Genomic DNA, 57,350 nt, shown 5'->3' with positions numbered 1-57,350 from the left:
CCTCGGATAGCGCATGATGCCGTCCCAGCCCGCGCCCGGCGGGTACATGCGCAGGATTTCCTCCACCGCCTTGTCCACCAGGGATGGATCGCCGACCAGGCGTTCGCGCTGTTGCGGATGGCGGAACATGGCCAGCAGGCCGAATTCGATCTGCGCGACGGTGCTCTCGTGCCCCGCCACCAGCATGCCCGTCGCCAGGCCGATCGCCTCTTCCTCGGTTGCCTTGCCCTGGTCGACCGCCGCGAGCAGATCCGTCAGCAGGTTGTCGCCAGGATCCTGGCGCTTGTCCCGCATCTTGCCGCGAATGTAGGCGCGCAGTTCTTCCCAGGCCAAGCGCGACGCGCTGCGCGGGCCGCTTTCATGCTGGTGCGTCATCACCTCGTCCGACAGCGCGGCGAAAAAGGCGTGATCCTCGTAGAGCACGCCCATCAGCGCGCTGATGACCATGGCCGGAAGTGGAAAGGAGAGGTGGCGCCGCAGGTCGGCGGGCTGGGGCTGGGCCGCCAGTGTCTCGAACAACTGCGCGGCGATCACCTCGACCTGCTGCGCGAGCAGCTTCACCCTGCGGTTGCTGAAGGCCGGCGCCACGATCGTGCGTAACCGGGCATGCTCGCCCCCCTCGTGCGAGACCAACCACCCAGGCGATCCGAGAATCACCGAATCCGGGGTGAATTCCGCCGGCGGCATTCCCGAGGGCCGGAACGCCGCGTCGGACAGCACCGCCTTGGCTTCATCGTAGCCTGTCACCCACCAGCCTTCGTGCCCGGACGGGAAGCGCACGCGGTGGATCGGACCGTTGGCGCGTTGCGCCAACATCTCGGGCGAGGGCTCGATGTGATCGACGCGCCACATCGGCAGCGTCGGCAAGGGTTGTTCGGACATGGTGGCACTTGATCTCTAAGCGATGGAAGGGGGGAAGGTGACCGGCAGGCGCTGCGGGAATCGAATGACGTAAGACGGCATGTAGAGGACGTCCTCCGCGGCGTAGCCCGACTCGATTTTCAAGATCGGCCAACGTGTAACTGCCTAAGGCATACCACGCGGCGAGATGCAGAACGTTATCCTGCGCCTTCGAGTTCAGGATAAGGCGAGTGTGGCGGGCCTTTGAGTCGCAGCCGGCCATCAAGATTTCCTGCGCAAGGGTCGACAAGGGCGGCGAGCCTGTTTGGTAGGGGGCGGTTTCGCCGAGGCCCCCTTCCCATAGAATGCTATCTGATGCGGATTTGACATTTTGCTTTTCTTTCTTCGTTCCATCGATCGCGGTGCCATCCACGAAATGAAGGTCGGTCGGCGGCTCCCGGCCCGCAACGAAGCAGCATCAAAACTCGTGCCAATTTGGCCGACCAGCAGAAGAAAAAATTGTGATTGCTTTTCAGGGGATTAGCCTGAGGCCAGACAAGAGCTCGGCGAAATAGGCCGGTGTCGCGGACAACAAAGGCGACAGAACAGTGTCGGATAGTCGTGAGACAGACTGGCGACACGTTCTTTATCAGTTGTCCTGTCCTGGAATGATGGCAGGCCACTTGACCGTGTTGACCCATGGGGAGGCCTCCTGGTTGGCTCAGGGGTTCACGTCCTTGCTACGTGCCTCGTTATCGGATCTTTGGGCACAAAATCGCGGAAGGAACGCCGATTTGCTGGGCCCCCGCACAGATCCGTACGCGCGGAATTCCCGGAGCCGGCCTACCTCGAGTTATTGACGGCGAAACGGCCGTGCGGCCATGGGTGCAAGTGGGTCGCGGGAGACCAGTCATTGGCCTAGCAGGCTTCTCTGATTTGGGGTCGATGAGGTCAAGCTTCCTGTCTTTCCGGACGATGTCGCCCCGTGGGTCACTCGCTTCTCTTCGCGGTCGGCGCTGGGCCGCCGCATGATGGGGTCAAGAGGGCGAGGCGTCTCAATCTGTTGGGCGACCATGGGAGAATATATCCAGGATCTAGCCTGCCAACGAGATCGCCTTGCCCATCGTCCCACGGGAACGATCCGGATCACCCTCTCGGGTAAATCACTGTCTGTATGTTCCTCTTCGTTTATGTGTTGTCCTATTTCATGCCGACTCGGGGCCGCCGGCTTCCTTGCCAAAGCGGAACGCGGTCGCATCGCTCCACATGCGATGTAGGATGACGGCGAGCTTGCGGGCAACCGCGACCCGGGCTATCGCCATACCGCGCCGTTGGCGACATTTATGCCCCATGAGGCTCGACCATTCCTTGCTGAGCACAAGCAGCGAATGCGCCGCCTCATCGAGGGCGGCCTATAATCCGATCGTAGCGGATCTGATCCTCTGCTGCGCCTGAGGCACGACACCCCTTGGGCCGCGATGGAGCGGACGGAGTGGCTTTTTGAGGTGACTGCTGGCGCGGCCTGTGCTCGTGCGCCTGACTGCGGAACGGTTGCGCTCGAACTCGGAACCGGCATTGCGATAGGGTTAATAATTGGCAAAACTACCGGGAGCGGAGGATTGGGCCTTTCTCTTACAAAACGAACTGTTGATGCCAACCAACTCCACAATGCAACATTGAACCAAATCCGTACGCTGGTGTGGCCGTGCTCGTTCAATTTTTCCGCAAGAATTTCATTCGATCGGTTCCTCCTACGTCGACAGTTGGAGTATTTCCATATAGAAAAATGTTAAGGTACACCCAACAAGCGCAATAATGATTTAACGCTTTTTTATATATAATTCCTTGTCGACGCCATCGATCCACGCTAAATTGAGGTACAAGTTAATCTTACATATGTTGATTGCAAACTAGCCTACTTGCACCTTGTAAAGTCACCGTATACTCAGTAAGATGACGGGTATGATCTAGAATTTTCTCCGTCTGTCACACGCGCTAGAAAACACTTTATTGCTTCGTTCCGGAATGGCTTCACCGGTGTTTCCACAACATTCAGCTGCAACTCTATCTGTACAGCCTGACCAAGAGCACATCGTGACCGCTTCATCATTTGTACTGATCGTCTTTAGCGTAAGCATGAATGCACTAGCCCAAATCGCTTTGCGTTCCGCCATGCTGACGTTTGGTACCTTACGGTCCGGAGGCTCTCCAATACAAATGGCTTTGACACTCGCTAGCAATTTCTATTTTTGGGGTGGTTTGTCCTGTTATGCAGTAAGTGTCTTATTGTGGCTGGTGGTGCTGTCGATTTATGACGTTAGTGTCGCTTATCCGATGCTATCGATTGGATACATAATTGCGGTCGTACTCAGCTTCTTTCTGCTTGGCGAGGCAATACCACTCTCAAGACTGGCTGGCATCGCGTTGATTTGCGCGGGCGTAGTCCTAATTGCTAGGACGGCGTAGCCCGATGCGACATGTCATCACCGGAGGATCCGGTTTCGTCGGAACGTACATGGCATCCAATCTCGCCCGGCGGGGAGAGAACGTTGTCGTTTTTGATCTCGATGAGCCATTCGCAACTAACAAGTCGATAGATTTCGTAATGGGTGACGTACGGCAGCATCGAGACCTGAGGAAGCTTCAGCTCCAACGCGATGATGTGGTCTATCACCTTGCGGCGCGTCAATTTCACGGTGGTGTACCTTATAGAAATCGAGACGGATGGTTTGCTGACGTGAACGTCAATGGCACCCGTTGTCTGCTGGAAGCAATCTCGGCGGGTTGCACGCAGCGACTTGTTTTCTTTTCCACGGACATGACCTACGGAAAACCCGATCATACACCGGTCAATCCGAACGATATGCAACGTCCGATCGGACCGTACGGTAGGAGCAAGGTCGGAGCGGAGCGGCTTATGATGCAAGCCTGTCGGGAGTTTGGCCTCCATGCGACCGTATTTCGGCCAAGACTGATCGCCGGCGCCGGGCGCCTTGGAATATTGACGAAGCTCTTTCGACTAATTAGAGCTGGGTTACCTATCCCGTTAGTAGGCACCGGCGAAAACCGCTATCAAATGATTGCCGTTGAGGATTGCGTCACTGCCGCGCTGGCGGCCGTAGAAAGAAATTGCCCGTCTGGTCCATTTCATCTCGGCTCTCGTGAACCGCCTACTGTCAAAGAGCTTCTCCGAGAATTAGCCCGGCGAGCCGGTTCAAGATCGATCCTTCTTCCTGTACCGGCGGTCATTCTGAAGACTATTCTTTCATTGCTTGATAGAGCGGCTTTGACACTACTCCATACGGAGCAATTCGCTATTGCGAACATGGACTATGTTCTTGACACGGAGGGGACGACCAAAGGTTTGGGCTGGGCGCCGACGAGGAGCGATATGGATATCCTTTTTGAGGCCTATACGGGATATTTGAAGTCCTTGTAAATCGTGCCACGGCAAGCTGGTGCCAAGTGACGTTTCAAGTACCGGGGCGGCGGCGACCTCGTTGACAACGCCATTAGTGCACAGGCCACGAAGGTGCTCATCCGCGGCGCGGCGTCGCAGGGTGGCAGTGCCTCGTGGCAGCTAGCGGCATGCTCGCACTCTGGTGCGAGCGCGAGAGCCGCTTCTCGACCTCGGTGATATCAGCGCCGTGCGTCGCCAGCGCGTCATCGTCGGCACCTTGGCCGTGGTGCAATGGGCATCCGGATGCGCCCGAGGGTTCCTGGCTTGCCCGCGTGACGGCGGAGAAGCCGCGCATGCAGGTGGGCCAGTTGCTCTAGCGAACTAGCTGGCGCGTGGCAACTGAGCCGTGCTGCCGAAACACGAAGATTCCCGGCATGATCATTCAGCAGCGTACCTGAAGGCGGTACGTCGGGGATGTACGAGGCAAGAACCGCACGGGCAAATGATCGATCAGCCCGGGGTCCAGGAAAACAGTGTTTGAAATGGAGCTCACGCTGCACGTGATATGCTGCCGATTGATTGACCTGCTAGTGGAACTAGTTGCCGTTCGATATCGACGCCGACAGCGCTGCCGCAGTGGCCAAGCTGCTCTGCGCATGCGTTCAGCCAAATTTGCGACGGATCCGCTCAGGTGGCGTCGTCATGGACTGCCCAAAATCGACTCCGCACGGGAGGAGTCGGTCGCAGCTTGCCGTGGTCTTCTTCTCTACCTTCAGGAAAATGGTGTCCATAATTGTCACAGCTGCGTTGTCGATCGGCAGTTGCACAACAGCCGCACACCTGCTTTTTGCCCTGCTGTAAGCACTAGTGCCTTGCGTTGATTGCTTCAAACTGGGCAACCGTTTTGGGGTGAATGACCGCCGCCATGTGGATTAATGCGGTGCCCTGGGCACCGGCCACGAATGCGCGGACAGTTTCCAATTCTCGGACACCACCCGTCACGATTTCCACACCTTGCTGACGCAACTGCGACACGTGTTCTTCCGCAAGAACGAGTGCCCGCCTCCGGCTGCAAGAAGTCGCGCTTCCGGCAAACCTGTCGTCAGCGCCGTCGCGATGCGCCCGCGACATTCGGCGGCTCCTGTCAGAGGCACAGGGGCGCATCAAGGTCACTGCGAATGTCGATTGCATATTTGCAATGCCTTTGTCTTACAAAGCCAGGGCAAACGCCAACGCGATGCAGGCGCCGATTAGATAGCTAGTCTTGTCCTTGAGCGCAAAAACTACCGGATCGTCGTGCAAGTCCATGCGATGACTGAGGATCCAGATCCTTTGCAGCCATATGAACATGCCGGCCGGCGCGAGAAAGAGCCATACGGAATTGTGATATGCTTCAGTCACTCTGGGGTCGAGCGCAACGAAAATCAGCATGATGACGATCGAAGCCGAGGCGGAAGCAAGGCCATAACCCAGGGTAAGCGGCCAATCGTCGGGCAAATATCCCCGCCCCTTGATAACGTCTTTCCCTTGGGAGTGCGCATGCATAACCTCCACATGCCGTTTTGCGAGCGACAGCGAAAAGAAGAGCAGGGATGAAAAAGAAAAAAGCCACGGCGAGAATTCGAAATCGTTCAGCACCTGTCCCATGACGATCCTCAATGTGAACAGACCTCCAATCACCGTCACATCGAGCAGGGCGTAACGCTTGAAGCAGCATGAATATGCTAATGTCAGTGCCAGATAGCTTGAAACGGCCAGCGCGAATCGAGCGTGCAAAAGCAAGGCCATTCCAAGCCCTGTAGCGAGCAGGAATATGCTCGCCAAAAAACCGTTGATGATGCTTATTCTGCCGGCGGCAATCGCCCTGAAGCGCTTGGTCGCATGCGCCCGGTCCGCCTCCAAATCGGCTAGATCGTTGATGACGTAGGTTGAAGAAGCAACGAGACCGACAGCAAGGAAGGCGATCGCCGTCTTTAAGACGACACGAAAGTCGCCCGCTGTCTGGGAAAGAAACAACGGAACGAAGATCAGTACGTTCTTCGACCACTGGTGTATCCTGAGTTCAGACAGCCAGTCCTTCACCGACCCGTTTTTTTCTGGGATAATTGTCATAACTTCGACGCCAGCGTTGCGGAGTTGACTTGCGTACCTTACTGCGTTGCCAACAAGAACGGCTCCGGTAGCCGCCTCCCAAATAGGGAGATCCGCAGTACTGTCGCCCGCATAGATGAACCCGTTGGGAAAGCTTTCCTGAATCCATTTCAGCTTGTTGCGGCTCTTGAGGTTCAAGGAGCCATCGCTGCCCTTCGCTCCGTCGAACCCGCCAAGATGAGAAATGACGTTGTCAGCTATGCTCTGGTCAGCTGCCGTGACGAGATAAATCTCACGTCCGTCAGTGTGCGCATGACGTATTAGATCCAACACCTCTTCACGATATGGAAGGGCTCGCACTTCAATCGGACGAATGTTTGCCAGCGTGTGTTTCAGGGCCGCGCGGTTAAGCCATCGTGGAACGGAGCAAAACAGGCGCTTCGGCGAATGAAAGAAGGCTTGAAAGAAATTCTCATGAAAACTGTCGGACCTTATCAGAGTGCCATCCAAGTCACAAACTAAAGGTAGCCGACGGTCAAAGCCACCAAGGTTACATGTCATCATCTTACTCCTCGAAGCGCTAATTGCAGTTATCCCTGCGACTTCATCAAAGAGGCGAACAGAACTGCCTGGGCCGAATTCGACATGGGAAGATCGCAATTCTATTCTGCTTGGTGTGAGCACCACCGAATCTCGCCGCAAGGGTGTCGCTTCCTTGAGAGCGTCCACGCAGCGATGTGGCCTAAGGCGTCGCTGCAGCACCAATTTCTATGCCCCAGGTCGACACGGCGGTGGAACGCATCTAGGAGAGTGAAGAACCTCCGAATAAGCCCCAGTTCCGGAAATGTGAACTCGCGCCAACCTGACATGTTGTTTCTCCCTTCGCCTCCCAAGCTAATGTTTTCGAAAGGTCCGGCTACATTGCAACAAAGAAGCATCAAAAGTCGTGCCAACTATGCAGCAAGAGGCCAAGAAGAGTTTTTGTCTATACTATTCAAGGGCCTGCATGAAATTGGGACAGAACTCCTGCCCTGTGTCGCGCACTCAACAAAATCGACATCAGGACGGCGGGCGAGGGTGCGCTGCCAGGATCGGCTGCGCCCTATCTGCTGGTGGCGTCAGACCGAAGAGTGCACTGCCGAAGCCTTCAAATCTTTGCTATTGCGCGTCACCAGAGTGAGATCGTCCGCGATTGCCGTCGCTGCGATTAAGGCGTCAATCGACGACGGGCCACGGCCGCGGCCCTTCGCCAGCCCACCAGGTTACCTCAGGCAAGGCTACCCGTTCGTCCACGAGAAGCTCCCTCTGGCCGAAACGACGCGGCGATCCGCGACAGCCACTCGGCCAATGCTTCGATTTACGGCCTTTTCCACGGTTGCAACGCCGCATACCACGCTCATCATCGAGCGATCTTCGTGGAAGAAGGACGCGCGCATTGGGGATGGCCTCGCCACCTCGGACAGGAAGTTGGTGGCGAGCAGGAGCCTCACAGCGGCGGCGGACCGCGAGACTCGTCGCGCTGACGCTCGATATTGCGTCGCGTAGAGGCGACCCATTAGAAACTCGGCAAGAGTGCCCGTCCGACCATCTTGCGCTTGCTGACGCGCGCACCCTCCTGCTCGTTGAGCCGCTCGGAGCCTGCCCTTGGCCGCTGACCTGCGGGGAGAAAGGATCACGCGCGATACGGAGGAGCTTGAGCCAGGTCTCCAGCCCTGTCACCGCGTGCAGGTGGTGTCGGAGTGCCGCGGCCAATTCTCGACCGGCTGGTCATGCGCGGCGGAGACGAACAGTCTGGCAAGCTGTTCGGTTATGTTGATCTGGAGGCGTGGGTGCGGCGTGATGACCCATTGCGCCGCATTCGGGCGATGTGAACGAGGCGCTGGCGGCGTTGAAGCGGGCCTGGCAGGGCTGTACACGCCGATGGGGTGTCAATCCTGCCGGAAAAGCTGCTCCGCAAAGCGTTTGCAGGCGTTCTAATCAATCCATTCGGAGCGGCCGTTGATGAAACCGCTGGAATACCATCTTCTGTTCCGCTGGTTCGTCGGTACTGGCCCCGATGGCTCGCCCTCAAAGAACCACGCCCGGTTGTGAAAAGGGACCGGCCCAAGCGGTCACGCTAGGCGCGCCGCATGGCGGCCAGATCTGTCTGCCAGGGGGTATTCCAATCACCCCGGATCCGAATCTGCCGCGGAGGATGGGCGCCGGCGCATGGAAGTACCAAGGCAAGATGGGTTACACGTCAGTCGGCGCCGGCTCCAGTGTCGTGCCCTGCCACGTAAAGCGCACCATATCAGTCATGATATATATCCTGATAGAGGTTCAGAATTGAGTGGAGACCAATGCGACACCGATCGCGGTCATCACAGCGTGCTGAACAACAAAGCAAGGGGGGAAGCGCAGTGGCTCACTACTAGCGGTCTGGCCTAGAGGTGGGGCTGGGTTCACCGTCCTGTTCTGCCGTCGCGTTGGCGAGCCTCGACCACGCTCCATGTCGTTTCCTGGCTTCTCCGCAACGCACTGCTGTCGTCCCACTGACAAGATCATCGAAGCAGTTTGCGTGCCGGATTGGCGCTCCGTTTGCGTTACACCGCTTGCCCACTAACCGGTGGGCCGGCCTTGGCGACCTTTCAGTCTAGCTTGCGACATTCTTGTCCAGTTTCTGACACAAGAAGTCTTGCCGCTACACACGCCCGGGGAGAACAAATGGAATTTCAAGCATGTAAACGTCGCACCCGAGCCGAACTCGATCCTCATCGAATCCGGACTAGGGGGCTTGCTGAAGAGCGCGCGCTCAACGTCGTTGCGACAGCTTCGCGATAGCCCGTGCCTGCGCACGCAAGAACGTGCGAGCGGCAGACGCTATACAATCGCTGCAGTCCCGCCGGTGTGCGATATGCATCGGCTCGGTCTGTCGCTTCGTCGTCCCCAGCCGGTGTGGAAGCGCTGAATCCGCACGAGACGGACCTTTGTTGAGTGTGGTGACCAGGCGGTTATAGCGCGCGCCCGGTCTTGGCGAAGACACACTTCCCGAAGCCAAAGGGTCGCTGCAAAAGCATCTTCATTGGAAATGGCATGCCGCTTGCTACTCGTGGTTAGAGCCCATCAAAGCACGAAGAAAGCGACTACCGAACCATGGCTGACACGCGAAGCTCTACACGGTGGCACGAGGCGACGGTGCCCGTTTCCGCTGAACATCGGGACATCGTCTCCTCCGGAGGACCGTGCTCGGTAGCCGCTTTGCGCATGGCTGGTCCGATGCCGGGACGCCAACACGTGTCGCTCGCGCAATTGCCGTTTACCGGTTCTGTTCAGCATGTGAGTGCCCGAGAGCCCCATCAAAGGGTCACCCAAGCCAAGGTCAGCGGGCCACTGGCAAAAATCGACAATAAGCTGAACCAGTTCAGTGACGCGGGTCTCTTGCGTGAAGTCACATTTGAGGCCTCCACACGGTTCCGACATTGGCTACTTCCGGCCGCTATCACTTTTTCCCGGACACGAGCGCGAGTGATCGATGCCGCTTCCAGCGCCATAGCCGTGGAAAGATCGCCCAAACGGCTCGACGGCCTCCAGCTCGCTCAGATCGATGGCGTTCGAGTGACCAAGACCAGCAGCCAAGACGGTCCCCTACATCGGGATGGAAAAAGGAGGGTGCGAGCCGCGAGGGCCTCATTTCATGCCCGGCATACGAGCCTTTGCTCGGTATTGCGCCAGCCTCTGCCAGAATCCGGCGCGCCAGTTTTTTCCTGAGGAGCAAGTTGATGACCGTTCAAAAGAAGGTTCCCTTCGTCACCTTTCTCACGCGTGTTCGCGATGAGTCAGTCCAGGGCCCAAATCCATATCGCTGGGAAGAAAAGACATCTCACGACTACTTTGCCGGCAAGCGCGTCATCCTGTTCTCGCTGCCTGGCGCCTTCACTCCGACCTGCTCGACCTACCAACTGCCTAATTTCGAAGAGCTCTATGATGAGTTTGAGAAGGAGGGAATTGACGCGATTTACTGCGTCTCCGTCAACGATGCCTTCGTCATGAATGCGTGGGGGAAGTCCTTGGGCCTGCAGAAGGTTGAGCTCATCCCCGATGGCTCAGGCGAGTTCACACGCAAGATGGGCATGCTGGTCGCCAAGGACAATCTCGGCTTCGGGATGCGCTCCTGGCGCTACGCCGCCCTGATCAACAATGGCGTGGTGGAGCAGTGGTTTGAGGAGGAAGGTTTCTCCGACAACTGCGAGGCCGACCCCTATGGCGTCTCATCCCCGCAAAACGTTCTCGAAACGCTGAAAGCTGCCGCATGACCTAGAAAACGTCTCACCGGTGCCATTGCCCGCCCCAAGAGGCTCCTCGACAGGATTATCGCGCTCACCATGCAATCCTCAGCAAGCCTGCTTCAGCGCCAGAAGCAATCAATGGTCGCATCGCCTCAACTCATTGAGTCGATTCGCTTGCTGCAACTGGCGCATACTGAACTGCATCAGTTCGTGGAGCGGGAAATCGAAAAGAACCCGCTCTTGGAACCTGCGCCAAACGATGGCGGGCCTTTTGGCGATGTTTCGATTTCGGGAGCGGATCAGCCTGTCGGCCCACGCGCAAACGCCGTTGACGGACCGACCGGGGCCGGGTCGCCTGAACGGCTCGGGCAATGGAAATCACTTCGCAACACGACCAACAACCCGCCCGGCAATGGCCCTTCCTTCGACGAGTTTGCCACCCTCGCCGAAACATTGCACGACCATGTTGCTCGTCAGATCGCCCTCACTGCGTTCACACCACAGGAGCGGCTGATCGCTGGCCAGCTTGCCGCCGATCTGGAAGACACTGGCTATCTTCGGGCAAACGTTTTGGAGCTGGCCGAGAGCCTGAATGTCCGTGAGGCTGTTGTGGAACGGGTTCTCGGAACGTTGCAGCAATTTGATCCACCGGGAGTTTTTGCGCGAAATCTCAGAGAATGCCTCGAGATCCAGTTGCGCCAGCGAAACCGGCTCGACCCGGCAATGGCAGCTTTGGTTGCCAATCTTGAAATGCTTGCGCGACGTGATTTTCAGGCACTGAAGCAGCATTGCGGCGTCGATGAAGACGACCTTCTCGACATGATGCATGAGATTCGGGCGCTCGATCCCAAGCCTGGAAATCGATTCCAATCCGGTGCGTCTGAATCAATCATACCCGACGTCTGGGTCACGCCCTCGCCGGAAGGCGGGTGGCAGATCGAACTTGATCCGGCCACACTGCCCAAGCTGCTGATCAACCAAACCTACTATGCCGAAGTCTCGCGTCAAACTGTCCAAAATTCGAAAGATCAAGCATTTCTCAACGAATGCTTGCAAAACGCAAACTGGCTGATCCGCAGCCTCGATCAACGCGCCAAGACGATTGTTAAGGTTGCGGCTGAAATCGTGCGCCAGCAGGATGCCTTTTTTGAACATGGCGTCGCCCATCTGCGGCCTCTCAATCTCAGGACCGTCGCTGACGCGATCGGCGTGCACGAGTCGACCGTAAGCCGGGTGACCTCGAACAAGTACATGCTTACCCCGCGCGGAGTCTTTGAACTGAAGTATTTTTTCACCGTCGCGATCGCGTCCTGCCAAGGCGGCGATGCGCACTCCGCCGAAGCTGTCCGCCACCGGATCAAAGCGATGGTTGCCGCAGAATCTCCCGGCGACGTGCTTTCGGATGAGGACATCGCTGCCCGGCTGAAGGAAACCGGCATCGATGTTGCACGCCGCACCGTCACAAAATATCGCGAAGCAATGAACATCCCCTCCTCCGTGCAACGCCGCCGGGAAATGCGCTTGTGTTTTTAAATTTGGGTCAAGGCAGCCAACATCACGTTGCATTGCATCAAAGTGGAGACTTCGTTCATGGCCCAATCCGCGGCAGGCGTCGTGGACGCTGTTCTGCACGACTCAGAAAAGCCCGTCCCACCGTCTGGTCCCGCATGGGGTGCGGTCATTTCGCTTTCCTTGGGCACCTTCGGGCTGGTGACCGCAGAGTTTCTGCCTGTTAGCCTGCTCACGCCGCTCGCACATGATCTCGGTATCACCGAGGGAGCGGCTGGACAGGCGATGACGGCGACCGCTATCGTCGGGGCGATCTCGGCGCCGACGGTGGCCATCATCACAAAGCGCCTGGACCGCAGGATCGTCATGTGGGCGATGACGCTGCTGCTGATCCTGGCGGACGTTCTGGCGGCCGGCGCGTGGTCGCTGGCGGTTCTCCTGACTGCACGCGTCGTGCTCGGCATAGCGCTCGGAGGCTTCTGGTCGATGTCGGCAGCACTGGCGATGCGGCTCGTTCCAAGCCACCTCCTGCCGCGCGCTATGGCGATCATCCTCACCGGCGTTTCCGTGGCTACCGTTTGCGCAGCTCCAATCGGCGCTTATGTCGGCGATATCTGGGGATGGCGAAGCGCCTTCATGCTCGCCGCAGTCGGCGGCGCGGCTACACTGCTGGTGCAACTCATAACCATTCCGAGACTGCCTCCGATTGGAGTGGCTAGCTTCCGCAGCCTGCTGGATGTGGCTAAGATTCCGATGGTCAAGGTCGCGCTTGTGGTCGTCCTGCTTGTCGCTTCCGGCCACTTCGCCGGAATCACTTATATCCGCGCCTTCCTCGAGGAGATTCCCGCGCTGGACGTCGAGACGATCTCGCTTGTGTTGCTTGCTTTTGGCATCGGCGGATTCTTCGGCAATTTGGCCGGCGGGCTTCTGGCCGAGTACAGTCTCAAGGCAGTCGCGGCCCTTGCACCGCTGCTCATAGCGATAGCCGCTGTTTCGCTGCTGACGGCGGGAGCATCGGCCTTCGCCTCGGCGATTGCGGTTGCCGCATGGGGCTTTGCCTTCGGCGCGGTGCCGGTGGGATTACAGACGTGGATGGTGCGGCGGGCCGTTCCCGAGCAGGCCGAAAGCGCCGGTGTGCTGATGGTCGTAGCATTCCAAGTGGCAATCGCAGCCGGCGCGATTTTCGGCGGACTATTGGTGGACAATGCCGGGGTTACCAGTGCCATTGCCTACAGTGCTGTTGCCACGTTCCTCGCCGCCCTGACAGTGTTCCTGCTCGGCCCGAAGCGCGAAACCTAGACCGCCTGACAGGAGAGAGGTCTCAGCAGCGCAGCGGGACGAGAGATGCAATCGCATGCACGGCGCGGCGCGATCCTCCGCTTGCATGGACCAGCGGAAGCGCCTCGCCGGCTTCACCTCCGGGCCATGGCGACCTTCGCCGCCCGACACGTGAACCGCCATCTTGTTCACGGCGTCCCTTCGTCGGCCGACTGCACACCAAACGGACAGTCGCTCTCACCCTCACCCGTCCCTTGCCGGGACTTTCGCCGCAGCGGATACGGTTGTTCAACATCCTCGACTAGACGTTGGCAAGCGCCGTTTTCTGCCACCGGAACGGCTCGCCCGTCAGCCACATCTTGTGCAGGGTGGCTGCAACGCGGCGTGAAAGGGCGACGCGCGCCTTCGCGAGGCCGCGGCTCTTCGCAATCTTCATTGCCCATGCCTTCATCTACGACCAAGTCCTCGGTCTCGTCGAAGGTGATCTGAGCAGCCAGGTAGAGCATGTGGCGATCGCCCATTTTGCTGATCCTCCCCGACAGATCAATTTCACCCGAGCTGTATCTGCGCGGCGGCGTAAGACCGAAATGCGCCCCAACCTTGCGCGAACGACATAATCGGGCAGGATCATCGACCAGCGCCAAGCTGTGCGTCACCGTGCACACGCGGCGTCAGGGCGTATCAACGCCGCCCGTGTTAGCTCTCGTCAGGCGGCGGGCGCCAGTTGCGCTGCTGCCAAGCTGTAGCGAGGCACCAAACGCCAAAGCCCACCCAGACCAGCGCCTGTAGGAAAGGATCTGGGTGGTAGTCAAAAGGATCGGCGGCAAACAGCACGAAGGCCATTGCGAAGCACGAGAGGCCGATGCCAACGATCATGCCGGCCGCTTGCTGAAACGCTCGACCTGGTCGAGTTTCTCCCGATACTTTGCCCACGCGCCGTAGACTTCGTGGCAGAAGTCTTCGAATGCATGTTGAGCGTGCTCGTTAATGGTAACGCCGCTGTCTCTCACAGCGGCCATTGAGCCGAAAACATGCTCCGCGGCTAATTTCTTGGCTTCCTTGTGAGAGAAAATGTCGAAATCCGTTTCCACCTCCTTGCCGGTCGCAATGTGATAAAAAGACGGACTGGATCGCCGACCCTGGTCTTCTCGGTCATTTAACACGGCATCGAAAGCAGAATAACCTTCGTCAACTTTCCACTCGTGTCCGAGCACCTCCAGAACGCTTTTTGGTATTGCTGACACTTGTCCCTCCTCCAGTTTCAAGCCGGCAATGAGACGCCAAAAACCTACGCGGTTCAAGACGCCCCCGCACACCCGGCGCGACCTTGTTTCAATGCTCTTCCCATGAAACACTTCCCTGGGGCTTTGGGGGTTTGAACGGCAAATGGATATTTTCGGCCGTCTTAGCGATTACGACGTGTTCGCCTACCTGCCGCAAGGCTTTTTCGTGCTGGCGGCTTTCGACTTTTTTTTCGGGACCAGCTTCGTCATTCACGCCAGCTGGGACGTGCCCACCGGCGTGTTTGTCCTGTTTCTTTCATACGCGGCAGGCCATCTGGTGGCGGGGCCTGCATCCCGGATCCTCGAGGCCGGCATTGTTCACGACATGCTGAAGCCGCCATCGGTTCACCTCCTGTCGCCCGAGCAGAGGGCCTCTTGGTTGTTGCGGTCTCTGCTGCCGGCCTATTTCACCCCTCTGTCACGGCCGACGCGCGCCCGCGTCCAGGCCGCGCTGGCGAAAGCCGGAACCGGCCTCCATGGCGACGAAGCCTATTGGGTAGCCTACACCGTGGCAAAGCGAGACGACCATGCAAAGCCGAGGCTTGAGAATTTTTTGAATGTCTATGGCTTTTGCCGCAACCTGTCGTTCATCGCGGCCGTCACCGCCGAGCTGCTGCTGGTGCAGGCTTTGGTCGCGCCGCGGCTGGATACGTTCGGCAGCGCCGCCCACGAAGTCATGGTGGCGGCAGGCTTCGCCCTCATCTCTTTTCAACTCTTCAAGCGGTATCTGAAATTCTACCGGCTATACAGCATTGAAGTCTTCGTCGCATTTGCGGCTGTCGAGGCGGACGCGACCTAAAATAACTCGGTGGGAAAACTCGGACGCTGCCGGGACGCCTCTTGCCTTTCTGGCTGTTTCAGCAACAGCTGAATAGGAAGAATAGCGGTTCATCAAAATGTTAGTAGAAATATTCGACGTTGAACACGGCGCTTGCGCGATTGCCACTTGTGACGATCAGACCAGGCTGATGCTGGACTGCGGCCAGAACGGCCTTACCGGCTGGCGGCCGGGCAACTATCTATACGATCGAGGGATCATGACCCTCGATATGCTGGCGGTCACCAACTACGATGAGGATCACGTTGCCGGCCTGCCAAATATGTATGATCGCAAAATCAACATCAACTGGCTTCTGAGAAACAAATCCGTTTCGTCAAAGACAATCCAAGCACTAAAGAGCGAAGACGGGATGGGAGCCGGAATCGCCAAATTGGTCGACGCTATCGATAACATCTTTACCGGCGGCACGGGCGGTGTGGCATCACCTGGGCCTTCGTTTGCTGGGATGACTAAGAAGGTTTTTTATAACGACTATCCAGCGTTCGACGACGAAAACAATCTAAGCATGGTCGTTCATCTCACCTGCAACGGAAAAGGGATCATGTTCCCTGGGGACTTGGAGCGTGCCGGCTGGTTGAAGCTTCTTGAGCTGGAAGATTTTCGCCAAGCTCTCCGAGACACCAACGTGTTGGTTGCGTCGCACCACGGGCGCGAAAGCGGTTGCTGCGAGGAGATCTTCGAGTATTGCAAGCCGTACTATGTCGTCATTTCCGACAAGGGCTACATGTACGACACACAAAAGACGATCCCGTTTTATCGGCGATTCACCAAAAGCGGACCCTTCCGGAACGAGACACGCAACGTGCTCACCACTCGCAAAGACGGGTTGATTTCGTTCACTTTCAACTCCGATTCTTGGGGGCCATTTTAAGCTGACTATGAAGGCGTTAAGAGGGCTCGCAATCTCGACTGGAAGCCGACGTTCGAGCGCCGGTAAAGCTTTCCAAAATGTTAGGCGGCGGCACGAGACGCGACGAGCCTGAGGCTGTTTTAAGCGGCGGTGACCACGCGGCGTGGATATAGTCGGCGACTGTCATCCGATTCAGGTGGTACTGACGACAGAAAGTCCGCCAACCAATCCAACGCCGTGTTCCAGGCTACGCGCGCCGTAGCCTCCGTCTTGTGAAAGGCGGTGTTGATGATGATGGTCATGGTGTAGCCGCCGGTGTCCGCCTCAACAAAATTGGCTGGCTTCAATTCCCAATCGAACCGCACCTGCTCGGCGAATTTGTCGACGTGCAAGGCCCTATCGAAGTGGAAGAAGACAGGGAAATAGTCGGCCGCGTCGGCGATCTTGTCGGCGTCGTTGAAGGCGAACTCGACATAGCCGGAAAAACGAAAACCGCGGTCCTCGTTGATAGCCGGCCCCGCCGCTGCTGAACCCGAATAGGGCGCCGATCGCGCCGAAGATGCCACCGGCACGGGCTGTGCTGAACAAGCTATTCAGCGCCATGTCGAGCAGCTTGTCGGCGACCTTGTTCAAGGCGTTCGCCAGGCTTCCGCCGCCGACTTGCCTGAGCGCAAATTAGAAATGAAGCCGCCAAGCACGTCCTTGCCCAGGCCAACGAACTCTTCGGCACTCTGGCACGTCTTGCTGCTCGGCAAGCTGCCGGATGGCGACACTGGCGTCCGCGTAGCTCTGGGCGAGCGCATCGGTCTTCGCTGATTCGTCGGGCGTGGTCGCTACGCCGGCCTTCTGGGCGGCTGTCAGAAGCTCTTGCCGGATGCAAGCTGTCTCGACGGCACGGCCGAAGTCATCCACCAGCGGATTGACGCCGGACTGGGCCGCCGTCACTGCCCGCAAAGCAGCAATCCTGCGTCTGGGCGATCTCGCGTTCGAAATCGTCGGGGCCTTTCACCTTAGTGCCGCCGCCGTTGCCCTTGCCACCACCGGTCACCGGATTACTCGGCAATGCTGATCGGCTCGACCTTCGGGGTCGTCGGCATCGCGAGCGCACAGCGTTCAAATCCTCGAAGGTGTCCGTCGACATTCGACAAGAGAAACATGGCGCGGCGCGAGCGCTGGCGCTGTACAACCTACGAAGCGGCTCTCAATCCGAGGCGATGCCGTCCTTGATCCGTGTGAGGCGGCTTTCGCCTTCCTCCGGGCCGAAGCAGCTTTCGAAATCATTGCATTCCAGGCAACTGGGCGCGCTGCAGAGCGAAAAACCTTCGGCCTCGCAGAGCTTGCGGTAAAAGTATTTCTTCCATTTCATATTTTGGGTGTTGCCGGCCGCCAGCGTCGGAAAATGCGAGGCGAGCAGGCGGCCGAGGTCGGTTCGATTAAAAAGGCCAAGGTCCTGCCAGAGATGGTCATTGCGCATGGCACGCCGGGCGATGATCTTGGCGAAGCGGGCGCTCGCCGGGTCGCCCGGCCGGGCATGCGCCAGCAGCAGTCCGCGCAGAAGTTCTTCCTCCAGATCCGGCTCGGGCTCGCTCACCTCTTCCAAGGCAAACGCGTTGATAGGAATAGCAGGGAAACAGCGGGCCAGGACATCGCGCAGCTCGGCGCGCGAAAGGCCGGTTGCCTGCGTCGCCGTCGCCTCGCCGGCCTCGATCTCCTCGAGCGCACGTGAAAGCACACAGGCAAGCACATGCTGGTCGAACCTCCTCTCCAGCTCGATCTGCGGCCATCGGCCGGTGCTGAGCCGGGCATAGTGTTGGGCAAATATGGTGCCGTTCTCCTGGTTTGTCCTATCAAGTCATGCAGCGACCCGGCCGGCCGCAACATGGGTCGGGCAGTTCTTCGGGTAGAGGCAGTCGCGGATCGTCTCGCGGTCGAGTAGTTCGGTAATTTTCGTCTGGTCCATCGGCTCTGTCGCAAATTCTGTGATTGGAAGAGGTGTTTCGCGAACCCCCGCCGTGCCGTTTGCGCCTCATGGGGAACACCTCGGCGCCGGAAGTGCCCCCGCGGAGTTGGACGTGGACCGTGCTGGGACAGAGGTCGTGCCGTCCTTTCCAGTGCGGCCACATGGTCGACCCCATTCAAGCCCGCCAGACTCTCGGTTGAATGACGTCTGATTTAAAGCGTCAGGGGGTGAGTTCCAGCGCACGTTCAGGACAGCATCGCGCGCCTCGCGATGCAGGCAGCTCCTCCCCTTCCGCAACTTCAATGTCACCAGGCAGGACATAACCCTCGTCATCAAGCTTGAAGATGTCCGGCGCTTGCGCCGCGCATCGCGCGTGACCTTGGCATTTGGCATTTTGGACGATAATGCGCATGGCGCTGCCTCCATTGTCTGTATCCCGGCTCGGGGCGGGCCTAGGACCAGTCCAGGATCAACTTTTCGATCCCGAACACATGGCCACCAGAGGTGATGGGTGCCGTACCCTCCTTGATCCGGAAGGCCGGGATGCGCGCCAGCCACTCCTCCAGCCCAATGACAATCTCCCGCCGGGCAAGGTGTGAGCCAAGGCAACGGTGGGGACCATAGCCAAAGGCGGCGTGGCGGTTGTCCTCGCGCTCCAAATCGATCCTGTTAGGGCATTCGAATTCCGCCGGGTCACGATTGGCAATCATCGTGGCGCAGGAAACATAGTCCCCCTTCCGGATCGGCGCGCCTTCGAAGTCGATATCTTTCGTTGCCACACGGATCAACTGAACGGTCGGATAGACGCGAAGCAATTCTTCGGCCGCGAGCACGATCCGGTCCGGTTCGCTCCGCAGCAATTGCTGATCTTTGAGGTTGCGCGCGAGGTAGGCCAAGTCAAAGCCTATAGCTGCTGCGACCGTGTCGAGCCCAGCGACGAAGACAAGCACGCCGATGCCGCGGACTTGGGTGTCCGTCAGCCGGCGGCCCTCGACCTGTGCCTGCACGATAAAGGTCATGAAATCATCAACCGCCTCCTCGCGGCGCGTGGCTGCAAGTTCGTCGATGAATGCCACGATCGTCCGGGCCGCCGCCGGGCGTTTCACATCGTCACCGTGAAGCAGATCTTTCCCCCAGCCGACAAATGTGTCGAGTCGGTCATCCGGCAGCCCCAGAAAGCGAAGGAAGATGCTCACCGCGAAAGGAAATGCAAAATCCTTCATGACGTCGCAGCTTGTGCCCGACGCGGCGATCCTTTCGATCAGCTCGACCGCCCGTTCGCGGACAGCCGGTTCCAAAGCCATCACCCGCTTTGGCGAAAGCAGCGGATTGAGTAGTGAGCGAAAAACGCCATGGGCAGGCGGATCCAGTTCAAGCGGGATCATCGGCCAGTTTTCGCCAAGCGCGGACGCGAAGATGCTGCGATGGCTCGAAAACGTTTCGGCGTCCTGCAGCACCCGGCGCTGGTCACTGGCGCGAGTGATGACCCAGGTACCCCGCCCATCGCGCGTGTTGCAGGGCGAATAGAAGATCGGCGGCCCGGCATGTACGCAAGCGGCGGCTGCTTGCGGATCCCCGTTGGGCGTCGGTGACATCCCTGGTGACGTAAACAGGCTGAAGTCTCTCACCATTTCGGGCGGGACATGATCTGGAACGGGCTTGGTCGCCATTTTGCTTTCTCTACATTGACGTTCATGGCTCGATTGAGATTGCACCTCTGTTCATAAAGTCGATTTGCAGCATGGGTACGTCTCGGGTCGGGCGCCTTCTAGATTCTGTCGCCCGATACAGCCCACCTGCACCAGCGCGGATGAGATCGGTTGCGAATTCAATCAGAAGGGGCATCTCCGCCGCGCTGCGGTCATGAAGCAAAGCCGCCGCTTATCCCCGTTAGGGTTGAGAGGCTGGTCAATCGCTGAGCTCCGTGACGCACTGCTGATGCCCTGCTGATGCCCTGCTGATCAAATTGTCAAAGCAAGTCGCGTGCCGGATAGGCGTACCGATGGCGCTGCACCAAGCGATGCCAGCCTGCACTGGGCCCACCGCCGCTAGGTTGATGCTCACCTGTCCATCATTCTTAGGACAACGTCCGACAACCGACATCCACGTTGGTTTTGTCGAGTCCGCGACATCGGGCTGTTCGGCCTGGCTGCTTGCTGCCTTCCGGTCGACGAGCGAGGAGATCGCTCGCACGGCCCGGATTGAGCAACGACGCGATCCAGCACAAGGATCGGGTGCGGTCCGACAAGACCCGGCGGCGCTTGCGCGATGATCGAAATTATCAACAAGGTCGAGCCGCGCTTCGGTTCGGCGCTGATGGAGCTCGGAGCCGCTGCAAGGATTTCCGGTTAGACGGCGATGCACTCGTGTGCAGCGGTCCGGCCGACGACGAGCTTGACTGTATCGATGCGGTCAATTCCGGCGTGCACACCTGACCGTCCGTATGCGCTACGACGGCAAGCTCTATCGCACATGGACCTATTTCCTCGCGAGCCGCTGTCGGAACGTGGAGCCGAGTCCTATGGCGGCCGGTTCAATCCGAGGGCCTGTCGGCTCTACACATCCCTGTCGGTCGGACCGGGAACGCGTGGCAGACTCTCGGCCAGAAACCGCCAGTCGCTGCGCTCGCGTTCGCCTTCCTTGCGCGTGCCGAAGAACTGGATGATCATCTTGCCGTCGGCGCCATAGGCTTCAATGGACGTGACGTGACCGTCCCTCGTCGGCTTGCGCACGGCCCAGACCTCGCGGATGTGATGGGTCCTAAGATGCAGATGGAAGGTCTCGTCGAGCACATTGATCCGCGGCCCGATCTGCTTGACCGACTTGATCGGGCCGGAATGGATCTGGATGCAACCATGATTGCCGACAAAGCACATGATCGGCATCTCGTCTTCGGCCGCCTGTTGGAACAGGGCGCCAACGGCATCATTGTCGAGCAGCCAGGCGTAATCCTCGTCGGCCATACGCATCGCCTGGCAGCGGCTGAGCTTCAGTGCCTTCAACATATGGTAGAACTGATGCACGTCGCTCAGCCGGCTCCAGTGCTCGCGTAGGTCGTCGACCGTGGCGGCTTGGTCTGGACTCACTGCGTTATCGCGCGCCCCGCTCGCCTCGACCGATATGATCGGCTCCTGGTCGGAGGATGCGAGCTCTGCCGCCAGATTCTGATAGGCCTGCAGGTTCGAGGCGGGCCTGAGATGTACTTTGTGCATCGCCTCGCCGGTGGCATCAAAGAATTGCAGGCTGCGGCGGATCTCGGCTCCCTCGCGCTTCTCGACGGCGAAGCCATACGCCCACGCTTTCGGGAAGATGCGCAGGTCGATCTCGTCGCCGAGCACCATGGCATGCGGGTTGCCGGTGACCACTTTGTCGTAGACGCCGATCTTTTGGTGCACGGCACTTTGGTTGCGGGTGACCGCCATCACCTCGCCGACCGCTTCGAGGCCGGTCAGCAGATCATCGACGCGCGGCTCGATGCGCACCGCGCCGTGACCACAATGCGCCGCGACCAATTCGGCTTCCGAAATGCCCAATCGAGCGGCGAGATCATGCTCCCGGATTTTCGGATTGTCTTCGCACGCCCCCCGGATTTCGTCCGGCGACGGTTTCTCGCGCTGGTCCATGTCTTACCCCTGCTTCCACCTACGTGTAAGGATCAGCTGCCCTGCCGGGGAATCTCCAGCCGATAGGGCGTGCCGTAATGCTCGACCCTGATCTGCTGCTGCCCCGTGAACAAAGTGTCGCTGGACAGCGTGCGCACGTCGTCGCACCCGCGCGAAAACCGGGGGTGCTGTCGGAGCGGCGAGACCCGAATGACACGAGCAGGCACATGCCGATGGAATCCCATCGAGCCGGTCGGCGGCCACTGGGCGGTGGTGAGCGATTGTGGGTGTTGTCGCAATCGGCCAATCGGTCATTTGGATGCCACGGGCGGCGCTGCTTTGGCAAACAAAGCGTATCTGACCCAGTCCTGACATGTTGCTCCCTTGCTTCGCCCCATCGATCGCGAGGGCACCCACGACATGATTGTGGATCGGCAGTCTCTTGCCGCCTCGCCAAATGGAGCTTCAAAAACCGTGCCAATTGCGCCGGAGCAAGCTCAGAGAGAAGTCTTCTGTATGGTCATTGGTTTAATGTGAGTTCAGCCAAGAACTCAGGCCCAACATCCCCCGTGGCGGACCCGACAAACCCGACAGTACGTGTCGGTTGGCCGACACCTTCGCAGCAATGGACTCACAAGAACCACCGCAGTGTCAGAGATGCCGCGCTGTGTTGAAACATTTTTTCGCTTTGGCACGGTGCATGCAACGTGATGCGCAAGCAGGTCCCGGACTGAGGAGAATGGAGCCATGATTACGCTCACCGACAACGCTGTTGCCGCCATCAAGACTGCTCTTTCCCGCGCCAGCGAGCCGGCGGAAGGCTTTCGCATCATGGTCCAGGCCGGCGGCTGCGCCGGCTTCAAATATTTGATGGGCCTGGAGAGCGTGTCGCGCGAGGGCGACGCGATCACCGAGACAGATGGGATCAAGCTGTTCGTGGACGCGGGCTCCCAACCCCATGTCGCCGGCATAACCGTCGACTTCCTCACCGGGCTCGAATCTTCCGGCTTTGTCTTCGATAACCCCAACGCGCGCGAGAAGTGCGGCTGCGGCAAGTCCTTCAGTTGATCGCCCGAAGCGCCTGTGCGGGTCCATGAAGCGATTGCCGCCGACGGACTCATTTGCGGCAGAGGAGGCTTATATGGCCGGCACAACAGATGTCCCTGTCCTCAAGAACAAGGCAAGGTCGAAGCCGATCTTGGGACCGGCAATCGCTTCAGGTAGGATGCAAAGAACGTCGCCTCCCGAAACAGTTCGGTTCCTGGTGGCACCCAAGCTGCTGGCGGCCAAATCGCGCCGCTGCGCCAAATTCGGCTTATCGATAACGTTGTCGTGTTCGGGTGTCCTTACCTGCGGGCTGACGGCGGCGACTGCGGACTTGTCCATGTCGACGCCGATCCGATCTACGTCAAACTCTCGGGCGTCTGCGCCGGCTGCCAGTTCGGGCCCATCATCATCAACGGCATACGCCAGAGGCTCAATGAGGCGGTCGCGCGCTCGCGTCATTCCGGTCAACTGAGGATCGCACATGAAACCTGTCTACCTCGACAACAACGCAACCACACGGGTCGATCCTGAGGTCGTGCAAGCGATGTTGCCGTTCTTTAGGGATCAATTCGGCAACCCTTCGTCGGCGCACGCTCTTGGCGCCTCAGTCAGTGCGGCGGTGAGAAAGGCGCGGAGGCAGTTGCAAGCTCTGATCGGCGCGGAGTTCGACGATGAGATCACCTTCACCTCGGGTGGGACAGAAAGCGACAATGCAGCGCTTCTTTCGGCGCTCGAGGCGGCGCCCAACCGAACCGAGATCGTTACGTCCGCGGTCGAGCATCCCGCCGTGCTGACGCTCTGCGCGCATCTTGAGAAGACCCGCCGCGTTAAGGTGCACAGGATCCCGGTGGATTGCCGTGGCCGGCTCGACCTCGACGCCTATATGGCCGCCCTCACCCCACAGGTGGCAATCGTCTCGATAATGTGGGCGAACAATGAGACTGGTGTGATCTTTCCCGTCGCCAGGCTTGCCGAGTTGGCCAAGGAAGTGGGCGCCCTTTTCCATACCGATGCTGTGCAGGCGGTCGGCAAGCTTCCGATGGACCTGAAGTCGACCGCAATCGACATGCTGTCGCTCTCCGGCCACAAGCTGCACGGGCCGAAAGGGATCGGCGCGCTTTTCGTAAAACGTGGCGTCAATTTCCACTCGCTGATCAAGGGGGGCCACCAAGAACACAACCGGCGTGCTGGCACCGAGAATACGCCCGGCATAGTCGGGCTCGGCATGGCGGCCGACCTCGCCTTGAAATTCATGGACGACGAGACCACACGGGTAAAGTCGCTCCGCGACCGTTTAGAGGACGGGATTCTCCAGCGCATCCCAAGCACCTGTGTCACTGGAGATCCCCTGGAACGGTTGCCCAACACCGCAAACATCTCCTTCGAACATGTCGAAAGTGATGGAATTCCACTCCTCCTCAGCCGCGTGGGCATCGCGTGTTCCTCCGGCTCTGCCTGCACCTCCGGCTCTCTGGAACCGAGCCATGTCCTGAGCGCGATGAAAACGCCACACGCGGCAGTCCGCTTCTCCTTGGCGCGGGACAACGGCGAAGCGGACGTCGACCGGGTGCTCGAGGTCATGCCGGCAATCGTGGAGAAGCTGCGTGGCTTTCCCAGTTCTGGGCCGGGTAAGCGAAGCTCCGAAGACGTTCAATCCGGTCTATGCCTGAGCGGCAGCAGAACCGGCTACCGTTCATGACCCGTCATGTCTTTCTCAACGATACGACCTTGCGCGATGGCGAGCAGGCGCCCGGCGTCGCCTTTACCACGACGGAAAAGCTGGAGATCGCCGAGTCTCTTGCGGCGGCCGGCGTCACAGAGATCGAGATCGGCACGCCGGTCATGGGCGCCGACGAGATCGAAACAATTCGCGCCGTGGTCGCGCGGCGTCTCCCGGTTCGGCTCATGGCCTGGTGCCGGATGACGTCGCTGGATCTCGATGCAGCGATCGAGAGCGGCGTCCACGCCGTCAATCTATCGCTGCCTGCGTCGGACATCCAACTTGCCGCCAAGCTCGGCCTCGATAAGGCGGGAGCGCTCCAGGTCATCGAGCATATGGTCAGGCGCGCAGCCGCCGCCGGCTTCTTTGTCGCGGTGGGCTGCGAGGATGCCTCGCGGGCCAATCGGGATCATCTCGCCCGCGTCATCGAGACGGCTGCACGCGCCGGCGCAAGCCGCGTCAGGCTAGCCGACACAGTCGGCGTTCTCGACCCGTTTTTGACCTTCGAACTTGTCGCCCAGCTCGTGGCGCAGTCTCCAATGGATCTTGAATTTCATGCGCACAACGATCTCGGACTTGCTGCCGCCAACACGCTGGCCGCGATCCGCGCAGGCGCGCGCCATGCGTCCGTCACCGTCCTGGGGCTCGGCGAGCGTGCGGGCAATGCCGCGCTGGAAGAGGTGGCCGCCGCGATGGCGGTCCTCGACGGCGCGGATACCGGCATCGAGCTGACCGCATTGCCCGACCTCGCCGCCCAGGTGGCTTGGGCCGCCCGCCGGCAGACCGCGGCCATTAAGCCGGTCGTCGGCGCCGATGTTTTCACCCACGAATCCGGCATTCACGTCGCAGGGCTGCTGAAGGACTCGCGTACTTATCAAGGGCTCGATCCGGCTCTCGTGGGCCGCTGCCGGCGTATCGTCATCGGCAAGCATTCCGGCGCCACTGCGATTGCCCATGTGCTGAGCGAAAGCGGTCGCGATCTCGACCCGGATCTGGCAGCCGCGATGGTGGCCCGCGTCCGGCGCGAGGCGGCCGAGACCAAATCGACCGTCACTGCAACTCAACTGGTCGAGCTCTACGATGGAATGTGCAGCGAGGCATCCCTCGCGGAGCTGTGCGGGTCCAGGTCAGCCGTGCGCGAGCGCACCGACACCACAGTTTTCCGACCAGGGAGAATGCAATGAATTGTTCCGCTAACAGCCGCCCCATCGATGTCACCGACATCCTCGCACGACTGAAGCGCCTGTCGGCTGCGGAGGAGTTCTTCGCAGTCCTTGGCGTCTCCTATGATCCGAAGGTGCTGAATGTCTCGCGGCTCCATATCATGAAGCGCGTGGGCCAATACCTTGCCGAAGAAGATTTCTCCGGTCTGCCCGACCAGGTGATTGCCGCGCGGGTGCGCGCGACGCTCGAACGCGCTTACGAGGACTTCGCGGTTTCCTCGCCGCTCACCCATCGGGTCTTCAAGGTGCTCAAAGACCACGATCCGAACAAACCTGCCACGCCGGGCCGCACCTTTGTCCCGTTCGACTCCGTACTGAAGCGGTTCGGACAGGAATGACCGCGACACGGGTTGCGACGCGACAATGTCGAGAAGCCGACAAATCCGGTCATCACCACGGCGGCCTCAGAAGCAACCAAGCGAAGTTCTAGGAATAGGGGGCAGCGCAAAACAGTTGGCACGAATGATGCAAACCAAGGAGATGAACCGCCAAGCCCGCATCCGGACAGGAGCCTGGAGAAACCGCCAATGCACATCGTAATCTGCATCAAGCAGGTGCCGGACTCGGCACAGATACGGGTCCATCCGGTGACGAACACGATCATGCGTCAGGGTGTTCCGACCATCATCAACCCTTACGACCTGTTCGCCCTCGAAGAAGCCCTCAGACTGCGCGACGCCCATGGTGGCGAAGTTACCGTGCTCACTATGGGTCCGCCCATGGCAGAGGACGCGCTGCGCAAGGCGCTCGGTTACGGCGCCGACCGAGCGGTGCTCTTGACCGACCGCTATTTTGCCGGCTCCGACACGCTGGCGACCTCGTTCGCCCTTTCCCAGGCAATCGCGAAGGTTGGCGAGACGTTCGGCACGCCAGACCTCGTCTTCACCGGCAAGCAGACGATCGATGGCGACACCGCCCAGGTCGGGCCCGGCATCGCCAAGCGCCTCGGACTCCTGCAGCTGACCTATGTCGCGAAGATCGCCTCTATTGACCTTGCTGCGCGCGAGATCAAGGTTGAGCGCCGCTCGGAAGGCGGCACACAGATGCTGAAGAGCAGGCTCCCTTGCCTGATCACCATGCTGGAAGGCACAAACGAGATCCGCCGGGGCTCGATCCAGGACGCCCTGTGCGCCGCGCGCAGCCAGGTCTTGAAATGGAGTGCGGCCGACGCCGGCATTGAGGATCTCACCAAATGCGGCCTGCGCGGTTCACCGACGGTCGTCAAGCGCGTTTTCGCGCCTCCTGCGCGGGCGGAAAAGGCGGCACAAATCGACACCGCGGAGATGGCCTTGCGCGATGTCGCTGACGAACTCATCACCGCAATCTTCACCCGCCAGCCGGCGCTGGAACATGAGCTCGCCTTCAACGGCGGCGCGTGACGACAAGGAGCAGACGATGTCGACCGCGAACCGAGAAACCCCTCGCCCTGCTGCCGGCCGTGCCGGCATAAAGAAGGAGCTGCCCGCGCACTTCAAGGACTACCGCCACGTCTGGGTCTTCATCGAGCTCGAACGCGGCCAGGTTCATCCCGTATCATTCGAACTGCTCGGCGAAGGTCGCAAGTTAGCCGACAAGCTTCAGGTCCAGCTTGCGGGCGTCGTGCTCGGACCGCCGGGAGAGGCCATCGGGAACGCCGTTGCCGAAGCCTTCGCTTATGGTGCCGACCTTGTCTACATCGTCGAGGAGCCGCTGCTCGCCGACTATCGGAACGAGCCTTTCACCAAGGCGATGACGGATCTGGTCGGCACCCACAAACCCGAGATCCTTCTTCTCGGTGCCACCACACTTGGCAGGGATCTTGCCGGTTCCGTGGCGACGACCTTGCAGACAGGGCTCACGGCCGACTGCACCGAACTCGATGTGGATGCCGACGGTTCGCTGGCGGCGACCCGTCCGACTTTCGGCGGTTCCTTGTTGTGCACGATCTATACGCTCAATTTCCGGCCGCAGATGGCGACAGTGCGACCGAGGGTCATGCCCATGCCGCAGCGGGCGGATAACCCGGTCGGGCGTGTCATCCGGCACAAGCTGTCGGTAGCCGAGGACGAGATCGTTACCAAAGTCCTCGGCTTCCTGCCGGATAGTCAGTCGGCAAAGGCAAATCTTGCCTATGCCGACGTCGTGGTTGCGGGAGGCCTCGGTCTAGGCGCGGCGGAGAACCTGCAGCTGGTGAAGAATCTCGCGCGAGCAATTGGCGCCGAGCACGGCTGTTCGCGCCCGTTGGTCCAGAAGAGCTGGATGCCGGCTGATCGGCAGATCGGCCAAACTGGCAAGACCATCCGGCCGAAGCTTTACATAGCGGCCGGGATTTCCGGCGCCGTCCAGCATCGGGTTGGCGTGGAGGGGGCGGATCTCATCGTGGCCATCAACACCGACCCGAACGCGCCGATTTTCGATTTCGCTCACCTCGGGATCGTCACCGACGCGATCCGCTTCCTGCCCGCACTGACGGAAGCCTTCACCCGGCGGCTGTCGCCCCACAGTCGCGATAAGCTTGCGAGCTAAGGGATGGACATGATTGAGGAACAATTCGACGCCATTGTTATTGGGGCCGGCATGTCCGGAAACGCAGCTGCTTACACCATGGCCAGCCACGGCCTGAAGGTGCTGCAGTTGGAGCGAGGTGAATATCCGGGCTCCAAGAATGTCCAGGGTGCCATCATGTACGCGAACATGCTGGAGAAGATCATCCCGGATTTCCGGGACGATGCGCCTCTCGAGCGGCATTTGGTTGAACAGCGGCTTTGGGTGATGGACGACACATCCCATACCGGGATTCACTATCGGTCGGACGACTTCAATGAGGCGAAGCCCAACCGCTACACGATCATTCGTGCCCAGTTCGATAAATGGTTTTCGCGTAAGGTGCGCGAGGCCGGCGCGACGGTTCTGTGCGAGACGACCGTGACGGAACTCATCCGTGACGCCAAGGACAGGGTGATCGGCGTCCGCACAGACCGGGCCGGCGGAGCCATCTACGCGGACGTGGTCGTCCTCGCAGAAGGTGTTTCCGGGCTGCTGGGCACGCGGGCCAGCCTGCGCGAGATGCCGAAGCCGCAAACCGTGGCGCTCGCCGTCAAGGAAATGCATTTCCTGCCCGAAGAGGTCATTGAGGAGCGGTTCGGCCTCAAGGGCGATGAAGGCTGCGTGATCGAGGCGGTGGGCACGACCTCCCGCAGCATGGCCGGGCTCGGCTTCCTCTACACCAACAAGGAGTCGATCTCACTGGGCATTGGCTGCCTCGTCTCCGATTTCGCCGCGATGGTCGAGAGCCCTTACGTCCTCCTCGACGCCTTAAAAAGCCATCCTTCGATCCGGCCGCTGATCGCCGGCTCGGAAGTGAAAGAATATTCCGCGCATCTCATTCCCGAAGGCGGCTACAAGGCTATTCCGCAGCTCTTTGGCGACGGTTGGGTCGTGGTCGGTGATGCCGCGCAACTGAACAACGCCATTCACCGCGAGGGTTCGAACCTCGCCATGACCTCCGGCCGCATCGCGGCTGAGGCAATCATCGAGGTCAAGAGCCGCAACGGTCCTATGAACAAACGGAATCTCGCCCTTTACAAAGCCATGCTGGACAAGTCCTTCGTGGTCAAGGACCTGAGGAAATACAAAGACATGCCGGCCTTGCTCCACACCAATTCCTGCAATTACTTCACGACTTATCCGCGGTTGATGTCGCAAGCCGCGCAGAATTTCATGCGTGTGGACGGCACGCCGAAGATCGAGAAGGAAAAGGCGACCACGGCGGCCTTCATCAAGGCGCGCTCGCGCTGGGGGCTGGTCAGCGACGCGGTCCGCCTTGCATTGGCGTGGCGCTGAGGGGAGACGAAATGACGATCGCAGTGACGAAGTCACGTGTCGAGGACAAGCTTTACCAGAACCGCTACTTGGTGGATTCCGGCCGTCCGCATATCAAAGTGCTACCGCACGAGAGGCCAAGCGCGAACTTGCTCGCGCTGACCCACGTCTGCCCGGCGAAATGTTATGAGTTGAACGACAAAGGTCAAGTGGAGATCACCGCCGACGGCTGCATGGAGTGCGGCACCTGCCGGATTTTGTGCGAGACCAGTGGCGAGATCGAGTGGAACTATCCACGCGGCGGCTTCGGAGTCCTCTTCAAATTCGGATGACCGACGCACGCACGTATCAAGAGGGTTAGTCTTGGTACACCTGAGGTCGCGACCAACGCCAAGTCTCATCTTTGCTTGAATCGCCTCGCAACGAAGAGAAGCTCGTGAATACTGTGCTTCACAATTCAGACTCAGATACAAAAGGAGGAGCACTCTGGACGACAACCGCTGAGGTGTTTCCATGGCTGACGTACCGCAAGATCGGGTCGACGAGGTAGCACCTCGGGATACCCGCCCTGAACCGCCCATCAAAAGCATGCCCCAAGCAGATATCGCGCTCAGGGGACTCTACGAGATATCGAAGGTGCTGACCTCCCCCAGCGAGCTGGAGATTACGCTCGCCAATGTCGTGAACATCCTGCCTTCGTTTCTGCAGATGCGTCACGGAGCAATCGTCGTCCTGGACGCTGAAGGAGAGCCGGAGATTGCCGCGACTGCCGGCAATACCCACGCACCTCAGTCAGGCACTCGCCGCGTCATACCAGAGGCCGTAACACATCAAATCGTCGCTACGGGGACGCCGCTCTTCATACCGGACGTCCGCAAGTCCCAACTATTTCAGGCTGACCTTCAAACGTTTTCGAGCAGCGGCACCATCCCAATTGCCTTTATCGGTATCCCGCTAGAGGCTGATCATAAGATCCTTGGGACATTGTCGATCGACCGCGCCGGAGACGGCGCCACCGACTTTCGCGACGACGAGGACACATACTTCCTGACGATGGTCGCCAACCTTGTCGGCCGGACCATCCGTCTCCATCGCATCCTGAGTACAGATCGTCAGCGGTCTGTCCATGAGCAATGGAGATCGGAGAAATCGCCCAACGAGGGGAGGACCTACGACCCTGCCCGGCATGCGGATGCCAAAATCGACGGGATCATCGGGGAAAGCCCCGCACTCAAGCAGGTGCTCGAAACCGTCTCGGTCGTAGCAGGGACCAATTCCACCGTGCTACTGCGGGGTGAAAGCGGCACCGGCAAGGAATTCTTTGCGCAAGCCATCCATAAGCTCTCACGTCGGAGGAAGAACTCTTTCGTCAAATTGAACTGCGCCGCACTGTCTGAAAGCGTTCTGGAGTCAGAACTGTTTGGGCATGAAAAGGGCGCTTTCACGGGTGCTATCTCCCAGCGCGCCGGTCGTTTTGAATTGGCAAATGAGGGAACGCTGCTACTTGATGAAATCGGCGAGATTTCGCCGGCCTTTCAAGCCAAGCTGTTGCGTGTCTTGCAGGAAGGCGAGTTGGAGCGAGTCGGCGGCACCAAAACGCTACAGGTCGACGTGCGCCTCATATGCGCCACCAACAAGGACCTCGAGACGGCCGTCATAAAAGGGGAGTTCAGGGCCGACCTTTATTACCGCATCAATGTGGTGCCAATTATCCTGCCTCCGCTCAGAGAGCGACCCGGCGATATTCCACGCCTTGCGAACGCCTTCCTCAATCGATTCAACAAGGAGAACGATCGCGCACTCGCCTTCGCGCCGTCGGCGCTTGACCTGATCTCGCAATGCTACTTCCCTGGTAACGTCCGCGAGCTGGAGAACTGCGTCCAAAGGACGGCCACACTTGCGCGTTCAAGGACGATCACGCCATCCGATTTCGCCTGCAAGAAGAGCCAGTGCCTTTCCTGGCTCCTCTGGAAGCGAGCCGACCGCTCGAATGGCGGCAATACCATCGACGATCTCGCACGGGTCAACGCAGTGCCGGTCGGATTGCGGCTGCCGGCCAGTCGCATCGGTGCCTCCGCAGGCAACGCATCTCCCCTTGCGGCCGGCGATCCGAACGATCCCGCTTGTCCCCCGCGTCTGACGGAACGCGACCGGCTGATCGACGCGATGGACAAAGCCGGTTGGGTTCAGGCCAGGGCGGCTCGTATCCTCGGCCTCACGCCGCGGCAAATCGGCTACGCCCTGCGCCGGCATGGTATCGAGGTGAAGAAATTCTAGACGTTGTGATGACGTCAAACGTAAGCCCGGAGTAGTCTCCCTCACACTCTGCGCGCCCAAGGCTGGTAGCCTTCGCGACCCGATTTGCTTGTCCACTGTCGGAAGCCCGACAAAGGTGTGTCGGAGCAATCCGACGGAATCCGACACGAAAGCCAATTCGTGAACCAAAACCGCTCTTTGAGCTGGCATAGCTCTTGCGGTTTGAACTGCGACATTCACCCAGCAACGGAGCCGTTCGATGTCCGCACCGGCAATTTCGCTTGAGAGCCTCAGCACGACATTCGATGACCAGTTGCTTGCCACCGTGAAAGCCGGTGGCTGCGCGTCTTCGTCCTGCGGCTCGTCGATAAAGCCGGACGACACGGATCCGGCTGTCTGGGACAAGATCAAGGATCACCCCTGCTTTTCAGAAGAGGCGCATCACTATTTCGCGCGCATGCACGTCGCGGTCGCGCCCGGCTGCAATATCCAGTGCAACTACTGCAATCGCAAATATAACTGCGCCAACGAAAGCCGGCCTGGGGTGGTCTCCGAAAAGCTGACGCCCGACCAAGCGCTACGCAAGGTGGTCGCGGTCGCCAACGAGGTGCCGCAGCTCTCCGTGCTCGGCATCGCCGGACCGGGCGATGCCTGTTACGACTGGAAGAAGACGAAGGCAACGTTCGAACGAGTTGCCAGGGAAATCCCAGACATCAAGTTTTGCATCTCCACGAATGGGCTCGCGCTGCCGGACCATGTCGATGAGCTTGCCGACATGAATGTCGATCACGTGACGATCACCATCAACATGGTCGACCCTGAGGTCGGTGCAAAGATCTATTCTTGGATCTTTTACGACCATCGCCGCTACTTCGGCATCGAAGCCGCCCGGATCCTGCACGAGCGGCAGATGTTGGGTCTGGAGATGCTGACCGCGCGCGGCATCCTCACCAAAATCAATTCGGTGATGATCCCCGGCGTGAACGATGAGCATCTGATCGAGGTGAATAGATGGGTCAAGGAGCGAGGCGCGTTCCTGCACAACCTCATGCCGCTGATTTCGGACCCGGCGCACGGCACGCACTACGGACTGAGCGGGCAACGCGGCCCAAACGCAATGGAGATGAAGGCTCTTCAGGATCGTGTCGAAGGCGGCGCCCAGTTGATGCGCCACTGCCGGCAGTGCCGGGCAGATGCCGTCGGCCTGCTCGGTGAGGACCGTGGCCAGGAATTCACACTCGACCGGATTCCCGGCGAGGTCACCTACGATGCCAGCAATCGCAAGGCCTATCGGGAGCTGGTCGCGGAGGAGCGCCGTGATCACGTGGCGGCTAGGAGAGAAGCGATCGGATTGGTCAAGGCAGCGAGCCCCGGCAAGTCCCTTCTCTTCGCGGTGGCGACCAAGGGCGGCGGCCGCGTCAATGAACATTTCGGCCATGCGAAGGAATTCCAGGTTTATCAAGCCTCGCCGAGAGGGATCAGCTTTGTCGGGCATCGCAAGGTGGAGCAGTATTGCCTCGGCGGCTGGGGCGGAGAAGCCGCCCTCGATGGCGTCATCGCAGCGCTTGAAGGCATAGATATCGTGCTGTGCGCCAAGATCGGAAATTGCCCGCAGGATCAGCTCGCGGACGCTGGAATCCGAGCCACCGACGCTTATGCCCATGACTATATCGAGACCGCAATCAGCGCGATTTACGCCGCCGCGTGTGGGACCCCCGCACTCGCGGCGACGGCCTGAGCGCGTCTCATTCATTCGGACCAGGAGTTAAAATGGCTTTCAAGATCATCGCATCCCAATGCACCCAATGCGGCGCCTGCGAATTCGAATGTCCCTCCGGCGCGATCAAGTTCAAAGGCGAGAGCTACGTGATCGAGCCGCACAAGTGCACCGAGTGCGAGGGAGTATTCGATGCGCAGCAATGTGCCTCGGTATGCCCGGTGCCGAAGACCTGCGTTCCTGCGTGACGGACATTGGGCTGCCGACATGGTCGGGGCTGCCTCCGCAGGACGCCTGGAACGCCTTTGTTCACAATCTGCAGCCTCACGAGAAATCAGGGAACGGACATGTCGCTCGGACGCGAAGAGGAGGTCGAAATCCGCAGGCCTCCACGATTCATGCCGGGAGAGCGGGTACGTGCCACTCGCCACATAAAAAATGACGGCACCTATCCTGGCAGGGAGATCGGCGAAAATCTCGTGCGGAAGGGCGACGAGGGATATGTGCGCGACATTGGCACCTTTCTCCAGCAGTTCTTCATCTATGCGGTCGAATGGGTCGACCGTGGCACCGTCGTCGGCATGCGAGCGCGTGAACTGATGAGCCTCGACAAGGCCGAGGCGCCCTGCAGTGCTGAAAGCAATACCAATGAAGGGACGGCCAGATGAAAGTCATGATCCGCAGGACCGAGGCTGGCTTGTCGGCGTATGTCCCGAAGAAGGACCTCGAAGAGCCGATCATCAAGCTCGAGAAGGAAGAGTTGTGGGGCGGAACTGTGACGCTCAGGAACGGGTGGCGGCTCCTCCTACCCGATCTTCCACGGGATACGCGTCTGCCGATCACCGTCGAGGCAAGGAAGGTTTCCGAACAGGACTGATGCTGCCCCTTGATAGGTGCGTCGCGAGGAAACGAGCATGAACACGATCCTGACATCGGGCCACCTCGTCATCGTGCGGGACAGTTTTGCCGAAAAGCTGCTTGACCTGGCGAAGGAAGCGCTCGCCGCCGATGAGGTGATCCCCTATCTCGGTCCGGGTCTTCTTGGGTTCAACTGTGCGGAACCGCCTGTGCCGCATACGCCGGAGGTCGTTGCCGCGGCACTCAATGCGCGGGCGCCAGCCCCTTCCAGGATCCGCACCAATATGTGGTCGGTTGCGCAGTTCATCGAACAGCGCCGGCATCGCCGGACGCTGCAAGCTTGGATGACCGACATATTCGCAGCGCCGGTGGCGCCGACCCTCCTCCACGCCTGGCTCGCAAGGCTGCCGCTCTCCCTCATCGTCGACAGCTGGTACGACGGCGCGATGCGCACGGCTCTCGTAGAGACCGGCCGAACGGACGTCGTTGAGATACAGGGCGTCACGCGGGCGAACGAAATCGGTAACATTTGGACGAAAACCTACGATTTGTCCGGGAGGGAACTCGACCCCCGATCGGGGGCCAAGACGGTTCTCTATACGCCTCACGGGAGTATTAGGCCGGCGCAAAACTTTCTCGTCGCAGATTCCGACTATGTCGAAGTTCTGACCGAAATCGATATCCAGACACCGATCCCAGACGTGGTGAAGGAACGGCGCATCACCCGTGGATTTTTCTTCGTTGGCTGCCGCTTCAACGATCAGATGCTGCGCACCTACGCCAGGCAGATCATGAAGCGCTCCCGAGGTCCATATTGCGCGGTAATGGACGCGGAAACGCTGACCAGAAACGAAGCGCGTTTCCTTGCGGCAAGCGGAATCACGGTGATCGACATGCCAGTAAGTGAAGCCGCGGCTCGGCTTACAGGAACGCGCCCTGCTGCAGGTGGTGGACAGGATTAACAATGGCGGGCCCCTTTGATGATTGGTCCTTCGGCTTGCCTCGAAGGCGCAAAATGCAGTCGGGAATACACCCGTGAGCAGTGATGCTATCGGCAGCGCAACGAACGCTCTGAATTCGTTGACCCATGTGGAAGCGGCGCGCTGGGGCCGGGATTTGAGTACGCTGTTGCGCATCACGCGTATGAATTTGCGGCATCCCTGGCAGGTCGCCTTCGCTATGGGCTCGACGGTCCTGGCGGCAATCCTCCAGTTGCTTATTCCCCAGCTTCTCGGCCGGGCCGTCGACCTGACCCAGACAGCCATCGGGGGCGGTGTCGCGGGGACCGCGGCAGGACAAGCGCTCTGGATCCCGGCTCTCCTGCTGCTCGCCGTCAGCGCGCTACGCGGCCTTTTCACGATGGCGCAGAACTATTTTGCCGAAGCCGTCGGGCATCATGTCGCGTACGAACTGCGGCTCGCCTACTACGACAAGATCCAGCGTCTCAGCTTTTCCTTTCACGACCGGGTCCATTCAGGCGATCTGATCACCATCGGAATGCTCGATCTCCAAGGCGTGCGGATGTATTTTTCCACCGCGCTCGTTCGCGTGCTCCTGCTTACCATGCTGATCGGGATCGGCGCCTACATGATGATCTCGACCGATCCCATGCTCGGCCTGGTCGCGCTGAGCTTCGTGCCTTTTGTCGCCTGGCGCTCATCGGCCACACAGCTTAGGCTGCGCGCCACCTGGCTCGACCTGCATGAGCGGCTTTCAGTACTAAGCCGCGTGATGGAGGAAAATCTCGCAGGCATCCGCGTGGTCCGCGCTTTTGCGGCTCAAGCCTATGACATGCTGAAGTTCGACGGCGCTTCCAAGAACGCGCTCGACCTCGCCCACGACCGAGTTGACATCTACGTGCCCAGCACGTCGGCGATGACCTTGTCCTTCTTTTTCGCAATGGGATTGGTGCTCTGGATCGGTGGCAGCAAGCTCGTCGCTGGCGAGATAAGCGTCGGAACGGTGGCGACCTTCCTGACCTTCATGACAATCCTGCAAATGCCAGTCCGCCAGATCGGCCTCATGGTCAATGCCTTTGCCCGCGCTTCTAGCTGCGGTTCGCGGCTTTTCGGTCTCCTCGACCAGGAGATCACAATCAGGGATGCTCTCGAGGCCAGACCGCTCGAGATAAGCGACGGCACTCTGCGCTTCCACAATGTCTCGTTTGCGTACCCCAGCGCCGAAAACCGCGCCATTCTGAAGAACCTCAGCTTTGAGGCCCGTAGAGGCGAGACGATCGCGATCGTCGGTCCGCCGGGTTCGGGCAAATCGACGATAGCTCATCTGGTCCCCCGCTTTTATGACGTGACCGGTGGCGCCATCACGCTGGACGGCCAGGACATACGCAATGTCACCCTCGCGACGCTTCGCAAGGCGGTCGCCGTCGTACAGCAGGATGCATTCCTATTCACCACTACGATCGAGAACAACATCGCTTATGGCGATCCCTGGGCGAAGAGACAGCGAATCGAACGCGCTGGCGAATTCGCCCAGCTCCACAACTACATCCTCGGGCTCCCAGCGGGCTACGAGACGGTCGTGGGCGAACGCGGCGTCTCTCTCTCTGGCGGCCAGCGCCAGCGTCTCACGATTGCTCGCACCATGATGCTGCGCCCCTCCGTCGTCGTTTTCGACGACTCAACGGCCGCGATCGATGCCGGCACCGAGCAGCGCATCCGCGCGGCGATGCGGCGCTTCGCCAAGGATCGGGTGACGATCATCATCGCGCACCGGCTGAGTGCGCTTGTGCATGCCGATCAGATCCTTTTTGTCGATAACGGCGAAATCGTAGAACGCGGCACGCATCAAGAGCTTTTGGCGAAGCGGGGACGCTACAGGGCCCTTTACGATCTCCAGACGCGCCCGGGTGATGACAATATGACCCAGTATGGGGGCGCCCGCTGATGGCGCAGGGCCGCGCCGGCGAAGTCGAAGCCGAACGTGACGACGGCAGACGCCCTCCGCGCGCGGCTGTCGGCTCGCACCGCATCGAGGAGGAGATGTTCGGCCGGGCTTTCGACAAGAGCATCCTCCGGCGCATCTGGGCTTTCGTCCGTCCCTATCGGGCCAGGGTAGTCATCACGATTGCAGCAATGCTGATCTTCACCGGGACGCAGCTTCTCATCCCGTTGATCATCCGCTACGCGCTCGACCAGGGCATGAACCCGGCAAGGACCGATCGCTCAGCCCAGCTCGCGGCCGTCGGCGCGTTCGTTTTGGCGATTTTGGTCAATTTCGCTGCCGGCTACATGCAGGAAACCGTGGTTGGGAAAGTGGCCGAAACTGTCCTGTTCGACATCCGCCGCGCCATGTTTGGCCATCTGCAGAAGGTTTCGCTCTCCTTCATGGACAAGACCGAGGTCGGACGCCTCATGTCGCGCCTGCAAGGCGACGTCAACTCCATACAGGAATTCCTCGAAACCTCGGTATATTCCGTAGGCGATGTTGCGCTTCTCTTCGGCATCGTTTTCGTAATGCTGTGGCTCGACTTCCGCCTCGGCCTCCTGACGCTCTCGGTTCTGCCGGTCCTGGTGATCGTCCGCATTGTCTGGCTGCCGCGTGCCCGCGACGCCTTCATGGCCGCACACGAGACTAATTCCGTCGTCAACGGCGCGCTGGCCGAAGCCATTCACGGCGTGCGCACCGTCCAGTCAATGGACCGCCAGCAGGTGAATTTCATCCTTTTTGACGACAAGGCCCATGCCAACCTCAGGACCCACCTGATCGCTGCCAAATATGCACTGGTCATGGTGCCTATCGTCGATGGCCTCACCGGCCTCGCCATGGCCGCCGTTATTGTGGTCGGCGGCTCGATGGTCATGAATGGCCGCATAGATGTGGGCGTATTGGTTGCCTACCTATTTTACATCCAGCGCTTCTTTGACCCGATCCGCTCACTCACCCTGCAATATTCGGTCATGCAGCGCGCCATGGCCTCAGGCAAGCGCCTGACCGATGTGCTCGACGTCAAGATCGATGTTCAGGACAAACCCAATGCCGAGGTGCTTTCGCCCGAAATGGACGGCTCGGTCGAGTTCAGGGACGTCACCTTCGGCTACAATCCGGACCGTTCGGTGCTGAAAAATGTCTCCTTCCGGGTCAATCCCGGCGAGACGGTCGCACTGGTCGGGCCGAGCGGTTCTGGCAAATCGAGCGCGATGGCCCTGGTCCACCGCTTCTATGATGTTCAGCAGGGTCAAGTGCTGGTCGGCGGACATGATGTGCGCGATCTCACCCAGGAATCGCTCGGCCGCCAGGTCGCCATGGTGCTGCAGGAGCCGTTCCTGTTCACCGGGACGGTCTTCGAGAACATTCGATACCACAAGACGGAAGCCACGCGCGACAAGGTGATCGAGGCCGCCAAGGCGGTCGGCGCCCACGACTTCATAATGAGCCTCGCCGACGGGTATGAGACCCAACTTGGCGAACGCGGCGACAACTTATCTCTCGGCCAGCGCCAGCTTATCAGTTTCGCCCGCGCCCTCGTCGCCGACGCCAAGATCCTCGTGCTCGACGAAGCTACCGCCAACATCGACAGCTACACGGAAATGCAGATTCAGAAGGCTCTGATAAAGCTGCTTGAAGGGCGCACTGGCCTCGTCATCGCCCACCGTCTTGCCACGATCCGGGGTGCCGACCGCATCATCGTGCTTCAGAATGGCCAAGTTATTGCGACTGGCAACCACGATCAGCTAATAGCCATGGGGGGCCTGTATTCCAAACTCTACAATCTCAACTACGCCTCCTTTGACGATATTCCAGAACACGATACGACCGTACAAGCCGGCTCCCAGACCTGACGTCTTGGCGGCCTTGTGGTACTGAAACATTGACTTCGGGCGTGCCGGCGGACACTCAGGCCGCCGCAGACGAGGAAGCAGGCAGCATTCATGCAAAGCACTCGCGCGGATCGTGAAGACCGGCTGCGAACGATTTCCTCCAGCGTCGTTATCCGACCGCGGTGCACGCCGCGACATCGGGCGAACTCGCTCCAGGTGGTGTCGCTCGGCGTAGCAAAGCCGCTCGCGAGCGCGCCCTCAACAGCGCCGTAGCGAGTGACGGCTTTGCTACCGCCGAGCCGCTGATGAAGCTGGATGCGGGAGCCGCCACCGGCGCCGCCCCGGTCGAGAAGAACCTCTTGCGGCGGGCTATGGGCAACGACTAGCGCGAGCGCGACGAGCAGATGCGTGCCGGCATCGTGACGCGCTCGGCCATCATCTCCTTAGGATCGTGCAGTCTCACACCGTGCCCAGATGCCGGCCAACGCACAAACCTGGTAATCTGTGCCGCCGGCTCGTCGTCAGTTTGGCCTCCCTCACGATTTCCCAATCCCCACCACGTGCACGCTCGAGCAATGTGAGGGAGCGCAGTTACAACGATTTACCTTCGGATCAGACCGCGAATTTCATGGTCAGCCAAGTCGAGCCATGATTTCGGATTGAATGGTCGTCGCGGTGTATAGGGAAGCATCTAGCGGCAGATTCCCAAATGCCAGTTGACAAAGAAGGTAGTTAGCACCTGCCTCTTCCAACTGACTGAGCAGAGCTTCTCGCACAGACGCTGCTGATCCTACCACGCACAATTCACTCTCGACTGCCGCATCGAAGGTCAGCGGCAGGTTGGGTGGAGTGGGGATAGCGTTAAGCTCGTAAAGGAATTGGAAGCTCTTGAGCCATCTTTCGTAAGCAGGTGCCGCGAGCGAATAGGCATGTGTGTCACAACGCCCAACCACGACCATGCGGAGCAATCCAATAAATGGCGCTCGATCGCCCGCGCCAGTGTTGTCCTCTTGATAGGCGCGGAACGCATCAGTAGTTTTGCGAACAGAAGAGGAAGGTCCTACACACGCGATATTTGCTCCATTCGCAGCGGCCCAGGCTGCGGACTCGGGTCGATTGGCGGCGACCCATGTCGGCGGATGTGGACGCTGATGAGGTCTTAGCGTCAAAGGAACGTCATTGAGCTCAAAATGGCGGCCTTGATAGCACAGCGTGCCAACCTTCATGGCATTAACAAGTATTTCAACAAGAATTTCGCTGGCTTCCGCATAGCGGCCCGGCACCGCGTCCGCACCAATCCCGAAGTAACCCAATTCGATCGGGAGAGCACCGCGCCCTATGCCCAGTTCGAGCCTGCCACCGCTCAACTGGTCCAGCATACAGATCTCTTCGAACGCACGCAGCGGATGATAAAGCGCAAGCAGCATCACCAAGGGTCCGAGACGCAGGCGCCGGGTGCGCTGGGCGACGCTCGATAAGAACAGATTCGGCGATGGACCTCTCCCATGGGGGGTACAGTGGTGCTCTGCGAGATGATAGGCATAGAACCCTAGCTGATCGCACGCCTCTGCTAATATCAGGCGATCTTCGTACTGCCGGGCGATATCGAGGCCGTCCTCGTCCAGATGATCGAAGATGCCGAAGGCTAGGTTTGAAGGAAAGACGTTTGTCACTCGATATTGTCCCCGATTTTAAAGAAAAATGTTGTCGTGCTTGGGTGACCAAGCAAGTCTAAAGATAGCAATGTGTGATATCGGATTAGCGTCAGCGTACCGAACGAGCAGAGCCTGACGCTCCCCTGCCTGTGGTGCTTGGTATGCTTAAGCTTCCAACTATATCGCGAGCGGCAGCAAGAAATGCATCCAATTGCTCTTTTGTGCCGATGCTGACGCGGATGCAATGTTCCAAACCATTGTCCGGAAAGTATGCAACGAGTATCTTTTGCCTTTCCAAGGCTGCTTGCCACCATGAGCCGTCCTGTCCCGCTGGCACACGGGCTAGCAAGAAATTGGCGTGGGAGGGCGTTACGGAAAATCCAAGTTGCGACAGTGCGGCTGTCACTCGCTGTCGTTCATGTCTGATGTGCTTGTGGTTCTCTGCGTAGGCGCCGCGATGCGCAAGCACGCTGATACCAACCGCATGCCCGATCACGTTCATGTTGAAGACGTTCTGGATGTTGCGCAGCCTGCCAATAATCTCAGGGTGACCGAAACCGAAACCGACGCGAATGCCGGCGGCGGCATAGCTCTTCGAAAATGTTCTCAAGATCAGAAGGTTCGAATAACGGTTGATGAGGCGCAGCCCGTGATCGGGTGCAAAGTCGACATAGGCCTCATCAAGGACGACCAGGCGATCCGATTGTGCCACGAGGCGTTCGATATTGCTTATCGAGAGGAATGTTCCGGTCGGATTGTTTGGATTGGCCACCAGAATGAACTTGGCGTCTTTTGCCGGACCGGAAAGCAATTGCTCCATTGGCAGCGAATGAGTTTGACATCCGATCTCGAGAAACTCAGCACCATGCAACATGGCAAGTTTGCGGTTGAACGAAAACCCTGGCGATATCATCGCCACCTTGTCGCCAGGGGCGAGGAAAGCTCTGTAGATGAGTCCGAGCAGTTCAGACGACCCGTTGCCTGCGATGACCTGATCCGTGGATACGCCATAGGTATTGGACGCTGCTTCCCTCAAGCTGATGTTATCGTCGTCCGGATACAGATACTGGCGATTGAGGGCCGCCACTGCACTTTGCATTATGATTGGCGGCAACGGAAACGGGTTCTCATTCGTATTCAGCTTGACAAAACTACTGTCCGGCGCTGGTCCGTTGGACGGCAGAGCATCTAACTGTCGCGTCCCTTGCGGAAGAGACGAAAGCACAGCTTGCAGTTTTGCATCGGACATATTTTATCTCCGTTTCAGTCGCACAGGGCATCCGTATGAGCTCGCAACGAGAGCAACATGGCGGACGGATTGACGATGGCAGCGTCGCCTTTCACAAGATGGTCGCAACGCCGGCTGCCATGGGATTTCGGCCAGGCTGTCCTCGGTCGGATCGACTTGACGCGGACGCGGATCTGCATCCCTGCGCGGGCCAAGCCGCTAAGCGGTCTCAGCTAATCCGCCTGAGTCATGCTTTCACAGACGCTTGACCTCGATGCCGTATTTCCTCAGCACGTAGCCAATCTGGCGCGGGGTCAGTCCAAGCAGGCGCGCCGCCTTTGCCTGCACCCAGCCACATCTTTCCATGGCAGCAATGACGCGCTCGGCGTCGGTGGTCCTCGCGCCCAATGAGTGGGTTGCTCCGGCAGGCGGGACTGTGGTGGCGGCCGAACGAGCGGCCGCATCCGGCGGCGTGGCCGGATTCACTGCCTCTGGGAGGATTGGCGCTGGTTGCAGCGCGGCCTTGCCCGATCTGCTCTTCCGCAGCGCCTCGGCAAAGCATTGGTCGTGGGAGCACGCAAAGTCGTTTCTCCCGATTGATCGTCCCTCCGCCAGGATCGCTGTCCGGTGCACGCAATTTTCAAGCTCGCGAATGTTGCCGGGAAATTCACATTTCATCAGTACTTCAATCGCACGCGGATCGAAGGTCAGCGTACGGCCGTTCTCATCGTTGAAATTCTTGAGAAACTCAGCTGCGAGGAGCGGAATATCGCTGCGCCTTTGGCGTAACGCCGGCACCAGCAAGGGAACCACGTTGATGCGATAATATAGGTCGGCGCGGAACTCATTCCTTGCAACCGCCTCTTCAAGGTTCCTGTTCGTGGCGGCAATCACGCGAACGTCGACCTTGATGGTCTGGTTGCTGCCGACGCGCTCAAACTCCTGCTCCTGCAGCACGCGCAGTAGCTTTGCCTGGAAGGAGGCCGAGATCTCGCCGATCTCATCCAGAAACAACGTCCCCTTGTCGGCGAGCTCAAAGCGACCCTTGCGGGAATTGAACGCGCTTGTGAAGGCACCCTTCTCATGACCGAACAATTCGGATTCCAGGACTGTCTCTGGCAGCGCTGCACAATTGAGTTTGATGAAGGGCCGCTTGGCGCGCGGCGACAACTCGTGAATTGCCTTCGCGACCAGCTCCTTCCCGGTACCGGATTCGCCTCGCAACAGAACCGTGGTCTTTGCCTTAGCTACCACTGCGATCTTCTCGAGCAGCGCGCTTAGCGCCGGACTGTCGCCAATCATTCCCTTGACGTGAACCTTCTTGCGCTGCGGTGCAGGGTGCTTGACATCAGAGAATTGCGTTTGCAGCCGATCTTCCACCTCCGTCGGTCGTTCGCGGTCGCCCGCGGAGAAGCGGTGCAACTTGACTGTCTGTCCCACCATGTTGGCTATCATGGTGAGCAGCCGGACATCATAATCGAGCCGATGCGTTGACCTGCTGTCCAAGGCGGGGTCGATAGTCAGCGTGCCTACGGCGTTCCCATCAACACGAATGGGAACGCCGATTAAGGACACGGTGTCGGAGGCCCCAAGCACCTCTATGTCAGCGGCAGTGAAGGCCGAATGCACCGCTATGTTCTCGGCGACGAGCGGCGTGTCCGTCGTCACAATCAGATCGATTGCCTTGCGCGGCAGGCGCATCCGGGAGCGCTCATCGCTGTTCTCGTCGCAGCCGGTGACTACGGTGATGTCCAGTACGCCCTCAGCGTCGAAGAGAGCGATGATGCCGTGCCGCATCTGCACAAACGAGGGCAGGAGATCGACGACCTTGGCCAACGTGACTTCGAGCCGGGCGGGGTCGGTGAGTACTTTCGATATTTCGAAGATGCCGGTAAGCGCGTGCTCGTGCGATGGCACAAAAGGGACCGCGGTGTTCATCTCGGACTTTGGGTAAGCCCTTTTCGCATCCGGAAGCGAAATGCGGCACTCGCTGGCATTTTGTTCTGATTTGGGAATGTTGTGGTGCATATGATCCTCGATCTCGCGCCATGAAATGCATGCCGGCGGCATGTGCGCCCGCGACGTCGCGGGCAAGCGCGAAAATGCTCTGACGTGAACTCGTGCCACCGCCGTGTGGTCGAGTGCAAAGCGGGTCGACCCCTGACGCATCGCTTGGCTCTCCCTCCACGAAGCTTGGCCACGTTCTCGGCTTGCACGGGGGCAACCACACGTTGATTTTCAAAAGACTGGAGCGAGGCGGGATAGTCAATCGAGCTTTCTTTCATTCGTGAAAGGAAACCTCGCGGCCTATGATAGAATTCGTCAGTTCTAATTTTTGTCGGCGATGTTGAACGACAGAAATACGGCGCCGGCGATGCGGTGCCCGAGCGGCTGACCGCGCCGAGTTGCCGGGCCGTGCCAGTCACCAGCGCCTGCGAACCAGGGGCGGGAGCGATAATCACTGCCGACGACACTGGTCGGTCGCGGCAACCGCCATTTCCTCGATATTGATGACGCAGATAAGGCGGCGGCGTCGCGTGTGAAGGCGCGAAGGTGGCGGTCGAGCGCGGCTTTCTCGGCGGTGCTCGGAACTTCTGAACCGCATCGTCGCGGTCAGCACCAGCGGCGTCAATCCCTACGTCTCGACGTCGCTTTCAAGCTGTCGCTGCAGCGGCAGCGCGGCAAAGAACACGGCAATTCTGCGCCCTCGTGCCAGCGATGCGGCCCTTCCCAAAGTCGGCAAACCGAGGAGCCCGCCACGATGTGCAGCAAAACCGCAAGCCAGAGAGATCGACCGGCAATCTGCCGGAGAACATCAAGCGCGTGCTGGACGGCGGCCTTGTCATTCCCGTCTTGTGCCACCGCTCATCCCATCATTGGCGAGCCCAACGTCAGTTCAGGTCATGCGGATCCATTTGGCATGGGTATTGCGGCGGCCTTGGTGCAGCGTTCGACCGGAGCGCCGCGATAGGGAGAAGCCCGGGAGAAGTCACGCCACCTCGATCCGGTCAGGGAGAGAGAAACAGTGTCAGCTGCACAAGTCCGCGGCGCGAGTCCCGCGCCCCGCAAACCCTTCTATGCCAAGCTTTACGCGCAGGTGCTTGCCGCCATCGCCCTCGGCGTCGCAATTGGCTATTTCTATCCGGGGACCGGCGAGAGCCTGAAGCCGCTGGGTGATGCCTTCATCAAGCTGGTCAAGATGATCATCGCGCCTGTCATCTTCCTGACAATTGCGACCGGCATTGCCGGCATGAACGATCTTCACAAGGTCGGCCGGGTCGCCGGCAAGGCAATGGTCTATTTCCTCACCTTCTCGACGCTGGCGCTGATCGTCGGCCTCATCGTCGCCAATGTCGTCCAGCCTGGCGCCGGCCTCAACATCGATCCGGCCTCGCTCGATGTCCAGGCCGTGAATACCTATGCCGCAAAGGCCCACGAGCAGTCGGTCACCGGCTTCCTGATGAACATCATCCCGCCAACGATAGTCGGCGCCTTCGCGGAAGGCGACATCCTGCAGGTGCTGTTCTTCTCGGTTCTGTTCGGCATGGCGCTCGCGATGGCCGGAGAGACGGGCAAGCCTGTCGTTTCCTTCCTTCAGGCGCTCATCGCGCCTGTCTTCAAGCTCGTCGGCATTCTGATGAAAGCCGCGCCGATCGGCGCTTTCGGCGCAATGGCCTTCACCATCGGCAGATATGGCATCGGTTCGGTCGTCAACCTCGCGATGCTGGTCGCGACGTTCTATTTCACCGCCTTCCTCTTCGTGTTCGGGGTTCTCGGCGCGGTCTGCCGCTACAACGGCTTTTCGATCTGTTCTCTCATTCGCTACATCAAGGAAGAGCTGCTGCTTGTTCTCGCAACGTCCTCCTCGGAGGCCGCGCTCCCCTCGCTCATGCAGAAGATGGAGAAGGCGGGCGCCAGGCGTTCGGTTGTGGGTCTCGTCATCCCGGCCGGATATTCGTTCAATCTGGACGGCACGAATATCTACATGACCCTGGCGGCCCTCTTCATCGCGCAGGCGACGAACACCGATCTGTCAATCGGCGATCAGGTGCTGCTGCTGCTCGTTGCGATGCTTTCCTCCAAGGGCGCTGCAGGTGTGACAGGTGCGGGCTTCATCACCCTGGCTGCTACGCTCGCCGTAGTTCCGAGTGTTCCCGTTGCTGGGATGGCCCTGATACTCGGCATCGACCGCTTCATGTCCGAATGCCGGGCGTTGACGAATTGCGTTGGTAACGCAGTGGCATCCCTCGTCGTCGCCCGCTGGGAAGGAGAATTGGACCAAGCGCAGATGAAAGCCGCCTTCTGCGGTCATCAGCTTGCCGAGCCATCAAACCGGCTATCCTCCGCCGAGTAAGGGCGACGCACCGCGACCGGTTTCGCCAAGCTGGTCACATGACCTGAACGATCGACTCGCAGGCTCTAAACGGCGCCTCACGGACCATGTATCAGAAGCGCTAAATGTGTGAGGGCAAATCATCGCCGCCCTAAGCGAATGAACCTTCCGTTATACCCGGCCGGTCTACGTCTGGAGTAGTCCGATACGCTGTCGATCATTCAGTATGCGGGCGTCTTCACTTTGCCCACCCGAAAGCATTGTCGAATCGCGCTAGGTGACAGAGAGCCAGCCTGCGTCAAAAACCAATCAGAATAGGACCCATGACCAAGCGCCCCACAATTACCGATCTCGCCCGCGAAGCCCGAGTCAGCGTAGCAACGGTCGATCGGGTTCTGAACGCCCGCCATCCGGTGCGCGAGGAGACCGCGCGGCGGGTCCACGACGCCGCCCACGCGATCGGCTATCATGCTGCCGGGCTCATCAAGCAGCGCTTGCGGCGAGACCTACCGTGCTACCGTCTGGGCTTCATCTTGAGAAAACCGGCCCAGCATTTCTACCAAGACTTTGCGCGCGAGGTCGAAGCGTCGGTCAATTTGGCCCAGTCCTTCCACGGCATTCCGCTCATCCAATTCGCCCCGTCACATATGCCGAGCGACCTAATCGCACCGCTCAAGGATTTGGGCGCACGCTGCCATGCGATCGCGATGGTGGCACCGGACCACCCAAAAATTACAGCAGCGGTTGAGGACCTCAAGGCCAAAGGCATTCCGGTTTTCTCGCTGCTTTCCGACTTCGCCGCCGGCGTGCGACAGGGCTATATCGGCCTCAACAACCGCAAGGTGGGACGCACGGCCGCTTGGATGGTGTCCAAAGTCGCAAAACGGCCCGGCAAGGTGGCGGTGTTTGTCGGTAGCCATCGTTTCCAGGGGCACGAGCTCCGTGACGTCGGCTTTCGCTCCTATTGCCGTGAGAACGCGCCGACGTTCGAGGTGCTCGATCCGCTTGTGAACCTGGAGAAACGGCAGGTCACCTACGAGGCAACGCTTGATCTCATGCAGCGGGAACCCGAGCTCGTCGGCTTCTATGTCGCCGGGGGCGGCATGGAGGGCGCCATCTCCGCGGTCCGGGAAGAGGGTAAAAGTCGCGATCTCGTCGCGATCGTGAATGAAATCACGCCGGAATCTCGGGCGGCACTCGCTGATAACATCATCACGATGGCGGTCGCCACGCCAATGCGCCGGCTTTCCCAGGAGCTGATAACGCTGATGACGCGGGCTATCGAGACCGGCACTGCTGAAACACCAGGACAGACATTTCTGCCGTTCGACATCCATCTGCCGGAAAATATATGAAGCTGATGGATTCTATCGTAAGCGGGGAGTTTCCTTTCATAAATGAGAGAAAGTTGATTGATGATCCGATCCACGCGGGGTAGCCGCACCCCACAGGCCTCAGCCGCGGCCCAGGATGAAGCGCCAATTGGGTGAACGGATCGGCCGCGCGTTCAGGCGGAAGCGCGAGGTAAATTCCCTACATCCGCAGCGTCGACCTCGACCGGCTTCATTGCCAACATCTCGACGTTGTCGGTGCAGGGCGGTGTCGTCAAGGATGCCTCACGCCAGTAGCCGAGCGAGGCCGGCACAGTCCATTGGGATCGACCTCGTCGACCGCCATCTCCTCGCCTGGCCGCGCGTGAAAAGCCGCGGCAAGGCCGGCAAAGTTGGCATTTGAATGGGGCTAGACATCTTCTGGGACTTCGCACGCGAAATCGGAGGCGGCAGTCAACTCAGCACCAACCCGGGCATGTGTTCTGCTCGTTCCTGGCCCTCATACTCAGCAAGGAACTGCGCCGCTCTGCCCCGAATGGCAACCGCTCCTCCGCGACCGCCTCCAGGAGCCACCATCGAAAAGGATGGTCGCGTCGTCACCACCACGTCACGGCAAAAGTGGGCAACGTCTTGAAGGCAGCTGGCATCGCTCTGCCACACAACCTGGACGAACAACTCGCCTGAGATCACCCCCAAAACGTAGTGGTAACACGCGCCGGAGCGCGCCTAACATGCTGATTAATGACATATTCTTGCGGGCGGTGTTTAACTGCCAGGTCGGATGGTCGTGCCCGAGACGCTCAATAGCTTTCAGGCAAAGGCGCCAGGCGAGATGCCTCCTGCAACATCATTTCCCGCATCCACAGGCTTGCCGGATCAGTGTTGTGAAGCGCAGGCCATTGGACGGCCTCCGTGAATGCGGGATGAGGAAGTGGCGGCGGAAGTCCGACAATCCGCAGGGGTGTTGTTTTTGCGAAATGCTGCGCCAGCCGTAAGGGCATGGTCCCGATGCGGTTGGTGCCTGATAGGACGGGCGCGATCAGGCTAAAGCCCTGTACGACGACCTCGATACGTCTCTCGAAACCGTGCTCGAGCAAATACCACTCCTCCATGGTGGGCTGCCGGGTGTGCCTGAATTTGAGCACGACATGCCCCATCGACAAGTATCGCTCGAATGTAAGTGGCTCTGACAGCTGCTTGTTCGTGCCGCAGCCTACGCATACGAGCATATCTTCGAACAGGGCTGCGCGAGGATGTTTCGACATGAACACTTCCGGCATAATCAGAAAATCAACGTCGCCGCGCCGGAGAAGCTCCTCGGGGTCGTCGCAAATAGGCAGACATTCGAAGCGGACGGCGGGAGCTTCCCGCGCAGTACGCTCTACGATCCTCTTAAAAAGCACGAGCGTGAGGTAATCGGAAAGCATGATTCGGAAGAGACGATCCGATTGGGCTGGGTTAAAGGCGTCGGAGGAAATAATCGATAGCTGGATGTGCAGCAATGCGTCCCGGACTGCTGGGGCAAGCCCCTCCGCGCGCGGTGTCAAAATGAGCTCGCGGCCGTTCATCGTAAATAGCTCATTGCTGAAGTAGGCGCGTAACCGAGCGACGGCGGCGCTCATGGCCGGCTGGCTCAGGTTAATACTGTTGGCCGCGGCAGTGACTTTACGCTCCCTGATCAGAGCGTCCAGCACAACGAGGAGATTCAGATCCAGCCCCTTAAACCGCATATCCTGATCTATCCAGCGTGTGGATGGGCATCATCTAAACAATCAATTTTACGAATTTACGAACCATGCATTAGAGGAACGTAAATGACCGACGTCAAGCTCAAATCGACGGCGCCGCCATACGGGCGGGAACATCGAGAGAGCTCATTGGCGAGCCCCCACCGGCTGGCTCACCGTCGCTAACGACAACGGTTGAGTGCAGCCAACAACGCCGCCGCTTTGGCCGGGTAATGCGGCCCGCAAGAAACTATTTTGAAGAGAGGTCCTGAATGCGCCCTCAGGTGCAGTGGAAATTGTGCTGGGAAAACGAGTTGCAGCTCTCGGACCACGTCGAGCTCGCCCAGTTCTTTCGTAATACCTACGGGCCGACTGGGGCGTCCAACGCAGAACCGTTCGAAGGTAGTCGAAGCTGGGCCGGAGCCAGGCCTGAACTCCGCGCAATCGCCTATGATTCGAGCGGTGTAGCGGCTCACATGGGCATACTGCGCCGTTTCATCAAGGTTGACGCGGTCGATCTGTTGGTGGCTGAGCTGGGCCTGTACGGGGTACGTCCGGATCTTGAGGGTCTCGGAATCGCCCATTCAATCCATGTCATGCTTCCAATACTGCAGGAGCTTGGCGTTCCATTCGCTTTCGGAACCGTCCGGGACGCGCTGCGGAATCATGTTGAGAGGTTCGGGCGGCGATACAGCCCTTTGGCCGTTTTGTCGGGAATTCGCGTGCGCTCCACCCGACCAGAGGCGCGCCTCGACCTGCCGCCCACACGCATCGATGACGCACTCACCATTGTTCTGGCAGTTGGACGGCCGATCAGCGAATGGCCCACGGGCACGATGATCGATCGGAACGGACCAGAGCTATGAGCCGTCCCGATTGCTTGTACGAAGTGCGCCGTGAGTGCTCTGACGGCTCCGGCCGTCGCAGCGTTTATCTGACGTTTGACGACGGTCCCAATCCACTTTTCACACCGGAGATTCTGGATGTGTTGGCAGAGCAGCGGGTGCCGGCGACTTTCTTCGTCATCGGCGCCTACGCCTTAGAGCACCCGGATCTAATCCAACGAATGTTTGCAGAAGGGCACGAGCTAGGCAACCACACGATGACTCATCCGGATCTGTACAAATGCGGCTTCGGCGAAGTGCAACGTGAGATCTTTGAAGCGAACGGCGCCATCATGAGGGCGTGCCCTCAGGCCTCGGTGCGCTATATTCGCGCGCCCTACGGGGCCTGGAGCGAAGAAGTCTTCACAGCGTCACAGATCGCCGGGCTGACGGCCCTCCATTGGTCCGTCGACCCTCGAGATTGGTCTCGCCCTGGGGTCGACGCGATTATCGATACCGTGCTCGCCTCTGTCCGGCCGGGCGCAATCGTACTCTTGCACGACGGATGCCCTCCCGGCGAGTTGAGCCAGGGCGCTCACGCCGGTCTGCGCGACCAGACGGTCACGGCGCTGTCCCGGCTGATTCCAGCACTTCATGAGCGCGGATTTGTAATCCGCTCACTTCCTCAACATCACTGAACAAACGAGATCCCATGACTCTTCTTGGTACAACCAGCACTGTGGCCATTTCGCTTTATGCACTGCTCTCGACTGCTTATAAGAGCATGCAGGGGATTTATGCTCTGCCGACAAACGACTCATCGGCGTTGGAGGATCTCGTCGGCTCCGATCAACTGCCCAGCGTGGATGTCATCGTCCCCTGCTTCAACGAGGATCCGCGCACGCTTTCAGAGTGCCTGGCGTCCATTGCAGACCAAGAATACGCCGGAAGACTTCGGGTCTATGTGGTTGATGACGGTTCTGGAAATCGCGAAGCCGTAGGAACTGTCCACGAAACCTACGCGCGCGACCCTAGGTTCGACATCATTTTGCTTCCCGAGAATGTTGGAAAGCGCAAGGCGCAGATCGCCGCGATACGCCGCTCATCCGGGGATTTGGTGCTTAACGTTGATTCAGACACGATACTCGCGCCCGACGTCATCACCAAGCTTGTACCGAAGATGCGAGATTCAGCGGTCGGCGCAGTCATGGGTCAGTTGATTGCCAGTAACCGGAGCGAGAGCTGGCTGACAAGGCTGATAGACATGGAGTACTGGCTGGCTTGCAACGAGGAGCGCGCGGCACAGGCTCGCTTCGGTGCCGTTATGTGCTGTTGCGGCCCATGTGCCATGTACCGCCGGTCTGCGCTCCTTTTGTTACTGGACCAGTACGAGTCGCAATTTTTTCGGGGCAAGCCAAGCGACTTCGGGGAGGATCGCCATCTCACTATCCTCATGCTGAAAGCAGGCTTTCGAACCGAGTACGTTCCGGGCGCCATCGCGGCCACAGTCGTTCCGAACAGACTCGGACCGTATCTGCGCCAACAACTCCGTTGGGCACGAAGCACATTCCGGGACACGCTGCTTGGGCTGCGCTTGCTGCCCGGCCTCAATAGCTATCTCACGTTGGACGTGGTCGGACAGAATCTCGGGCCGCTGCTCCTCGCCCTATCGGTACTAACGGGCCTCGCACATTTCGCACTGACAGGCACTGTGCCTTGGTGGACAGGACTGATGATTGTGTCCATGACCATGCTCCGATGCAGCGTGGTAGCATTTCGTGCTCGACAGTTTCGATTTCTGGGCTTTTCCCTGCACACGTTCATCAACATCTTTCTCTTACTTCCCTTGAAGGCCTACGCGCTGTGTACATTGAGCAATAGCGATTGGCTGTCGCGAAGCTCTGCTGTCCCTACATCGAACACTGGGGGAAAACAGGCCCCCACCCAAACTCCGATCACTGGATCAAGCAGGGCAGAATTCTCACCGCATGCGGCTCCGCTTCGCAGGCTCAATCTTGCGCGGATTCTTCGGGATTAGCGCTGTCGAGCAACATCTGCGGCGACGAGTGATCGCTAATTACCTAGGTGGACGAGAGGTGGACGAGTTTGACCCAGAACATGAATCATCAGTTGCTCGATCGGGAATTGGCCGCAGACGATCCGTGGCGCCTCGACGGCAATCCGTTCGAGCGGGAGCGCCACACGCAAATGCTCCAGCTGGCGCTTGCCCAAGGCTCCATTACAAATGCCCTCGAAGTCGGGTGCGCTGCCGGCGCATTCACGGAAAAATTAGCTCCCAACTGCCAAGGGCTCACCGTCATCGATGTCGTGGCGCAAGCGATTGCTCGAGCACGTCAACGGATAAAGGAGCCGTCGCGCATCAACTGGATAGTCTCCGATGTTCAACAGTTTTCGACCGACGAGTTGTTTGACCTGATCGTTGTGGCGGAGGTCCTATACTACCTCGAAGACATAGCCGAGATGCGCGCGGCCGTCAAAAACCTGGTGCGGGTGCTTGCGCCAGGCGGGCATCTGATCTTCGGATCGGCAAGGGATGCTAATTGCCGTCGCTGGGGTCACGCCGCTGGTGCTGAGCCGGTCATCGCCATGCTGAACGAAACGTTGATCGAGGTAGAGCGTCTTGAGTGTCGGGGCGAGTCGGTCAACGAAGACTGCTTGCTCGTCCGTTTCCGGAACCCGCTTTCCGCTTCCTGATCAATCGAATCTATCGCCGTTAACGTGGAGACACTATGCGCATCTGTGGTACCAAGCTGACCCATGATGGGGCGATCGCCCTTGTCGAGGATGGACGGCTCGTCTTCTGCGTTGAGCAGGAAAAGCGGCACAACAATCCGCGTTATCAAACCATCGATAATCTCGACGCAATTGTCGCCGCTTTGGCGGAACAGGGGCTAAATCCTTGTGATGTCGATCAGTTCGTTATCGACGGCTGGGATGGCGAAGACGAGTCACAGTTTCAGGTCCGGCAGGCAACCAAGCAACCGCCAGTCTTGGCGTCCCTCTCGGTAAAATGAACCCATGTCCATGGTAGCGATCGATCTTACTGACGTAAGCAAAACTTATGACAAGCTCGTTGTCGACAGACTGTCGTTCCGCGTTGCGGCGGGGGAATGCTTCGGGCTCTTGGGACCGAACGGTGCGGGCAAAAGCACGATTGCGCGTATGGTCCTCGGCATGACATCGCCTGATGCGGGGAAGATTACTGTGCTCGGCGCTCCAGTGCCGGCGCGCGCGCGTTTGGCACGTATGCGCATCGGCGTGGTCCCGCAGTTCGACAATCTTGATACCGCGTTCACTGTACGCGAGAACCTGTTGGTGTTCGGGCGCTACTTCCGGATGAGCAGACGCCAGATCGAAGCGGTCATACCATCGCTGCTTGAGTTCGCCCGCCTCGAGAACAAAGCGGATGCGCGCGTCGCCGAACTGTCCGGCGGCATGAAGCGGCGCCTGACGCTCGCGCGTGCGCTGGTCAATGACCCGCACTTGCTGGTGATGGACGAGCCGACCACCGGCCTCGATCCGCAGGCCCGCCACCTGATCTGGGAACGGCTGCGATCGCTGCTGGCGCGGGGCAAGACTATTCTTTTAACTACCCATTTCATGGAAGAGGCCGAGCGGCTGTGCGATCGGCTGTGCGTTATGGAGGAGGGGCGCAAGATCGCCGAAGGCCGCCCGTCCGCACTCATTGACGAGCAGATCGGCTGTGACGTGGTCGAGGTCTACGGCGGCAATCCGCATGAACTGGGTGCGCTGATCCGGCCGTACGCACAGCGCATCGAGGTGAGCGGTGAGACGCTTTTTTGCTATGCACCCGATCCGGAGCAGGTGCTGGTGCAGCTACGCGGGCGCGCGGGTCTGCGCCTTCTGCAGCGTCCCCCCAATCTCGAGGATGTGTTCTTGCGGCTAACCGGGCGCGAGATGGAGGACTGAACAATGGGCGAACGTTATGCGGCGGCCATGCCCGCCAATGCGTGGAATTGGGTCGCGGTTTGGCGCCGCAACTATCTTGGATGGAAGAAAATCGGGCTTGCATCGGTTCTCGGCAACCTCGCCGATCCGATGATCTATCTGTTCGGTCTCGGCTTTGGCATCGGAACAATGATAGGTCCTGTTGAGGGCACTTCGTACATTGCGTTTCTCGCGGCTGGCATGGTTGCCACAAGCGCGATGGCATCGGCGACTGCTGAAACGGTTTACGGGAGTTTCGGCCGCATGGACAACCAGCGCACCTGGGAAGGAATGCTATGCACTCAGCTGACGCTCGGCGATATCTTACTCGGCGAATTGGCGTGGGCAGCCACCAAGGCCCTGATGGCGGGCACAGCAATCACTATTGTTGCCACCACGCTCGGCTACACATCGTGGCCATCCATCCTCTGCTTGCTGCCAGTCATCGCTCTCAGTGGCCTCGCCTTCGCGAGTCTAGCGATGGTCGTCACGGCGCTTGCGCCCAGTTATGAATATTTCATATTTTATAATACGCTTGTTATAACACCCATGCTGTTCCTTTGCGGCGCGATGTTTCCGGTCAACCAATTGCCCGGCGCTTTTCAGGGCGTCGCCTCCTTGTTGCCGCTCGCACATGCAATTGACCTCATTCGTCCGGCGATGCTTGGCCGTCCGGCCGGCAGCATGGGCCTGCATATCGGCGCGCTTTGCATATACACGGTTTTGCCGTTCTTCCTATCGGTTGCTCTATTTCGTCGTCGGCTGATGCGTTGACGCTACTCACCATTCGTAAAATTGATTCTTTGGGCGATACCCATCCACGCGTCGGATAGGTCAATACATGCGTTTTAAGGGACTCGATCTAAATCTCCTGGTTGTGCTGGACGCTTTGATCAGGGAGCGTAAAGTCACCGCCGCGGCCCGCAGTATTAACCTGAGTCAGCCGGCCATGAGCGCCGCCGTCGGTCGGTTACGCGCCTATTTCAGCGATGAGCTATTTACGATGAACGGCCGCGAACTCATTTTGACACCGCGCGCGGAGGGGCTCGCCACAGCAGTCCGGGACGCATTGCTGCACATCCAGCTGTCGATTATTTCCTGGGACGCCTTTAACCCGGCCCGATCGGATCGTCGCTTCCGCATCATCCTTTCCGATTACCTCACGCTCGTATTTTTTAAGAAGATCGTAAAGCGTGCTGCGCGGGAAGCTCCCGCCGTCCGCTTCGAATGTCTGCTTATTTCCGACGACCCCGAGGAGCTTCTCCGGCGCGGCGACGTTGATTTTCTGATTATGCCGGAAGTGTTCATGTCGAAACATCCTCGCGCAGCCCTGTTCGAAGATATACTCGTATGCGTAGGCTGCGGCACGAACAAGCAGCTGTCAGAGCCACTTACATTCGACCGATACTTGTCGATGGGGCAGGTTGTGCTTAAATTCGGGGACACCCGGCAGCCCTCCATCGAGGAATGGTATTTGCTCGAGAACGGTTTCGAGAGACGTATCGAGGTCGTCGTACAGGGCTTTAGCATGATCCCGCCCCTTATATCAGGCACCAACCGCATCGGGACAATGCCCTTACGGTTGGCGCAGCATTTCGCAAAATTAACACCCCTGCGGATTGTCGAACTTCCGCCGCCACTTCCTGCCGCATTCACGGAGGCCGTCCAATGGCCTGCGCTTCACAATAATGATCCGGCAAGCCTATGGATGCGGGAAATGATGTTGCAGGAGGCATCTCGTATGATTACCCCGCCTAAGAGCACCGGACGTCTCAGTTGTCGGCCGACGACCCCTCGGTTATGAGAGGAGGCATGGATGGCGATTGGGATTGGGCGATTCCTGCATTGTCGAGAACGATGCAGGGAGAGCAGATCCTTCAGCCTGAAGAGGTGGCAGCGATGCTGCCGCTGCATGAGCTTGGCTGGGGAACCGACGGGCGAACGAATTCGGGTGCGCTCGCAACACGGTGCCTCGGTATCTAAGCGAGGGCGGGACTGTTCCGTTTCGCAAGCCTGTGCGGCCGACTCGTTTGACGGACTGGACGATTGGCTGCGGGAGCGCTTCTTCCCCCATGGCTCGGGCTGGATGACGATCTCGACCCGCTCCAGATGCGCCGGGAACGCCTTGCGCGGTCGCGCAGCACGTCGCGGCTCGCCTGTCGGTCTTGCGGCCTCGAGCTCGGACTCAATCGCGCCGAGCCCGGTCTGGATTTCGAAGGCGAAGGCCTGCTGGGCACGTTCGAGCTTCTCGGAGCTGCGACCGAAGCGGCGCGCTCCAGCTGCTTGACGATCCCATGAAGGTCGGCGATCCTCTCCTGGGCACGCTCGTTGAGTGTCGCCATCCGGACGATCTCGGCCTTGAGTGTTTCGCTCCGGAGTTGTTGCAGTTCGGCCTTCTCCGCCGCCATGGCGACGAACATCGCCTTGAGCGGATCGATTTCGTGGGGACGGGCCGAAGCGCTTCTCGTCATGACGCCGACAGGAGCTTATTTTGCACGGCCTGAGGCCCGCCTTTTGCGCCTGAGTCACTTCGCCACGGCCTATCCGGCCGACGTCGGACGCCGTCTCCGTTCGGCTCAAACGCGCCAGTCCATGCCTTCGACGAGCGCCATCAGTTCGGCGCGGCAAGCCGGATCACGCCGTTCTCCACCCGCGGCCAGCGGAACTTGTCCTCGTCCAGCGCTTACGGTGCGGGTATGCCGGCGTCGAGCAAACAGAGAGAAGTTTGGGGCCGAACCAGGACGGCCCCGTTACGAAGTGTTGTCCTGGTGGTTTGAGTGTCGAATCTTCAGATCGATTGCTTGGGCGACCAGCGTCCCCGCCGCCAGCGAGCCCGCAACTGCTCAGCAGAAGGGCGAAGTGAACGTGAGTGCATCCATTTCGTAAATGTGTGTCTATCCAAGCAATCGATTTCTCTAATTATCCGACGAGGAATATGAACGCGTCAGGCAGGGTGCATCATTA

The 57,350-nt window shown here is 59.4% G+C and carries 53 protein-coding genes and 6 pseudogenes (1 of these 59 only partly in view); 40 read left to right on the top strand and 19 right to left on the bottom strand.

The genetic code is table 11. From position 1 onward, the window contains the following. From NKH30_RS17980 to NKH30_RS17970, 3 genes and pseudogenes are all read right to left on the bottom strand, one after another. Positions 1–816: the 5' portion of a cytochrome P450 gene (locus NKH30_RS17980; RefSeq protein WP_352996456.1), read on the bottom strand. The gene continues 321 nt to the left of window position 1, outside the view; the window shows 816 of its 1,137 coding nt (coding positions 1–816); the start codon lies at positions 814–816; its stop codon lies beyond the left edge, outside the window. After that, complete coding sequence (locus NKH30_RS17975; protein WP_352996397.1) at positions 731–1,273, bottom strand: hypothetical protein; 543 nt, start codon at positions 1,271–1,273, stop codon at positions 731–733. The genes NKH30_RS17980 and NKH30_RS17975 overlap by 86 nt, the downstream gene beginning before the upstream one ends. Positions 1,274–2,045: 772 nt before the next feature. Continuing rightward, positions 2,046–2,249: pseudogene (locus NKH30_RS17970) on the bottom strand (IS110 family transposase); the annotation flags it as partial. 1,061 nt (positions 2,250–3,310) lie between these two features. Between NKH30_RS17970 and NKH30_RS17965 the strand changes: the two are divergent. Beyond that, positions 3,311–4,279, top strand: a complete 969-nt coding sequence (locus NKH30_RS17965; RefSeq protein ID WP_352996395.1) for an NAD-dependent epimerase/dehydratase family protein — start codon at positions 3,311–3,313, stop codon at positions 4,277–4,279. A gap of 149 nt (positions 4,280–4,428) precedes the next feature. Then, entirely contained in the window at positions 4,429–4,617 is a 189-nt protein-coding gene (locus NKH30_RS17960; protein WP_352996393.1) for a hypothetical protein, read from the top strand. A 487-nt stretch (positions 4,618–5,104) separates the two neighbouring features. On the opposite strand, the gene NKH30_RS17955 is transcribed toward NKH30_RS17960, so the two are convergent. Continuing rightward, complete coding sequence (locus NKH30_RS17955; protein ID WP_352996391.1) at positions 5,105–5,371, bottom strand: hypothetical protein; 267 nt, start codon at positions 5,369–5,371, stop codon at positions 5,105–5,107. Positions 5,372–5,449: 78 nt separating this feature from the next. Further along, complete coding sequence (locus NKH30_RS17950; RefSeq protein ID WP_352996389.1) at positions 5,450–7,060, bottom strand: UbiA family prenyltransferase; 1,611 nt, start codon at positions 7,058–7,060, stop codon at positions 5,450–5,452. Between the two features lie 1,040 nt (positions 7,061–8,100). Between NKH30_RS17950 and NKH30_RS17945 the strand changes: the two are divergent. The 4 genes and pseudogenes from NKH30_RS17945 to NKH30_RS17930 form a co-directional block, all read left to right on the top strand. After that, positions 8,101–8,413 (top strand): annotated as a pseudogene (locus tag NKH30_RS17945) (transposase); the annotation flags it as partial. A 1,676-nt stretch (positions 8,414–10,089) separates the two neighbouring features. Continuing rightward, positions 10,090–10,623 carry a peroxiredoxin gene (locus NKH30_RS17940; RefSeq protein WP_352996387.1) on the top strand — a complete coding sequence of 178 codons (534 nt, stop codon included), beginning with the start codon at positions 10,090–10,092 and terminating at the stop codon, positions 10,621–10,623. A gap of 69 nt (positions 10,624–10,692) precedes the next feature. Next, positions 10,693–12,129 (top strand): RNA polymerase factor sigma-54, encoded by a 1,437-nt coding sequence (rpoN, locus tag NKH30_RS17935; protein ID WP_352996385.1) that lies wholly within the window; start codon positions 10,693–10,695, stop codon positions 12,127–12,129. Positions 12,130–12,186: 57 nt separating this feature from the next. Then, positions 12,187–13,404, top strand: coding sequence for an MFS transporter (locus tag NKH30_RS17930; RefSeq protein ID WP_352996384.1), 1,218 nt, complete (start codon positions 12,187–12,189; stop codon positions 13,402–13,404). Positions 13,405–13,571: 167 nt separating this feature from the next. On the opposite strand, the gene NKH30_RS17925 is transcribed toward NKH30_RS17930, so the two are convergent. The 3 genes from NKH30_RS17925 to NKH30_RS17915 are packed head-to-tail and all read right to left on the bottom strand — an operon-like array spanning position 13,572 to position 14,627. Then, on the bottom strand, positions 13,572–14,027 hold the full coding sequence (locus NKH30_RS17925) for a transposase (protein WP_502911483.1): 456 nt from the start codon (positions 14,025–14,027) through the stop codon (positions 13,572–13,574). Between the two features lie 52 nt (positions 14,028–14,079). Further along, on the bottom strand, positions 14,080–14,259 hold the full coding sequence (locus NKH30_RS17920; RefSeq protein ID WP_352683230.1) for a hypothetical protein: 180 nt from the start codon (positions 14,257–14,259) through the stop codon (positions 14,080–14,082). Continuing rightward, positions 14,256–14,627: a hypothetical protein gene (locus tag NKH30_RS17915; RefSeq protein ID WP_352996380.1), complete on the bottom strand. Its 372-nt coding sequence runs from the start codon at positions 14,625–14,627 to the stop codon at positions 14,256–14,258. Before NKH30_RS17915 ends, NKH30_RS17920 begins: the two co-directional genes overlap by 4 nt. A gap of 142 nt (positions 14,628–14,769) precedes the next feature. Between NKH30_RS17915 and NKH30_RS17910 the strand changes: the two genes are divergently transcribed. Together NKH30_RS17910 and NKH30_RS17905 are read left to right on the top strand one after the other, a co-directional pair. Beyond that, entirely contained in the window at positions 14,770–15,465 is a 696-nt protein-coding gene (locus NKH30_RS17910) for a hypothetical protein (protein WP_352739014.1), read from the top strand. A 97-nt stretch (positions 15,466–15,562) separates the two neighbouring features. Beyond that, positions 15,563–16,378 carry a ComEC/Rec2 family competence protein gene (locus tag NKH30_RS17905; RefSeq protein WP_352683238.1) on the top strand — a complete coding sequence of 272 codons (816 nt, stop codon included), beginning with the start codon at positions 15,563–15,565 and terminating at the stop codon, positions 16,376–16,378. 119 nt (positions 16,379–16,497) lie between these two features. On the opposite strand, the gene NKH30_RS17900 is transcribed toward NKH30_RS17905, so the two are convergent. From NKH30_RS17900 to NKH30_RS17885, 4 genes are all read right to left on the bottom strand, one after another. Further along, positions 16,498–16,929 carry a hypothetical protein gene (locus NKH30_RS17900; protein WP_352739012.1) on the bottom strand — a complete coding sequence of 144 codons (432 nt, stop codon included), beginning with the start codon at positions 16,927–16,929 and terminating at the stop codon, positions 16,498–16,500. Between the two features lie 629 nt (positions 16,930–17,558). Next, the gene (locus tag NKH30_RS17895; protein WP_352996454.1) at positions 17,559–18,179 is read right to left on the bottom strand and encodes a nitrogen fixation protein NifQ; all 621 of its coding nucleotides are present in this window, start codon (positions 18,177–18,179) and stop codon (positions 17,559–17,561) included. A 358-nt stretch (positions 18,180–18,537) separates the two neighbouring features. After that, complete coding sequence (locus NKH30_RS17890; protein WP_352996377.1) at positions 18,538–18,729, bottom strand: ferredoxin; 192 nt, start codon at positions 18,727–18,729, stop codon at positions 18,538–18,540. A 40-nt stretch (positions 18,730–18,769) separates the two neighbouring features. Continuing rightward, positions 18,770–19,987, bottom strand: coding sequence for a cytochrome P450 (locus NKH30_RS17885; RefSeq protein ID WP_352996375.1), 1,218 nt, complete (start codon positions 19,985–19,987; stop codon positions 18,770–18,772). 531 nt (positions 19,988–20,518) lie between these two features. Here NKH30_RS17885 and NKH30_RS17880 point away from each other — a divergent pair. Then, positions 20,519–20,752 (top strand): hypothetical protein, encoded by a 234-nt coding sequence (locus NKH30_RS17880; RefSeq protein WP_502911482.1) that lies wholly within the window; start codon positions 20,519–20,521, stop codon positions 20,750–20,752. Between the two features lie 120 nt (positions 20,753–20,872). Here the strand turns inward: NKH30_RS17880 and NKH30_RS17875 are convergent, their stop codons facing one another. Both NKH30_RS17875 and hemP read right to left on the bottom strand, forming a co-directional pair. After that, the gene (locus tag NKH30_RS17875; protein ID WP_352996373.1) at positions 20,873–21,940 is read right to left on the bottom strand and encodes a hemin-degrading factor; all 1,068 of its coding nucleotides are present in this window, start codon (positions 21,938–21,940) and stop codon (positions 20,873–20,875) included. Positions 21,941–21,972: 32 nt separating this feature from the next. After that, complete coding sequence (gene hemP / locus NKH30_RS17870) at positions 21,973–22,218, bottom strand: hemin uptake protein HemP (protein ID WP_352996371.1); 246 nt, start codon at positions 22,216–22,218, stop codon at positions 21,973–21,975. Positions 22,219–22,666: 448 nt separating this feature from the next. Here hemP and NKH30_RS17865 point away from each other — a divergent pair, with 448 nt between their 5' ends. From NKH30_RS17865 to NKH30_RS17780, 18 genes are all read left to right on the top strand, one after another. After that, entirely contained in the window at positions 22,667–22,987 is a 321-nt protein-coding gene (locus NKH30_RS17865; RefSeq protein ID WP_352996369.1) for a HesB/IscA family protein, read from the top strand. Between the two features lie 264 nt (positions 22,988–23,251). Further along, complete coding sequence (locus tag NKH30_RS17860) at positions 23,252–23,497, top strand: NifU family protein (RefSeq protein ID WP_352996367.1); 246 nt, start codon at positions 23,252–23,254, stop codon at positions 23,495–23,497. Beyond that, a complete protein-coding gene (nifS, locus tag NKH30_RS17855; RefSeq protein ID WP_352996365.1) occupies positions 23,448–24,665 on the top strand; it encodes a cysteine desulfurase NifS in 1,218 nt (405 codons plus the stop codon). Before NKH30_RS17860 ends, nifS begins: the two co-directional genes overlap by 50 nt. Beyond that, the gene (gene nifV / locus NKH30_RS17850) at positions 24,662–25,870 is read left to right on the top strand and encodes a homocitrate synthase (protein ID WP_352996363.1); all 1,209 of its coding nucleotides are present in this window, start codon (positions 24,662–24,664) and stop codon (positions 25,868–25,870) included. Before nifS ends, nifV begins: the two co-directional genes overlap by 4 nt. Then, on the top strand, positions 25,867–26,247 hold the full coding sequence (gene nifW / locus NKH30_RS17845; protein ID WP_352996361.1) for a nitrogenase stabilizing/protective protein NifW: 381 nt from the start codon (positions 25,867–25,869) through the stop codon (positions 26,245–26,247). The genes nifV and nifW overlap by 4 nt, the downstream gene beginning before the upstream one ends. 189 nt (positions 26,248–26,436) lie before the next feature. After that, positions 26,437–27,288: an electron transfer flavoprotein subunit beta/FixA family protein gene (locus tag NKH30_RS17840; RefSeq protein ID WP_352996359.1), complete on the top strand. Its 852-nt coding sequence runs from the start codon at positions 26,437–26,439 to the stop codon at positions 27,286–27,288. A 16-nt stretch (positions 27,289–27,304) separates the two neighbouring features. After that, the gene (locus NKH30_RS17835; RefSeq protein ID WP_352996452.1) at positions 27,305–28,414 is read left to right on the top strand and encodes an electron transfer flavoprotein subunit alpha/FixB family protein; all 1,110 of its coding nucleotides are present in this window, start codon (positions 27,305–27,307) and stop codon (positions 28,412–28,414) included. A gap of 9 nt (positions 28,415–28,423) precedes the next feature. Further along, the gene (locus NKH30_RS17830; RefSeq protein ID WP_352996450.1) at positions 28,424–29,731 is read left to right on the top strand and encodes an FAD-binding protein; all 1,308 of its coding nucleotides are present in this window, start codon (positions 28,424–28,426) and stop codon (positions 29,729–29,731) included. A gap of 11 nt (positions 29,732–29,742) precedes the next feature. Continuing rightward, positions 29,743–30,042, top strand: coding sequence for a ferredoxin family protein (locus tag NKH30_RS17825; protein ID WP_352480510.1), 300 nt, complete (start codon positions 29,743–29,745; stop codon positions 30,040–30,042). 256 nt (positions 30,043–30,298) lie between these two features. Further along, complete coding sequence (gene nifA, locus NKH30_RS17820) at positions 30,299–31,987, top strand: nif-specific transcriptional activator NifA (RefSeq protein ID WP_502911486.1); 1,689 nt, start codon at positions 30,299–30,301, stop codon at positions 31,985–31,987. Between the two features lie 238 nt (positions 31,988–32,225). Continuing rightward, on the top strand, positions 32,226–33,704 hold the full coding sequence (gene nifB, locus NKH30_RS17815; protein WP_352996355.1) for a nitrogenase cofactor biosynthesis protein NifB: 1,479 nt from the start codon (positions 32,226–32,228) through the stop codon (positions 33,702–33,704). A gap of 32 nt (positions 33,705–33,736) precedes the next feature. Beyond that, positions 33,737–33,931, top strand: a complete 195-nt coding sequence (locus NKH30_RS17810; protein ID WP_352457023.1) for a 4Fe-4S dicluster domain-containing protein — start codon at positions 33,737–33,739, stop codon at positions 33,929–33,931. A gap of 99 nt (positions 33,932–34,030) precedes the next feature. After that, positions 34,031–34,351, top strand: coding sequence for a nitrogen fixation protein NifZ (locus NKH30_RS17805; RefSeq protein WP_352542072.1), 321 nt, complete (start codon positions 34,031–34,033; stop codon positions 34,349–34,351). Further along, positions 34,348–34,560, top strand: coding sequence for a putative nitrogen fixation protein NifT (nifT, locus tag NKH30_RS17800; RefSeq protein ID WP_352542071.1), 213 nt, complete (start codon positions 34,348–34,350; stop codon positions 34,558–34,560). The genes NKH30_RS17805 and nifT overlap by 4 nt, the downstream gene beginning before the upstream one ends. A gap of 37 nt (positions 34,561–34,597) precedes the next feature. Then, positions 34,598–35,503: an SIR2 family NAD-dependent protein deacylase gene (locus tag NKH30_RS17795; RefSeq protein WP_352996353.1), complete on the top strand. Its 906-nt coding sequence runs from the start codon at positions 34,598–34,600 to the stop codon at positions 35,501–35,503. A 73-nt stretch (positions 35,504–35,576) separates the two neighbouring features. Next, entirely contained in the window at positions 35,577–37,445 is a 1,869-nt protein-coding gene (locus NKH30_RS17790; RefSeq protein ID WP_352996351.1) for an ABC transporter ATP-binding protein, read from the top strand. Continuing rightward, the gene (locus tag NKH30_RS17785; protein ID WP_352996349.1) at positions 37,445–39,340 is read left to right on the top strand and encodes an ABC transporter ATP-binding protein; all 1,896 of its coding nucleotides are present in this window, start codon (positions 37,445–37,447) and stop codon (positions 39,338–39,340) included. The genes NKH30_RS17790 and NKH30_RS17785 overlap by 1 nt, the downstream gene beginning before the upstream one ends. A gap of 161 nt (positions 39,341–39,501) precedes the next feature. After that, on the top strand, positions 39,502–39,705 hold the full coding sequence (locus NKH30_RS17780) for a hypothetical protein (RefSeq protein ID WP_352457028.1): 204 nt from the start codon (positions 39,502–39,504) through the stop codon (positions 39,703–39,705). Positions 39,706–39,951: 246 nt separating this feature from the next. Here the strand turns inward: NKH30_RS17780 and NKH30_RS17775 are convergent, their stop codons facing one another. The 3 genes from NKH30_RS17775 to nifA (NKH30_RS17765) all read right to left on the bottom strand — a co-directional run bounded on the left by NKH30_RS17775 (position 39,952) and on the right by nifA (NKH30_RS17765) (position 44,230). After that, positions 39,952–40,992 carry an LLM class flavin-dependent oxidoreductase gene (locus NKH30_RS17775; RefSeq protein WP_023678254.1) on the bottom strand — a complete coding sequence of 347 codons (1,041 nt, stop codon included), beginning with the start codon at positions 40,990–40,992 and terminating at the stop codon, positions 39,952–39,954. A gap of 91 nt (positions 40,993–41,083) precedes the next feature. Then, positions 41,084–42,223, bottom strand: coding sequence for a histidinol-phosphate transaminase (gene hisC / locus NKH30_RS17770; RefSeq protein WP_352548209.1), 1,140 nt, complete (start codon positions 42,221–42,223; stop codon positions 41,084–41,086). Between the two features lie 234 nt (positions 42,224–42,457). Continuing rightward, complete coding sequence (nifA, locus tag NKH30_RS17765) at positions 42,458–44,230, bottom strand: nif-specific transcriptional activator NifA (protein ID WP_352996347.1); 1,773 nt, start codon at positions 44,228–44,230, stop codon at positions 42,458–42,460. Positions 44,231–45,227: 997 nt separating this feature from the next. On the opposite strand from nifA (NKH30_RS17765), the gene NKH30_RS17760 reads away from it, so the two are divergent. From NKH30_RS17760 to NKH30_RS33185, 3 genes and pseudogenes are all read left to right on the top strand, one after another. After that, positions 45,228–46,556 (top strand): dicarboxylate/amino acid:cation symporter, encoded by a 1,329-nt coding sequence (locus NKH30_RS17760; protein WP_352996345.1) that lies wholly within the window; start codon positions 45,228–45,230, stop codon positions 46,554–46,556. A gap of 302 nt (positions 46,557–46,858) precedes the next feature. Then, positions 46,859–47,890: a LacI family DNA-binding transcriptional regulator gene (locus NKH30_RS17755; RefSeq protein WP_352466665.1), complete on the top strand. Its 1,032-nt coding sequence runs from the start codon at positions 46,859–46,861 to the stop codon at positions 47,888–47,890. 408 nt (positions 47,891–48,298) lie between these two features. Continuing rightward, positions 48,299–48,550 (top strand): annotated as a pseudogene (locus NKH30_RS33185) (IS1634 family transposase); the annotation flags it as partial. Between the two features lie 116 nt (positions 48,551–48,666). On the opposite strand, the gene NKH30_RS17750 reads toward NKH30_RS33185, so the two are convergent. Beyond that, complete coding sequence (locus NKH30_RS17750; RefSeq protein ID WP_352494956.1) at positions 48,667–49,596, bottom strand: LysR family transcriptional regulator; 930 nt, start codon at positions 49,594–49,596, stop codon at positions 48,667–48,669. 269 nt (positions 49,597–49,865) lie between these two features. On the opposite strand from NKH30_RS17750, the gene NKH30_RS17745 reads away from it, so the two are divergent. The 9 genes and pseudogenes from NKH30_RS17745 to NKH30_RS17705 all read left to right on the top strand — a co-directional run. Further along, positions 49,866–50,459: a NodA family N-acyltransferase gene (locus tag NKH30_RS17745; RefSeq protein ID WP_352472404.1), complete on the top strand. Its 594-nt coding sequence runs from the start codon at positions 49,866–49,868 to the stop codon at positions 50,457–50,459. Next, a complete protein-coding gene (gene nodB, locus NKH30_RS17740) occupies positions 50,456–51,115 on the top strand; it encodes a chitooligosaccharide deacetylase NodB (protein ID WP_352996342.1) in 660 nt (219 codons plus the stop codon). The genes NKH30_RS17745 and nodB overlap by 4 nt, the downstream gene beginning before the upstream one ends. A 14-nt stretch (positions 51,116–51,129) precedes the next feature. After that, on the top strand, positions 51,130–52,455 hold the full coding sequence (gene nodC / locus NKH30_RS17735) for a chitooligosaccharide synthase NodC (RefSeq protein WP_352996340.1): 1,326 nt from the start codon (positions 51,130–51,132) through the stop codon (positions 52,453–52,455). An 80-nt stretch (positions 52,456–52,535) separates the two neighbouring features. Then, the gene (gene nodS, locus NKH30_RS17730) at positions 52,536–53,132 is read left to right on the top strand and encodes a nodulation methyltransferase NodS (protein WP_031194123.1); all 597 of its coding nucleotides are present in this window, start codon (positions 52,536–52,538) and stop codon (positions 53,130–53,132) included. A 35-nt stretch (positions 53,133–53,167) separates the two neighbouring features. Continuing rightward, a pseudogene (locus tag NKH30_RS17725) lies at positions 53,168–53,413 on the top strand (carbamoyltransferase N-terminal domain-containing protein); the annotation flags it as partial. A 43-nt stretch (positions 53,414–53,456) separates the two neighbouring features. After that, complete coding sequence (nodI, locus tag NKH30_RS17720; RefSeq protein WP_352450739.1) at positions 53,457–54,368, top strand: nodulation factor ABC transporter ATP-binding protein NodI; 912 nt, start codon at positions 53,457–53,459, stop codon at positions 54,366–54,368. A gap of 3 nt (positions 54,369–54,371) precedes the next feature. Continuing rightward, positions 54,372–55,160, top strand: coding sequence for an ABC transporter permease (locus NKH30_RS17715; RefSeq protein WP_352996338.1), 789 nt, complete (start codon positions 54,372–54,374; stop codon positions 55,158–55,160). Between the two features lie 67 nt (positions 55,161–55,227). Then, positions 55,228–56,190: a LysR family transcriptional regulator gene (locus NKH30_RS17710; protein ID WP_352996336.1), complete on the top strand. Its 963-nt coding sequence runs from the start codon at positions 55,228–55,230 to the stop codon at positions 56,188–56,190. Between the two features lie 8 nt (positions 56,191–56,198). After that, positions 56,199–56,460 (top strand): annotated as a pseudogene (locus NKH30_RS17705) (hypothetical protein); the annotation flags it as partial. A gap of 29 nt (positions 56,461–56,489) precedes the next feature. Here NKH30_RS17705 and NKH30_RS17700 read toward each other — a convergent pair. Then, positions 56,490–56,645: pseudogene (locus tag NKH30_RS17700) on the bottom strand (hypothetical protein); the annotation flags it as partial. A gap of 35 nt (positions 56,646–56,680) precedes the next feature. Between NKH30_RS17700 and NKH30_RS17695 the strand changes: the two are divergent. Continuing rightward, entirely contained in the window at positions 56,681–56,890 is a 210-nt protein-coding gene (locus tag NKH30_RS17695) for a hypothetical protein (protein WP_352753583.1), read from the top strand. The last annotated feature ends 460 nt before the right edge of the window (positions 56,891–57,350 follow it).

The sequence above is a fragment of the Mesorhizobium sp. M1273 genome (genome assembly GCF_040318195.1).
Lineage (GTDB): Bacteria > Pseudomonadota > Alphaproteobacteria > Rhizobiales > Rhizobiaceae > Mesorhizobium.
The sequence above is the reverse complement of the archived record's forward strand: the minus strand, read 5'-3'. Positions and strand labels throughout refer to the sequence as shown.

Bases quoted from the DNA above. Each gene is read 5' to 3' on its own strand.
- NKH30_RS17920 (WP_352683230.1), bottom strand. From the start codon at position 14,259: ATGATCGTTGGCATCGGCCTCTCGTGCTTCGCAATGGCCTTCGTGCTG.
- NKH30_RS17795 (WP_352996353.1), top strand. From the start codon at position 34,598: ATGAACACGATCCTGACATCGGGCCACCTCGTCATCGTGCGGGACAGT.
- NKH30_RS17840 (WP_352996359.1), top strand. From the start codon at position 26,437: ATGCACATCGTAATCTGCATCAAGCAGGTGCCGGACTCGGCACAGATA.
- NKH30_RS17940 (WP_352996387.1), top strand. From the start codon at position 10,090: ATGACCGTTCAAAAGAAGGTTCCCTTCGTCACCTTTCTCACGCGTGTT.
- nifS (WP_352996365.1), top strand. From the start codon at position 23,448: ATGAAACCTGTCTACCTCGACAACAACGCAACCACACGGGTCGATCCT.
- NKH30_RS17960 (WP_352996393.1), top strand. From the start codon at position 4,429: ATGCTCGCACTCTGGTGCGAGCGCGAGAGCCGCTTCTCGACCTCGGTG.
- NKH30_RS17875 (WP_352996373.1), bottom strand. From the start codon at position 21,940: ATGGACCAGCGCGAGAAACCGTCGCCGGACGAAATCCGGGGGGCGTGC.
- nodB (WP_352996342.1), top strand. From the start codon at position 50,456: ATGAGCCGTCCCGATTGCTTGTACGAAGTGCGCCGTGAGTGCTCTGAC.
- NKH30_RS17745 (WP_352472404.1), top strand. From the start codon at position 49,866: ATGCGCCCTCAGGTGCAGTGGAAATTGTGCTGGGAAAACGAGTTGCAG.
- nodI (WP_352450739.1), top strand. From the start codon at position 53,457: ATGTCCATGGTAGCGATCGATCTTACTGACGTAAGCAAAACTTATGAC.
- NKH30_RS17695 (WP_352753583.1), top strand. From the start codon at position 56,681: ATGAAGGTCGGCGATCCTCTCCTGGGCACGCTCGTTGAGTGTCGCCAT.
- NKH30_RS17830 (WP_352996450.1), top strand. From the start codon at position 28,424: ATGATTGAGGAACAATTCGACGCCATTGTTATTGGGGCCGGCATGTCC.
- NKH30_RS17805 (WP_352542072.1), top strand. From the start codon at position 34,031: ATGTCGCTCGGACGCGAAGAGGAGGTCGAAATCCGCAGGCCTCCACGA.
- NKH30_RS17825 (WP_352480510.1), top strand. From the start codon at position 29,743: ATGACGATCGCAGTGACGAAGTCACGTGTCGAGGACAAGCTTTACCAG.
- nodS (WP_031194123.1), top strand. From the start codon at position 52,536: ATGAATCATCAGTTGCTCGATCGGGAATTGGCCGCAGACGATCCGTGG.
- NKH30_RS17905 (WP_352683238.1), top strand. From the start codon at position 15,563: ATGTTAGTAGAAATATTCGACGTTGAACACGGCGCTTGCGCGATTGCC.
- NKH30_RS17890 (WP_352996377.1), bottom strand. From the start codon at position 18,729: ATGCGCATTATCGTCCAAAATGCCAAATGCCAAGGTCACGCGCGATGC.
- rpoN (WP_352996385.1), top strand. From the start codon at position 10,693: ATGCAATCCTCAGCAAGCCTGCTTCAGCGCCAGAAGCAATCAATGGTC.
- nifT (WP_352542071.1), top strand. From the start codon at position 34,348: ATGAAAGTCATGATCCGCAGGACCGAGGCTGGCTTGTCGGCGTATGTC.
- hisC (WP_352548209.1), bottom strand. From the start codon at position 42,223: ATGTCCGATGCAAAACTGCAAGCTGTGCTTTCGTCTCTTCCGCAAGGG.
- NKH30_RS17715 (WP_352996338.1), top strand. From the start codon at position 54,372: ATGGGCGAACGTTATGCGGCGGCCATGCCCGCCAATGCGTGGAATTGG.
- NKH30_RS17865 (WP_352996369.1), top strand. From the start codon at position 22,667: ATGATTACGCTCACCGACAACGCTGTTGCCGCCATCAAGACTGCTCTT.
- NKH30_RS17750 (WP_352494956.1), bottom strand. From the start codon at position 49,596: ATGCGGTTTAAGGGGCTGGATCTGAATCTCCTCGTTGTGCTGGACGCT.
- nifA (WP_352996347.1), bottom strand. From the start codon at position 44,230: ATGCACCACAACATTCCCAAATCAGAACAAAATGCCAGCGAGTGCCGC.
- NKH30_RS17910 (WP_352739014.1), top strand. From the start codon at position 14,770: ATGGATATTTTCGGCCGTCTTAGCGATTACGACGTGTTCGCCTACCTG.
- nifA (WP_502911486.1), top strand. From the start codon at position 30,299: ATGCCCCAAGCAGATATCGCGCTCAGGGGACTCTACGAGATATCGAAG.
- nifV (WP_352996363.1), top strand. From the start codon at position 24,662: ATGACCCGTCATGTCTTTCTCAACGATACGACCTTGCGCGATGGCGAG.
- NKH30_RS17710 (WP_352996336.1), top strand. From the start codon at position 55,228: ATGCGTTTTAAGGGACTCGATCTAAATCTCCTGGTTGTGCTGGACGCT.
- NKH30_RS17965 (WP_352996395.1), top strand. From the start codon at position 3,311: ATGCGACATGTCATCACCGGAGGATCCGGTTTCGTCGGAACGTACATG.
- nifB (WP_352996355.1), top strand. From the start codon at position 32,226: ATGTCCGCACCGGCAATTTCGCTTGAGAGCCTCAGCACGACATTCGAT.
- NKH30_RS17810 (WP_352457023.1), top strand. From the start codon at position 33,737: ATGGCTTTCAAGATCATCGCATCCCAATGCACCCAATGCGGCGCCTGC.
- NKH30_RS17755 (WP_352466665.1), top strand. From the start codon at position 46,859: ATGACCAAGCGCCCCACAATTACCGATCTCGCCCGCGAAGCCCGAGTC.
- NKH30_RS17930 (WP_352996384.1), top strand. From the start codon at position 12,187: ATGGCCCAATCCGCGGCAGGCGTCGTGGACGCTGTTCTGCACGACTCA.
- NKH30_RS17885 (WP_352996375.1), bottom strand. From the start codon at position 19,987: ATGGCGACCAAGCCCGTTCCAGATCATGTCCCGCCCGAAATGGTGAGA.
- NKH30_RS17835 (WP_352996452.1), top strand. From the start codon at position 27,305: ATGTCGACCGCGAACCGAGAAACCCCTCGCCCTGCTGCCGGCCGTGCC.
- nodC (WP_352996340.1), top strand. From the start codon at position 51,130: ATGACTCTTCTTGGTACAACCAGCACTGTGGCCATTTCGCTTTATGCA.
- NKH30_RS17785 (WP_352996349.1), top strand. From the start codon at position 37,445: ATGGCGCAGGGCCGCGCCGGCGAAGTCGAAGCCGAACGTGACGACGGC.
- nifW (WP_352996361.1), top strand. From the start codon at position 25,867: ATGAATTGTTCCGCTAACAGCCGCCCCATCGATGTCACCGACATCCTC.
- NKH30_RS17955 (WP_352996391.1), bottom strand. From the start codon at position 5,371: ATGTCGCGGGCGCATCGCGACGGCGCTGACGACAGGTTTGCCGGAAGC.